Source organism: Azospirillum cavernae (genome assembly GCF_003590795.1).
GTDB classification, from domain to species: domain Bacteria; phylum Pseudomonadota; class Alphaproteobacteria; order Azospirillales; family Azospirillaceae; genus Azospirillum; species Azospirillum cavernae.
Genome location: NZ_QYUL01000003.1, coordinates 627501 through 684403, shown reverse-complemented (window position 1 = coordinate 684403; position 56903 = coordinate 627501). Strand labels below are relative to the sequence as shown.

Annotated in this window: 50 protein-coding genes (2 of these 50 cut by a window edge); 14 read left to right on the top strand and 36 right to left on the bottom strand. The window is 66.7% G+C overall.

The features are described 5' to 3' along the window. From D3877_RS22825 to D3877_RS22790, 8 genes are all read right to left on the bottom strand, one after another. A protein-coding gene (locus tag D3877_RS22825; RefSeq protein ID WP_119833046.1) for an amino acid ABC transporter permease crosses the window boundary here: on the bottom strand, window positions 1-399 show its 5' portion. Its footprint begins 255 nt before the window's first position; only the first 399 of its 654 coding nucleotides appear in the window; its start codon is at window positions 397-399; the stop codon falls past the left edge of the window. Window positions 400-410: 11 nt separating this feature from the next. After that, a complete protein-coding gene (locus D3877_RS22820) occupies window positions 411-1094 on the bottom strand; it encodes an amino acid ABC transporter permease (protein ID WP_119833045.1) in 684 nt (227 codons plus the stop codon). A gap of 308 nt (window positions 1095-1402) precedes the next feature. Beyond that, window positions 1403-1732, bottom strand: a complete 330-nt coding sequence (locus D3877_RS22815; protein WP_119833044.1) for an L-rhamnose mutarotase — start codon at window positions 1730-1732, stop codon at window positions 1403-1405. An 11-nt stretch (window positions 1733-1743) separates the two neighbouring features. After that, window positions 1744-2559, bottom strand: coding sequence for an amidohydrolase family protein (locus D3877_RS22810; RefSeq protein WP_119833043.1), 816 nt, complete (start codon window positions 2557-2559; stop codon window positions 1744-1746). Window positions 2560-2562: 3 nt separating this feature from the next. Continuing rightward, entirely contained in the window at window positions 2563-3591 is a 1029-nt protein-coding gene (locus D3877_RS22805; RefSeq protein WP_119833042.1) for an aldo/keto reductase, read from the bottom strand. Window positions 3592-3706: 115 nt separating this feature from the next. Beyond that, entirely contained in the window at window positions 3707-4651 is a 945-nt protein-coding gene (locus D3877_RS22800) for an ABC transporter substrate-binding protein (protein WP_119833041.1), read from the bottom strand. Window positions 4652-4730: 79 nt separating this feature from the next. After that, window positions 4731-5789, bottom strand: coding sequence for an ABC transporter permease (locus D3877_RS22795; RefSeq protein ID WP_199720898.1), 1059 nt, complete (start codon window positions 5787-5789; stop codon window positions 4731-4733). Then, complete coding sequence (locus D3877_RS22790) at window positions 5786-7360, bottom strand: sugar ABC transporter ATP-binding protein (protein ID WP_119833040.1); 1575 nt, start codon at window positions 7358-7360, stop codon at window positions 5786-5788. Before D3877_RS22790 ends, D3877_RS22795 begins: the two co-directional genes overlap by 4 nt. Window positions 7361-7638: 278 nt before the next feature. Between D3877_RS22790 and D3877_RS22785 the strand changes: the two genes are divergently transcribed. Then, window positions 7639-8334 carry a FadR/GntR family transcriptional regulator gene (locus D3877_RS22785; RefSeq protein WP_119833039.1) on the top strand — a complete coding sequence of 232 codons (696 nt, stop codon included), beginning with the start codon at window positions 7639-7641 and terminating at the stop codon, window positions 8332-8334. On the opposite strand, the gene D3877_RS22780 is transcribed toward D3877_RS22785, so the two are convergent. The 3 genes from D3877_RS22780 to D3877_RS22770 form a co-directional block, all read right to left on the bottom strand. Further along, the gene (locus tag D3877_RS22780; protein WP_119833038.1) at window positions 8324-9166 is read right to left on the bottom strand and encodes a fumarylacetoacetate hydrolase family protein; all 843 of its coding nucleotides are present in this window, start codon (window positions 9164-9166) and stop codon (window positions 8324-8326) included. The two genes, D3877_RS22785 and D3877_RS22780, sit on opposite strands and share 11 nt — an antisense overlap. 22 nt (window positions 9167-9188) lie before the next feature. Next, window positions 9189-9932 carry an SDR family oxidoreductase gene (locus D3877_RS22775; protein ID WP_119833037.1) on the bottom strand — a complete coding sequence of 248 codons (744 nt, stop codon included), beginning with the start codon at window positions 9930-9932 and terminating at the stop codon, window positions 9189-9191. Window positions 9933-10066: 134 nt separating this feature from the next. Continuing rightward, entirely contained in the window at window positions 10067-10885 is an 819-nt protein-coding gene (locus tag D3877_RS22770) for an IclR family transcriptional regulator (RefSeq protein ID WP_119833036.1), read from the bottom strand. A gap of 93 nt (window positions 10886-10978) precedes the next feature. Between D3877_RS22770 and D3877_RS22765 the strand changes: the two genes are divergently transcribed. Then, window positions 10979-12262, top strand: coding sequence for an L-fuconate dehydratase (locus tag D3877_RS22765; protein WP_119833035.1), 1284 nt, complete (start codon window positions 10979-10981; stop codon window positions 12260-12262). Window positions 12263-12289: 27 nt separating this feature from the next. On the opposite strand, the gene D3877_RS22760 is transcribed toward D3877_RS22765, so the two are convergent. The 5 genes from D3877_RS22760 to D3877_RS22740 all read right to left on the bottom strand — a co-directional run bounded on the left by D3877_RS22760 (window position 12290) and on the right by D3877_RS22740 (window position 16217). Then, a complete protein-coding gene (locus D3877_RS22760) occupies window positions 12290-13120 on the bottom strand; it encodes an amino acid ABC transporter ATP-binding protein (protein ID WP_119833034.1) in 831 nt (276 codons plus the stop codon). 2 nt (window positions 13121-13122) lie between these two features. Further along, the gene (locus D3877_RS22755; RefSeq protein WP_119833033.1) at window positions 13123-13797 is read right to left on the bottom strand and encodes an amino acid ABC transporter permease; all 675 of its coding nucleotides are present in this window, start codon (window positions 13795-13797) and stop codon (window positions 13123-13125) included. A 12-nt stretch (window positions 13798-13809) separates the two neighbouring features. After that, a complete protein-coding gene (locus tag D3877_RS22750) occupies window positions 13810-14457 on the bottom strand; it encodes an amino acid ABC transporter permease (protein ID WP_119833032.1) in 648 nt (215 codons plus the stop codon). Between the two features lie 119 nt (window positions 14458-14576). Further along, a complete protein-coding gene (locus D3877_RS22745) occupies window positions 14577-15431 on the bottom strand; it encodes a transporter substrate-binding domain-containing protein (RefSeq protein ID WP_119833031.1) in 855 nt (284 codons plus the stop codon). A 75-nt stretch (window positions 15432-15506) separates the two neighbouring features. After that, window positions 15507-16217 (bottom strand): UTRA domain-containing protein, encoded by a 711-nt coding sequence (locus D3877_RS22740; RefSeq protein ID WP_238475033.1) that lies wholly within the window; start codon window positions 16215-16217, stop codon window positions 15507-15509. 252 nt (window positions 16218-16469) lie between these two features. Here D3877_RS22740 and D3877_RS22735 point away from each other — a divergent pair, with 252 nt between their 5' ends. Together D3877_RS22735 and D3877_RS22730 are read left to right on the top strand one after the other, a co-directional pair. Beyond that, a complete protein-coding gene (locus D3877_RS22735; RefSeq protein WP_147395258.1) occupies window positions 16470-16760 on the top strand; it encodes a hypothetical protein in 291 nt (96 codons plus the stop codon). A gap of 1 nt (window position 16761) precedes the next feature. After that, window positions 16762-17121 carry a type II toxin-antitoxin system PemK/MazF family toxin gene (locus tag D3877_RS22730; protein WP_119833028.1) on the top strand — a complete coding sequence of 120 codons (360 nt, stop codon included), beginning with the start codon at window positions 16762-16764 and terminating at the stop codon, window positions 17119-17121. Window positions 17122-17247: 126 nt separating this feature from the next. On the opposite strand, the gene D3877_RS22725 is transcribed toward D3877_RS22730, so the two are convergent. The 5 genes from D3877_RS22725 to D3877_RS22705 form a co-directional block, all read right to left on the bottom strand. Continuing rightward, on the bottom strand, window positions 17248-18024 hold the full coding sequence (locus D3877_RS22725; RefSeq protein WP_119833027.1) for an inositol monophosphatase family protein: 777 nt from the start codon (window positions 18022-18024) through the stop codon (window positions 17248-17250). An 85-nt stretch (window positions 18025-18109) separates the two neighbouring features. Next, window positions 18110-19492: an alkaline phosphatase family protein gene (locus D3877_RS22720; RefSeq protein ID WP_119833026.1), complete on the bottom strand. Its 1383-nt coding sequence runs from the start codon at window positions 19490-19492 to the stop codon at window positions 18110-18112. A gap of 55 nt (window positions 19493-19547) precedes the next feature. Beyond that, on the bottom strand, window positions 19548-20672 hold the full coding sequence (locus D3877_RS22715) for an ABC transporter ATP-binding protein (protein WP_119833025.1): 1125 nt from the start codon (window positions 20670-20672) through the stop codon (window positions 19548-19550). Next, a complete protein-coding gene (locus tag D3877_RS22710) occupies window positions 20669-22819 on the bottom strand; it encodes an ABC transporter permease (RefSeq protein WP_119833024.1) in 2151 nt (716 codons plus the stop codon). The genes D3877_RS22715 and D3877_RS22710 overlap by 4 nt, the downstream gene beginning before the upstream one ends. Window positions 22820-22831: 12 nt before the next feature. Further along, window positions 22832-23911 carry an ABC transporter substrate-binding protein gene (locus D3877_RS22705; RefSeq protein ID WP_119833023.1) on the bottom strand — a complete coding sequence of 360 codons (1080 nt, stop codon included), beginning with the start codon at window positions 23909-23911 and terminating at the stop codon, window positions 22832-22834. A 529-nt stretch (window positions 23912-24440) separates the two neighbouring features. Here D3877_RS22705 and D3877_RS22700 point away from each other — a divergent pair. Further along, window positions 24441-25424 (top strand): LacI family DNA-binding transcriptional regulator, encoded by a 984-nt coding sequence (locus D3877_RS22700; protein ID WP_158599969.1) that lies wholly within the window; start codon window positions 24441-24443, stop codon window positions 25422-25424. A 58-nt stretch (window positions 25425-25482) separates the two neighbouring features. Here D3877_RS22700 and D3877_RS22695 read toward each other — a convergent pair whose 3' ends face one another. Beyond that, window positions 25483-26691, bottom strand: a complete 1209-nt coding sequence (locus D3877_RS22695) for a porin (RefSeq protein ID WP_119833021.1) — start codon at window positions 26689-26691, stop codon at window positions 25483-25485. 437 nt (window positions 26692-27128) lie between these two features. Here D3877_RS22695 and msrP point away from each other — a divergent pair, with 437 nt between their 5' ends. Beyond that, window positions 27129-28076: a protein-methionine-sulfoxide reductase catalytic subunit MsrP gene (gene msrP / locus D3877_RS22690; protein ID WP_119833020.1), complete on the top strand. Its 948-nt coding sequence runs from the start codon at window positions 27129-27131 to the stop codon at window positions 28074-28076. 2 nt (window positions 28077-28078) lie between these two features. Beyond that, window positions 28079-28759 (top strand): protein-methionine-sulfoxide reductase heme-binding subunit MsrQ, encoded by a 681-nt coding sequence (locus tag D3877_RS22685; RefSeq protein WP_119833019.1) that lies wholly within the window; start codon window positions 28079-28081, stop codon window positions 28757-28759. A gap of 18 nt (window positions 28760-28777) precedes the next feature. Here the strand turns inward: D3877_RS22685 and cobA are convergent, their stop codons facing one another. The 4 genes from cobA to nirB all read right to left on the bottom strand — a co-directional run bounded on the left by cobA (window position 28778) and on the right by nirB (window position 35264). Continuing rightward, window positions 28778-29590, bottom strand: a complete 813-nt coding sequence (cobA, locus tag D3877_RS22680; RefSeq protein WP_238475032.1) for a uroporphyrinogen-III C-methyltransferase — start codon at window positions 29588-29590, stop codon at window positions 28778-28780. A gap of 67 nt (window positions 29591-29657) precedes the next feature. Then, window positions 29658-32390, bottom strand: coding sequence for a nitrate reductase (locus D3877_RS22675; RefSeq protein ID WP_119833017.1), 2733 nt, complete (start codon window positions 32388-32390; stop codon window positions 29658-29660). After that, the gene (gene nirD / locus D3877_RS22670; RefSeq protein WP_119833016.1) at window positions 32383-32769 is read right to left on the bottom strand and encodes a nitrite reductase small subunit NirD; all 387 of its coding nucleotides are present in this window, start codon (window positions 32767-32769) and stop codon (window positions 32383-32385) included. Before nirD ends, D3877_RS22675 begins: the two co-directional genes overlap by 8 nt. A gap of 5 nt (window positions 32770-32774) precedes the next feature. After that, complete coding sequence (nirB, locus tag D3877_RS22665; protein WP_238475042.1) at window positions 32775-35264, bottom strand: nitrite reductase large subunit NirB; 2490 nt, start codon at window positions 35262-35264, stop codon at window positions 32775-32777. An 820-nt stretch (window positions 35265-36084) separates the two neighbouring features. Between nirB and D3877_RS22660 the strand changes: the two genes are divergently transcribed. The 3 genes from D3877_RS22660 (at window position 36085) to D3877_RS22650 (ending at window position 40390) form a co-directional block, all read left to right on the top strand. Beyond that, on the top strand, window positions 36085-37470 hold the full coding sequence (locus D3877_RS22660) for a CmpA/NrtA family ABC transporter substrate-binding protein (protein WP_119833014.1): 1386 nt from the start codon (window positions 36085-36087) through the stop codon (window positions 37468-37470). A gap of 147 nt (window positions 37471-37617) precedes the next feature. Continuing rightward, a complete protein-coding gene (locus tag D3877_RS22655; RefSeq protein WP_119833013.1) occupies window positions 37618-38700 on the top strand; it encodes an ABC transporter permease in 1083 nt (360 codons plus the stop codon). Window positions 38701-38725: 25 nt separating this feature from the next. Next, on the top strand, window positions 38726-40390 hold the full coding sequence (locus D3877_RS22650) for an ABC transporter ATP-binding protein (RefSeq protein ID WP_119833012.1): 1665 nt from the start codon (window positions 38726-38728) through the stop codon (window positions 40388-40390). 230 nt (window positions 40391-40620) lie between these two features. On the opposite strand, the gene mgrA is transcribed toward D3877_RS22650, so the two are convergent. The 3 genes from mgrA to D3877_RS22635 all read right to left on the bottom strand — a co-directional run bounded on the left by mgrA (window position 40621) and on the right by D3877_RS22635 (window position 44157). Continuing rightward, the gene (gene mgrA, locus D3877_RS22645; protein ID WP_119833011.1) at window positions 40621-41655 is read right to left on the bottom strand and encodes an L-glyceraldehyde 3-phosphate reductase; all 1035 of its coding nucleotides are present in this window, start codon (window positions 41653-41655) and stop codon (window positions 40621-40623) included. A 112-nt stretch (window positions 41656-41767) separates the two neighbouring features. Beyond that, entirely contained in the window at window positions 41768-42697 is a 930-nt protein-coding gene (locus D3877_RS22640) for a LysR family transcriptional regulator (protein ID WP_119833010.1), read from the bottom strand. Window positions 42698-42732: 35 nt separating this feature from the next. After that, a complete protein-coding gene (locus tag D3877_RS22635) occupies window positions 42733-44157 on the bottom strand; it encodes an MFS transporter (protein WP_119833009.1) in 1425 nt (474 codons plus the stop codon). Between the two features lie 401 nt (window positions 44158-44558). On the opposite strand from D3877_RS22635, the gene D3877_RS22630 reads away from it, so the two are divergent. Both D3877_RS22630 and D3877_RS22625 read left to right on the top strand, forming a co-directional pair. Further along, complete coding sequence (locus tag D3877_RS22630) at window positions 44559-45485, top strand: LysR family transcriptional regulator (RefSeq protein WP_119833008.1); 927 nt, start codon at window positions 44559-44561, stop codon at window positions 45483-45485. After that, the gene (locus D3877_RS22625) at window positions 45472-46032 is read left to right on the top strand and encodes a mismatch-specific DNA-glycosylase (protein WP_119833007.1); all 561 of its coding nucleotides are present in this window, start codon (window positions 45472-45474) and stop codon (window positions 46030-46032) included. The genes D3877_RS22630 and D3877_RS22625 overlap by 14 nt, the downstream gene beginning before the upstream one ends. On the opposite strand, the gene D3877_RS22620 is transcribed toward D3877_RS22625, so the two are convergent. From D3877_RS22620 to D3877_RS22605, 4 genes are all read right to left on the bottom strand, one after another. After that, window positions 46029-48044: a tetratricopeptide repeat protein gene (locus D3877_RS22620; protein WP_199720897.1), complete on the bottom strand. Its 2016-nt coding sequence runs from the start codon at window positions 48042-48044 to the stop codon at window positions 46029-46031. The genes D3877_RS22625 and D3877_RS22620 overlap by 4 nt on opposite strands. Before the next feature lie 4 nt (window positions 48045-48048). Then, complete coding sequence (locus tag D3877_RS22615) at window positions 48049-48378, bottom strand: hypothetical protein (protein ID WP_119833006.1); 330 nt, start codon at window positions 48376-48378, stop codon at window positions 48049-48051. Between the two features lie 118 nt (window positions 48379-48496). After that, on the bottom strand, window positions 48497-49369 hold the full coding sequence (locus tag D3877_RS22610; protein ID WP_119833005.1) for a ParB/RepB/Spo0J family partition protein: 873 nt from the start codon (window positions 49367-49369) through the stop codon (window positions 48497-48499). Beyond that, window positions 49356-50387: an AAA family ATPase gene (locus D3877_RS22605; RefSeq protein WP_119833004.1), complete on the bottom strand. Its 1032-nt coding sequence runs from the start codon at window positions 50385-50387 to the stop codon at window positions 49356-49358. The genes D3877_RS22610 and D3877_RS22605 overlap by 14 nt, the downstream gene beginning before the upstream one ends. A gap of 1102 nt (window positions 50388-51489) precedes the next feature. Here D3877_RS22605 and D3877_RS22600 point away from each other — a divergent pair. Together D3877_RS22600 and mntA are read left to right on the top strand one after the other, a co-directional pair. Further along, window positions 51490-52464, top strand: coding sequence for a replication protein RepA (locus D3877_RS22600; protein ID WP_119833003.1), 975 nt, complete (start codon window positions 51490-51492; stop codon window positions 52462-52464). Window positions 52465-52541: 77 nt separating this feature from the next. After that, window positions 52542-52946, top strand: coding sequence for a type VII toxin-antitoxin system MntA family adenylyltransferase antitoxin (gene mntA, locus D3877_RS22595; protein ID WP_119833002.1), 405 nt, complete (start codon window positions 52542-52544; stop codon window positions 52944-52946). 101 nt (window positions 52947-53047) lie between these two features. Here mntA and D3877_RS30310 read toward each other — a convergent pair whose 3' ends face one another. The 3 genes from D3877_RS30310 to D3877_RS22580 form a co-directional block, all read right to left on the bottom strand. After that, on the bottom strand, window positions 53048-54067 hold the full coding sequence (locus D3877_RS30310; protein ID WP_199720896.1) for an SbcC/MukB-like Walker B domain-containing protein: 1020 nt from the start codon (window positions 54065-54067) through the stop codon (window positions 53048-53050). A 305-nt stretch (window positions 54068-54372) separates the two neighbouring features. Then, window positions 54373-56799 (bottom strand): AAA family ATPase, encoded by a 2427-nt coding sequence (locus tag D3877_RS22585; protein ID WP_119833001.1) that lies wholly within the window; start codon window positions 56797-56799, stop codon window positions 54373-54375. After that, a protein-coding gene (locus D3877_RS22580) for an exonuclease SbcCD subunit D C-terminal domain-containing protein (RefSeq protein WP_199720895.1) crosses the window boundary here: on the bottom strand, window positions 56799-56903 show its final stretch. 1167 nt of this gene lie beyond the right edge of the window; only the last 105 of its 1272 coding nucleotides appear in the window; the start codon falls outside the window, past its right edge; it ends in the stop codon at window positions 56799-56801. Before D3877_RS22580 ends, D3877_RS22585 begins: the two co-directional genes overlap by 1 nt.

The window sequence follows — 56903 nt, the reverse complement described above, 5'->3', positions numbered from 1 at the left end:
CCGCGTCATCCGCTGCCAGCGGGTCAGGGCCAGACATTCGGCGGCCTCCCACTGGGTTTTCGGCACCGATTGGATGCAGCCCCGCCAGATCTCGGCGAGAAAGCCGGAGGAATAGACGGTCAAGCCGGCCCCAGCGGCGAGGATGGCGGGAACCCCGCTGAAGCCGGCGACGGCGACGCCGAAATAGATCAGGAACAGCAGGATCAGCAGGGGCGTTCCCTGCACAATCTGGATGTAGACGATGGCGGCGGCGCGCACCGCCAAACTGCCCGACACGCGGGCCAGCGCCACGGCGAAGCCCAGCAGCCCGCCGCCGACAAAGGCGATCAGCGACAGCCCGACCGTCCACAACGCCGCCCAGGCGAGAAACTCGACATGGATAAGACCAAAGCTTTGCATGGCGGTTCCCCTTACAGCGCGGTGCCGAGTTTGCGCCGACGCGCGAAGACGCCCATGCCGAACAGCCAGAAGGCGACGCGCACGACAAAGGACAGCAGCAGGTACAAAAGCCCGACGACGATGTAGGTTTCAAAGCTGCGGAAGGTGTCGGACTGAACCCGGTTGGCGACCGCCGTCAGCTCCTCCGCCGAAATCTGCGAGGTGATGGAGGAGGCCAGCATCAGCAACACATATTGGCTGGTCAGCGCCGGATAGACCCGCTCCACGGCGGGGCGCAGGATGACGTGCCAATAGGTTTGCGCCCGGCTCAAGCCCAGACAATCGGCGGCTTCCAACTGCGCCTTGTGCACCGATTCCAGACCGGCGCGCACAATCTCGCTGGTGTAGGCGCCGACATTGACCACCAGGGCCGCCACCGCCGCCATGTTGGCGCTGACATGCACGCCCAGCGTGGCGATGCCGAAATAAACCAGGAAGATCTGAACCAGCAGCGGCGTGTTGCGGATGATTTCGACATAGGCGGCGACCGCCCATTTGACGGCGGGCGGCCCATCGGCCCGACCAATGGCGCACAACGTGCCGACGACGAAGCCAAGCACGGTGGCGACCGCCGACAATTGCAGCGTCAGCCACATCCCCATGGCGAATTCCGGCCAATAGGGCAGCAGCGCGGCGAAATCAAACTGGTAACTCACAGCGGAATCCTCAGCGGATCCCCAGCGCGGACGCGACAATTCTCGCGCGGTGACGCGGCTTGCATGGCCCTCCCCCTCTCCTGTTTGGCGGCGGGCGTTTGGCCCGCGCGATCCGCCTTTCCGGCGGCCTTGAAGAAACGATAGGGGGACGGATTGTTTTGGTCAAGCCAATTTGCCAATTTTCTTAAATTGGCTTGACCAAGGCGAAAACCATGAGAATTTCAGGGATTTTTCGTCGGAACGCAGGTTTCTTGCGCGGTCATTCTCTTTTTGGTAAGGCCAATCAGCGCGAAACGCGCGCCAACCTGTCAGTCCACATGGAACAGCTCATCCATCATCGCCCAATGTTCGCCCGGCGCGCGGCTGGACAGGGGGACTTGGCAGGGGCTGCAAAAGCTCCACCAGCGTTGGGTTTCCGGGTCGGCGGCGATGGCGGCCATGTCGGCATCAAAATCCTCCCCGTTATACTCCCAGCAGCCGAACAGCAGATTTTCCGGCTCGCGCAGGAAGATCGTGTAGTTGCGGATGTTGGATTGGGCGATGCGGGCCAGAACCTGCGGCCAGACGGCGGCGTGCAGGCGACGGTACTCGTCGATCTTGTCCGGCGCGATGCCGATCACCATGCCCATGCGCTGCATTCGCGTCTCCCTCACTCAAAGCCATAAAAACGGCGGGCGTTGTCGCCGAACACCGCCGGGTGCGCGCTGGGCGGAATCAGCGCCCGGCACAGAGACAGCCAACCCTCATAGTCCCCGGCGAGCCGCAGCACCGGCCAATCGCTGCCCCAGATCAAACGATCCGGTCCGAACAGGGTGAACAGCGTCTCCACATAGGGGCGGATGTCGTCGAGGCCCGTGCGCGCACCGGCCTCCGTCAACAAGCCCGACAGCTTGCAGCACAGGTTGGGCCGGTCGGCCAACGCGGCCATGTCGGCGGTCCAATCGGGCGAACCGCCTTGCGCGATCTCCGGCTTGGCCCCATGGTCGATGACGATGGGCAGGTCGGGAAAACGCCGGGCGAAGCGCAGCAGGGCGGGCAGATGGCGCGGCAAGACCAGCGCGTCGAAACGCAGCCCCGCCGCCTGCATCGCGGCGATGGCCGGATCCAGCGCCGGATCGTCCAGCCATTCCGGCTCCAAATCCTGAAGCATCGGGCGCAGGCCCTTGAGCGCCGGGTGGGCCGCCAGCGCCGCGATCTGCGACGGCGCGTCCGCGCCCTTCAAATCGACCCAGCCGACGACGCCCCGGACAAAGCCATGGCGGTCGGCCAGATCCAGCAGGAAACGGGTGTCGTCCACCGACGGCAGCGACTGCACCAGAATGGTGCCATCAACGCCGCTTTCAGCCAGCAACGGCGACAGGTCGGGCGGCAGGAAATCGCGGTGGATCGCCGCCAATTCGGGCGGCGGCCATTGCCCGGCGCGAACGTCCATCCGCCAGAAATGTTGATGCGCGTCGATCACCATGGCTCAGGCTCCCGCCGGAACCGGCGCGGCTTCGTCGATCAGGCCGCGCGTTTTCAACGCCTGCCAGAAATCCGCCGGGATGGGGCTGCGGAACCACGCGATGTTGGTTTCCAACTGGGCGCGGGTGCGCGCGCCGGTGACGCAGCTCGCCACCGCCGGATGGGCCAGCGGGAATTGCAGGGCGGCGGCGGGCAGTTCGACGTTGAAATCACGGCAGGCGGCGGCCAGCGCCTCGACCCGCGCGATCATGTCGGGCGGGGCGTCGGCGTAGTTGAACTTGCCGTTGCCGACGAGAATCCCGGAATTGAACACCCCGGCGGCGACGATGGCGTGCCCCGCCGCGACGCAGCTTTCGAGGAAAGGCGACAGGCTGGCTTGCTCCAACAGGGTGTAGCGCCCGGCCAGCATGGTGCAATCCAGGTCGATTTCCTGCATCGCGTCCCGCACGACCTCCCACTCGTTCACCCCCAGCCCAATGGCCGACACCCGACCGTCACGCCGCAACTCGTCGAGCGCGCGGAAGCCGCCGCCGTCGGTTAATTGCCGCCAATAATGATCGTGGCGTTCGCCATGGGTGACGCGGCCAATGTCATGGACATAGAGGATGTCGATGCGGGCCAGCCCCAGCCGCTGCAAGGAATCCTCGACCGACCGCAGAATCCCGTCCTGCGAATAATCATAAACCTGATGGAAGGGCAGCGGATCGGCCCAGCCGTTGGCGTCCACCCCCGACACCCGCGCGCCGTCGGCGTTCGGGCGGATCAAGCGCCCGACCTTGGTGCTGAGCACGAACTCGTCGCGCGGGCAGTCGCACAGCGCCGCGCCCAACCGGCGTTCCGACCGGCCATAGCCGTAATAGGGGGCGGTGTCGAAAGAGCGGATCCCGTTTTCCCAGGCGCAGGCCACGGCATCCTCGGATTCCGCCGGGGCGCTGGCCCGGTAAAGCCCGCCCATCTGGGCGCAGCCCAGCCCAAGAACCGGAATCGCCAGACCGGAGCGCGGAAGGGACCGCCGTTCGTCAAGGGATGTCATGTCGCTGTCGCCATGGTTGGGAAAGACAGGGGTAGGCAAAAAGACGGGCGCGCGTCACGAGGGAGAGGGATGGACGCGCGCCCGGTTCAGGATGGATGGAGACGGAAACGGGCGATCAGTACAGAACGTTCTTGGCTTCCGGCTGCTCGATGTTGGCCTTGTTGACCAGCACCACGCCGGTGTCGAGGAACTTCGGAATTTTCTCGCCGCCCAGCAGCTTCGTGATGCTCTGCACGCCGAGATAGCCCATCTGGTAGGAACCCTGAACGGCGATGGCCTCCAGCGTGCCGTCCTTGACGAAGCCTTGCAGATCCTGGTTGCCGTCAAAGCCGACGGCGACGACGCGGCCCGCCTTGCCCGCCTGGGTCAGGGCGCGGCCCATGCCGATGGCGGTCGGCTCGTTGGCGCCGAAAACGCCCTTCAGATCCGGGTTGGCGGCCAGCATGTCGGTGGTCTGGTTCAGCGCCGTCGCCATCTGCGACTGCGAATAGAAGGGGCCGACGATCTTAAGCTGGGAATTCGCCTTGATGTATTTGGTGAAGCCGCCAACCCGACCGATCTCCGACCCCGCCCCGGCGACGTAGGACATGACGGCGATCTTGCCGGTGGTCCCGACCTTGTCGATCAACGCCTTGGCGCACAGCTCGCCCGCCTTCTCGTTGTCGGTGGCCAGGAAGGATTGGTAATATTGCTTGCCGCTGTCGGAGATTTGCGAGTCGATCAACACCACCGGGATCTTCGCTTCCCACGCCTTCTTCAGCGCCGGAACCAGCGCGTCGGGGTCGGACGGGGCCAGCACGATGCCCGCGACTTTGCGGTTGACCGCGTTTTCCACCATGTTCACCTGATCGGCGATGGCGGATTCCGAAGCGGGACCCTGAAAGGTCATGCTGTAGCCGCTGGCTTCCTTCTGCGCGGCGGTCGCGCCCTTCTGCACATTCTGCCAGAAGGTCGAATTCACGGTCTTCACCACCACGGCGATTTCCTTGTCGGCGGCCAACGCCGATCCGGCGGCCAGAGCCAGAACGGAAACCAGACAGGCCGAGACGATCTTGCGCATGTTTCACTCCCAAAGATTTTTGATGGTTGTTCGGTGACTGAAGGCGGTGATGGTAAGGCGGCGATGGAGAACCGGCGGGTCAGCGGCGGTTGCGGATCTGGTCGATCCACACCGTCAGCAGAATGACCAGCCCGATGATGATCTGCTGGGTGAAGGCCGAAACGCCGTTCATGTTCAACCCGTTGCGCAGAATGCCGATGACGAAGGCGCCAATCGCCGTGCCGGAGATGGTGCCGACCCCGCCAATCAGCGAGGTGCCGCCGATGACCGCGCTGGCGATGGCGTCCAACTCGTACATCACCCCCTCGTTCGGTTGGGCGGTGACGAGGCGGGACATCAGCACGCAGCCGGTCAGACCGGCCAGACTGCCCGACAGGATGTAGGTGACAAGGGTGACGCGGGCGACGTTGACGCCCGACAGCCGCGCCGCTTCGGCGTTGGAGCCGACGGCGTAGATGTGACGGCCCAGCGTGGTGCGGCTGAGCATCACCGCGACGGCGATGGCGGCGACCACCATCAAAATGACCGGGTAGGGGATGCCGGGAAACACCACGTTGGGGAACCCGTCGTCGCCGATGGTGACGACGCGGAACAGCGCGCCGTTGCCCAACTCGCCAAAGGACTCGCCCAGGCCCGACACGGCGCGCGCCCCGGTGATCTGCAAGGCGACGCCGCGCGCCACCAGCATCATGCCCAGCGTGGCGATGAAGGGCGGCAGCTTCAGCCGGGTGACGCACAAGCCGTTCAGCAGGCCGCAAAAGGCCCCGACCAGGATGCCCAGCCCCATGCCCAGCGGCACCGGAACCCCGGCCTTAACCGCCAGCGCCGCCACCACCCCGGCCAGCGCCAGCACGGAGCCGACCGACAGATCAATCCCGCCGGTGATGATGACGCAGGTGGCGCCAATGCCCAGATAGGCGATGGACGTGACCTGAAGCGCGATGGTCATGCCGTTGTTGACGCTGAGAAAGGCGTCGCTGGTCATCGCGAACACGGCGACCAGCAGCATCAGGCTGGCCAGCGCCGCGAATTTCTGGATCAGGTCTTTTTTCTTGTCGTTCATCATGCGGGCCTTTGGCTCACCCGGCTCGCGCGCCGATGGGGGGGCTGAGTTGGTGGTGGTGCTGATGTCGCTCATGGCGTTGCGGCTCCCGGCGCGGTCGGGCGGCTGTGGCCCGAGGCGTGATGCATGATCTCTTCCTGGCTGGTGTCGCGCGTGTTCAAAACCGCCGTCAGACAGCCTTCGTGGAACACGGCGACGCGGTCGGTCAGGCCCAAGATCTCCGGCAATTCGGAGCTGATGAGGACGACGCCGATGCCTTGCGCGGCCAGCCGGTCCAGCAGTTGGTAGATGGCGAATTTCGCGCCGACGTCGATGCCGCGCGTCGGCTCGTCAAAGAACAGGATGCGCGATTGCCGGAGCAGCCATTTGCCAATGACGATCTTTTGCTGGTTGCCACCCGACAGCAGTTTCGCCACCTGATGGGGCGACGGGGTGCGGATCGACAGCAGATCGATGTAGGTTTTGGCGGCCTTGGCCTCCGCCTCGAAATCAATGAAACCGAAGCGGTTCGACATCGCGTCCATGGTGGCGAGCGTCAGATTCTGCACCACCGACATTTTGATCGCCAGCCCGTGGCTTTTGCGGTCTTCCGACAGATAGGCGAGGCCATGGTCGATGGCGTCGCGCGGGCTGCGCACGGTGATGTCGCGGTCGCCCAACCGGATGCGCCCGGAATCCAGCGGATCGGCCCCGAAAATGGCGCGCGCCACCTCGGTGCGCCCGGCCCCCATCAACCCGGCAAAGCCCAAAATCTCGCCGCGCCGCAGCTCGAACCCGACGTCGTGGAAGACGCCCCGGCGGGTCAGGCCGCTGACCGACAGCAAAACCTCGTCGGTCGGAACCGAGGTGCGTTCGGGAAACTTCTCTTCCAGCGAGCGGCCCACCATGCGGGCGACGATGTCGTCCACGCTGGTCGCCGCGAAATCATGGGTGGAGACGTAACGCCCGTCGCGCAGCACCGTCACCCGGTCGACAATCGCCGCCATCTCGTCCAGCCGGTGGGAGATGTAGACGATGCCCACCCCCTCCCGCTTCAGCTCGTGGATCACCTGGAACAGCAGCGCCGTTTCGGATTCGGTCAGGGACGAGGTCGGCTCGTCCATGATGACGATTTCGGCGTTCAGCGACAGCGCCTTGGCGATTTCCACCATCTGGCATTGGGCGACCGACAGGCTTTTCACCAGCGCGTCGGGCCGGATGTCCACCCCCAGCCGGTCCAGACAGGCCTGCGCGTCGCGCCGCAGCGTCGCGCGGTCGATGAACCAGCCGCGTTTGGGTTCGCGCGCCAGATAGATGTTTTCGGCCACCGACAGATGCGGGATCAGGTTCAGTTCCTGATGGATGATGGCGATGCCCGCCCGTTCGGCGTCGAGCGAATTGGCGAAGCGGCGCGCCTCACCTTTGTAGGCGATGCCGCCGCCGTCGGGCTGATACTGGCCGCTAATGATCTTCATCAGGGTCGATTTGCCCGCGCCATTTTCCCCGCACACCGCGTGAACCTCGCCGCGCCGCAGGTCGAAACAGACCTCGTCAAGCGCGCGCACGCCGGGGAAATGTTTGCTGACGTTGGTCAGCCGCAACACTTCGGCGCCGATGGCGGCGCTCTGAAATTCGGGCGTGGCCCGGCTGACGGTGGACGGCGTCATGCTTCCTCCCAATCTGCGCCAAGCCATTGAGCTTGCGCGCGGTCCCACTCTGTTCGGTGGTTTGGGGCCGCCCGGAAAACAGCGCGGTCGGCCCTGGCGAAAACGATAGGAGCACGGATTGTTTTGGTCAAGCCAATTTACCAAAATTTCTAAATTGGCTTGACCATGTAGTGAAAGATACGATTTCTGGCATCACTTCGGCATGAAACGCCAATGGCGCGCTTGTTGATCACCAAATCAACCTATATGGTAAGGCCAATTCACCGGGAGCCGCGCGCATGTCCAATCTGGTCAAACCCATCGAAACGCGCCGCCTGTACCAGCAGGTGGCCGACCAGATCCGCGCGCTGATCGCCAGCAACGCCATCACTCCGGGAACCCGCCTGCCGCCCGAACGCGATCTGGCCCAGCAATTGGGCGTCTCACGCCCATCCCTGCGCGAGGCGTTGATCGCGCTGGAGATCGACGGCAGCGTCGAGATTCGCATGGGGTCGGGCGTCTATGTCTGCCCGCCCGCCGAACGGCCCGCCCCGACGACCACCGCCGCGCTGGGCGAAAGCCCGTCGGAGCTGATGCAGGCCCGCGCGGTGATCGAAGGGTCGGCGGTGGTGCTGGCTTGCGCCCGCGTCACCGCCGAGGGGCTGGCCCGTCTGCGCGACACGCTGACCCGCATGCGGGCGGAGATGGAGCAGGGCGGCCACCCGGTGGAACAGGACAAGCAGTTCCATTTGACGCTCGCGGCGCTCAGCGGCAACAGCGTGCTGGTGCGGCTGGTGGGGGAGTTGTTCGACGAACGCCACAGCCCGATTTCCTCCCAACTGCGCGAGCGGTTCGACAGCAGCCAAACCTGGCAAGCGGCGCTGGACGAGCATGAGGCGATCCTTCAGGCGCTGGACGCCGCCGATCCGCTGGCCGCGCAAACGGCGATGCGCCAGCACCTGAAGGCCTCGACCGACCGCTGGATCAGCAGCTGACGCAGATCTGGCGCTGCTGGCCCAAGCCCTGGATGCCCAACTCCATCCGGTCGCCCACCTTCAAATAAACCGGCGGCTTCTGGCCCAGCCCGACGCCGGGCGGCGTGCCGGTGGAAATGATGTCGCCGGGGCGCAGGCTCATGAAACGCGACAGGTAGGACACGACGAAGGCGACGCCATAGACCATCGTCCGGGTCGAACCGTTCTGATAGCGGTGGCCGTTGACCTCCAACCACATGTCAAGCGCCTGCGGGTCCGCCACCTCGTCCTTCGTCACCAGCCAGGGGCCGACCGGGCCGAAGCTGTCGCAGCTTTTGCCCTTGGTCCACTGGCCCTGATGCTCAAGCTGAAAGGCGCGTTCCGACAGATCGTTGATGACGCAGTAACCGGCGACATGGTCCAGCGCGTCGGCTTCGGAGACGTATTTCGCCGTCTTACCGATGACGACGCCGAGTTCGACCTCCCAATCGGTCTTGACCGAGCCGCGCGGGATTTCAACCGGATCGTTCGGCCCCTGAATGGCGCTGGTCGCCTTCATGAAGATCACCGGCTCCGTCGGCACGGTCGCGCCGGTTTCCGCCGCGTGGTCGGAGTAATTCAGGCCGATGCAGATGAATTTCCCGGTCCCGGTCACGCAAGGCCCCAGCCGAACCGCCGGATCGACGATGGGCAGGCTGTCCAACGGCAGCGCGGCCAGCGCGGCCAACCCGTCGGGCGACAGCGTCGCGCCCGCGATGTCGGCGACATGGGCCGACAGGTCGCGGATGCGGCCCTCGCTGTCCAGAACGCCCGGCTTCTCGGCCCCCGGTTGGCCATAACGCAACAGTTTCATCGTAAGCTTCCCGTTCGCAAAATCAGGTGTTCGACCAGCCGCCATCCATGGCGATGGCTTGCCCGGTCATGAAGGCGGATTCATCGGCGGCCAGGAACACGGCCAGCGCCGCGACCTCTTCCGCCGTGCCCAGTCGGCCCATCGGCTGGCGGGCGATGAAGGCGGCGCGCGCCGTGTCGTAATCGCCCAGCGCCCGCATGCGGTCGTGCAGCGACGGGCTGTCCACCGTGCCGGGGCAAATGGCGTTCACGCGGACGCCGCGCGTCACGTAATCGGCGGCGACCGATTTGGTCAGGCCAACCACGGCGGCCTTGGTCGTCCCATAGATGAAGCGGTTCGGCGCCCCGATGATCGAGGAGGCGACCGAGGCCATGTTGATGATCGACCCGCCCCCCGCCTCCAGCATGCCGGGCAGGAAGGCGCGGATCATCCGGTACATCGACCGGACGTTCAGCGTCACCGACTGGTCGAAGGCGTCTTCGTCGCAGTCCAGAATCGTTCCGGCGTGGACATAGCCCGCGCAGTTGAACAGCACCGACGGGGCGGGCGTCGCGGCGGCGAAGGCGGCGATGGCCGCCGGGTCGCACACGTCGAGCCGCTGCGGCGTGACGCCCGGCACGTCGGCCAGTTCGGCCAGCAGCGCGTCGTTGATGTCGGTGGCGATGACCCGCGCGCCTTCGGCGGCGAAGGCCAGGGCGGCGGCCCGGCCCATGCCCTGGGCGGCGGCGGTGACGATGGCGGTCTTGCCGTGCAGTCTGGCGGCCATGGCTGGCGCTCCCCTCCCCTTGCGCGGCCCGATGGTCCGGGCCGCTTCCGGTGATCCGCGTCACGGATCGTTGGGTCCTGCATACACAACATTGCTTTACCTGTAAATCGTCATTTCATAGTGACGACGCACTTTCAGTCGAGGGACAGCGTGTCGGAGATGCGGCGCGCCGCCTCGCCCAACGCCGCCAAAAGCTCTTCCGGCTCCTTCGGATTCTGCCGGGTGCGCAGATAGGGGCAGGTCAGGGCGGCGACCGCGCCGCCTTCATGGCTTTCCAGGATGGGATGGGACAGATCGACCACCGCCTCGGAAATGCCGCTGGGGCGGCGGACATGCCCGGCGGCGCGCACGCCGTCCAGGGTTTGGGTCAGCGCGTCCAGATCAATCCACGGATCCTCGCGGCGCAGATCCTCATAGACGCGATGGCGGCGGCGGGCGCTCATGAAAGCCAACAGGCAATGGCCCGATCCGGTCAGCACCAGCGGCTGGCGGTAGCCGATGCGCACGGTGAAGCCGATGTGGCTGGTGCTTTCCACCCGCGCGATCACCGCGATCTGGGTTCCCGACTGCACCGCCAGATGACAGGCGTAGCCGGTGCTTTCGGCAAAGGCGTTCATCGTCGGCAGGGCGATTTCCACCAGCGAGCGGTTGACCGGGCGGTTCATCCCCAGCCGGAACAGCCGGTCGGTGACGCGGAAACGGTCGTCACCCTCGGTACGCTCGATGTAGCCGCGTTCGGCCAGCACCGAGACCATGCGGAAAATCTCGCCCTTGGTCCGCCCCACCCCCTCGCCGATCTGTTGCAGCGATTGCGGATCGCGGCGTTCGGACAGGAACTCCAGTATGTCGAGGCCCTTTTCCAGGGCCGGGGCGGAGTAGCGCCGCTCCTTGTCGCCGGATTCAGGGTTGGCGGACTCAGAGGCGTCGGTGGGGTCGATGTCGGACTCGCTCACGCGGGAACCCTCATGATGTCTTGACGCGCCATTTCATATATGATTATCCATTTCACAGAGAAAACGCTCCATCAAAAATCACGGGGAGGCGACATGCCCGACGAGATCCGCATCACCGGCCACCGCAGCTACGATATTCGCTTTCCCACCTCCTCGCAAAAGGATGGATCGGACGCGATGAACGCCGATCCCGACTATTCCGCCGCCTACGTCGTGTTGGAGACGTCGGGCGGCCTGGAAGGCCATGGCCTGACCTTCACCATCGGGCGCGGCAACGATCTGTGCCGGGCCGCCATTGATCTGCTGATGCCGCGCCTGATCGGGCTGAGCCTGTCGGACATCACCGCCGACATGGGCGCCTTCTGGCGGCACATCACCGGCGATTCGCATCTGCGCTGGGTCGGGCCGGACAAGGGCGTGATGCATCTGGCGACCGGCGCGGTGGTCAACGCCGTCTGGGATCTGTGGGCCAAACAAGCGGGCAAGCCGGTCTGGCGATTGGTCGCCGACATGACGCCGGAGGAGATCCTCCGCCTGATCGACTTCCGTTATCTGACCAACGCTCTGACCCCGGCGGAGGCGCTGGCCATCCTGACCCGCGCCAAGGCGGGCGAGCCGGAACGCCGGGCGCGGCTGTTGGCGGAGGGTTATCCCAGCTACACCACGTCGGCCGGATGGTTGGGCTACGACGACGACAAGGTGCGCCGTCTGTGCCGCGAAGGCGTGGCGGCGGGCTGGAGCCATTTCAAGCTGAAGGTCGGGCGCGACCGCAACGACGACATCCGCCGCTGCCGCGTGGTGCGCGAGGAAATCGGCCCGGATCGCGTGCTGATGATCGACGCCAACCAGATTTGGGAGGTGGACGAGGCCATCGGCTGGGTCCGCGATCTCGCCGACTTCAACCCCTGGTTCATCGAAGAGCCGACCTCCCCCGACGACATTCTGGGCCATCGGGCGATCCGCGAGGGCGTCGCCCCGATCAAGGTCGCCACCGGCGAAATGTGCCAGAACCGCATCATGTTCAAGCAGTTCCTGCAAGCCGACGCCATCGACGTGGTGCAAATCGACGCCGCCCGCGTCGGCGGGCTGAACGAAAATCTGGCGATCATGCTGATGGCGGCGAAATTCGACAAACCCGTCTGCCCGCACGCGGGCGGCGTCGGGCTGTGCGAGTATGTGCAACACCTGTCGATGATCGATTATCTGTGCATATCCGGCAGTTGGGACGGTCGGGTCGCCGAATTCGTCGATCATCTGCACGAGCATTTCGAAGACCCGTGCGTGGTCGAACAGGGCCGTTACCGCGCGCCCACCGCGCCGGGTTTCTCCATCACCATGAAACCGCCCTCCATCGCGGCGCATCTCTTCGCCGGGTGACGACGAGACCCGCGACGGGCGCGGCGGTCAAAAGCTGTTGCGCTCGTGGTAGGTTTGCAGGAACTGCGTCAGACGCGGTTCGGGGCTTTCGTGGAAGACCTGACGCGGCGGGCCGAAGGCGGCGATGCGGCCACGGTCGAGGAAGGCCACGCGGTCGGCCACGTTGGCGGCGAAGCCCATTTCGTGCGTCACCACCACCATGGTCATGCCCTCGGCGGCCAGATCGCGCATGACCTGCAACACTTCGCCGACCAATTCGGGATCAAGGGCGGAGGTCGGCTCGTCGAACAGCATCAGATGCGGTTCCATGGCGATGACGCGGGCGATGGCGACGCGCTGTTGCTGCCCGCCGGACAGGCGCGACGGGTAGCTGTCGGCCTTGTCGGCCAGCCCGACGCGGGCCAGCATCAGGCGCGCGCGCTCGGCGGCGGCGATCTTGTCGAGACCGCGCACCTGGACCAGCGCCTCGGCGACGTTTTCCAGCGCCGTCATGTGGGGCCACAGATTGAACTGTTGGAACACCATGCCGACGTTGCGGCGCAGGCCGCGCAGTTCGGCGTTCGACAGGCGGCGGCGCGGCGTCGTTTCGCTGTAGCCGACCAGTTGGCCTTCGATGCGGATTTCGCCGCGATCATAGACCTCCAGGAAATTGATGCAGCGCAGCAGCGTGCTTTTGCCCGACCCGCTGGGGCCGATCAGGCAGACGACCTCCGACTTGTTCACCGTCAAGTCGATGTCGCGGAGCACCTCGTTGCTGCCATAGGCCTTGCTGACGCCGCGAATCGTCACCATCGGGGCGGTGTCATCGGCGGCGGCGACGCGCTGGACGGAGGCGGTTGGGGTATCGGTCACGGCCATCGTCAGGCCCTCGCGTTCGACGGGTGGGACAGGAAGCGGGTCATGCGCGTTTCCAAACGGCGGCCCAGGCGTGACACCGCCTCGACCAGCAGCCAATAAAACAGCGCCATGCCCAGAATGGTTTCAAAACTGGCGAAGGTCTCCGCCGCCATCGTCTGCATCTCGTACATCAATTCCGGCACGGTGATGATCGACAGCACGACGGTTTCCTTGGTCAAGATCGCCATCATGTTGACCAGCGCCGGGATGGTGGACACCAGCATGCCGGGCAGGATCACCCGGCGCAGAATGCCGCCATAGGGCATGCCAAGGCTGAGCGCAGCCTCCACCTGCCCCTTCGGCACCGCCTGATAGCCCGCGCGGAAAATCTCGGCGAAATAGGCGCTGCCATAGACGCCCAGCCCAAGGATCCCGGCGGTCGTCGCCTCCAGCCGCAGGCCGATGGCCGGGCCGCCGCTGTAGAGCAGGAACAGTTGGATGAGGAAGGGGGTGCCCCGGATCACCTCGATGTAGGCGCGGATGATCCAGCGCAGCGGTTTGACCTCGATCCGCCGCAGCAGCATCAGAACGAAGCCCAGCGCCAACCCGATGGCGCAGCCCGCCGCCCAGCACAAAATCGTGACGCCAAAGCCGCGCAGCAGCGCCGGGCCGTATTGAACAAGCAGGTTGGAGTCCATGGATCGGTTCCCTCACCCCTGCTGAAGGCGGCGTTCGACCAGCGTGCCGAACAGGGCCAGCGCGCTGTTGATCGCCAGATAGATGACGCCCGCCGCCAGATAGATTTCCAGCGGGCGGAAATTGCTGGCCGAAATGGTCTGGCTGGTCCGCGTCAACTCCGCCACACCGACGACGGAGATCAGCGAGGACGCCTTCAACAGCAAAATCAACTCGTTGACCAACGCCGGAACCGAAAAGCGGAAGGCCTGCGGCAGCAAAATGCGGGTCCAGATGGTCGCGCTGGAAAAGCCCAGCGCCAGCGCCGCTTCCGATTGGCCATGCGGCACGGCGTTCAGCGAGCCGCGATAAATCTCCGACACATAAGCGCCCGACGCGAGGCTGAGCGCGCTGATGGCGGCGACCAGCGGCGGCACGTCGATTCCGATCAACGGCAGCATGTAATAGATCAACAAAAGCTGGATCAGCAGCGGCACGCCGCGAAAGAAGCTGACATAGACGCCGCCCGCCATGTCCAGGCCCCGGTTGCCGGATTGCCGCGCCACGCAGACGAGCACGCCGATCACCTGCCCCAGCAGGACGCCGAGCAGCGAGATCCAAATGGTCGTGACCGCCGCCCCCAACAGATGGGGGAGCGCGTCAACGATGACGCTGAACTTCATCGGCACACCTTCGGATTCTCAAAACCGCAAGCTTGCGTCGGCCCGCAAGCCTGGGAAAGCCCCGTCCCCCGCATGGGGAGACGGGGCTTTCGTTCCTGAAACGGTCGTCAGGACACCAATCAGAATTGCGGTTCGGGAACAACCGTCGGCAGGTCGGCGGAGACGCCGAACCACTTCTTCTGAATCGCCGCCATGCGGCCATCCTTCTGGATCTTGACCAGCGCGACGTTGACCGCCTCGATCAGGCTCTTGTCGTCGTCGCCGGGACGGCCAACCCACGAGAAGAAGGACGGCTTGCCGAACGGCGGCAGGACGACGGTGAAGGTCTCCTTGCGCTGGGCGGCGGCGAAGGCGAGGTTCGGCAGCGAGTTGACCGACACGTCCACCCGACCGGCGGCCAGATCGGCGTAGGACTGGTTGCTGTCCACATACTCTTTCACCGTCGGGGCCGGGGTCAGAGTCTGGGCGAATTCCTTGACCTGGGCCAACTGCGAGGTGCCCTTGCCGCCGCCGACATTCTTGCCCGCGATGTCTTCGGGCTTGTTGATCGAGTTGTCGCCGGTGCGCTTCATCATCGCCGCCGTCGCTTCGGAAATCGGCACGGTGAAGGAATAGCGCTTCATCCGCTCCTTCGTGATGGTGACGGGGGCGATGACCAGATCGAACTTCTTGGCTTCCAGGCCGGGCAGGACGCTGGTCCAGGGCAGATCGATGTATTTCGGCTTGACGCCCAGTTCCTTGGCGACTTCGTCGATCAGGTCGCGGTCAACGCCCTTGTACTCGTTGTTTTCCAGGAAATCGAAGGGCGGGAACTGCATTTCGGTGGCGACGTTGATCGTTCCGGATTTTTTGACGTCGGCCAGCGTGTCGGCCATGGCGCCGGCGGCGCCGCCCAGCGCCAGAACCGCCGCGCCCAGCAGGGCGGCGCGCAGGGTTTGGCCGAAACGGCCGGTCGTGTTCGTCGAGACGCGCATCGCAAAAGACTCCATAATCGTTGAACCCCCTGTTGAATGACCGGCGATGGTTGACGGGTCGCCGGTCTTTTGTGTTTACAAATTAAGCTCCGTCGCGCTGTCGGTGATCGACGAGCCGCTCAGGCTGAAACGCTCGCCGACGGACAGGAAATGAACCAGCGTGATGCTGCGGTTCAGATGAACGGTTTGGCGGCGGATCGACAGGCAGGCCGTTCCCGGCTCCACCCCCAACAGCGCCGCGATGTCGGCGGCAGCGTTGACCGCCTTGACGGTGTGTTCGGCGGACGACCACGGCACCTGATTGACCAGCCAGCGGCTGGGGGCGACGCTGTCGAACGGCTCGTCGGCCACCTCCGGCACGGCGTCGAGATTGACCAGGCGCCGCTCGAACTGGATCGGCGCGCCGTCGCTCAGATGCAGGCATTCCAGGGAGAGCAGCGGGGTTCCGTCCGGCACGTCGGGCCAGCGGATCGCCTCGCCGTTGCGCAAGGTTTTGCGGTCGAGGATGCGGAATTCATAAACGCCGCCGCTGCGGGCGATGACGTCGCCGATGTCCTCGATGGGCAACGCGAAACGGTCGTTCCGCACGCTGGCGACAAAGGTTCCAGCCCGGCGGCGGCGGACGAGGAAGCCCTCGCGCGCCAGAAGCGCGATGGCCTTGTGCACCGTCTGGCGCGACACGCCGTACAGGGAGGAAAGCTGTTCTTCGTTGGGCAACCGTTCCCCGGCCTGCCAGCGCCCGCGCAGGATTTGCCCGGCGACCGCGCGTTTGATCTGACCGAACAACGGCCCCTTCCCGTCAAGGCTGGGATCCGCGCCGCTCGCGCGCTCGGTCAGGCTCTGTCGCGCCGCACCCTGCACCCCGCCCTCCGCATCGTCGCTCAGCGTTGCGACGATAATGTATGTACATAATCAGCCGGTCAATCGGGAAAATCGGCGGCGGCGGGCGCGCCTCCTCCCAAACGCCCGACTCTTCCATCTTGCGGATTTTATGGAAAATTTATAATTTACAGATCATTGCTCGCTGGAGTGTCCGTCATGCCGCACCATTCCCTAACCTTCTCCGCCTCCTATCGCGCCACCGACATGAACAAGGCGGGGGGGCAGATTCTTGACATGGCGGCGGCGAAAGGGGCCGTGGCGATCAACCGCCGTGGGCAGGAGTTCGTCTTGATGCTGGCGTCGGACCTGACCAAGATGCTGAACGACGCGCGCGAGGATCGCCCCCAGACCCTGGACGATCTGCTGCGTGATTACGACCGTGAAAAGATCGGTCGCCTAACGGCGGGCTTCCTGAACGACGCCCCGACCGGCAAGGAGATTCTGTGACATGCCCCGTCGCGGCGATGATTTCACGGGCGGCGGCTATGTCCCGGGGCGCGGCGACGTCGTGCATCTGAACTGGACGCCGTCGGTTGGGCATGAGCAGACCGGCCCTCATTACGGGTTGGTCCTGTCGCAAGACGCCTACAATCTCGGCACCGGGCTGGTCATGGTGTCGCCGATCACCTCAAAAATTGGCAAACTCAGCGGTTTCGAGTTGCCGATCCAGGTCGGGCGCGTCAATGGCGCGGTGATCCTCTCTGAAATCCGCACGCTTGATTATCAAGCGCGCCGTGTCGAATACGAAGATCGCGCCTCCCCCGATCTGGTCGCGGAGGCCATCCGGCGCGTCCGGCTGGTTCTCTGACCCGCCGACCGCGCTCAAGACATGAAAAAACTCCCCGCCGCCGGACCACGCGGATCCGACGGCGGGGAGCAAGGGCCACGCGCCCATCGCGCCGTGGAGGACTCGTGAGATCAAACGGGCGCGGCGTCAGGCCACGCCGCGCAGCGGCTCCAGCGCCAACAGCCGTTCGGTCAGTTCGGCGGTGCAGGCGACCACCGCATTGCCTTGGCGCAAGCCGTCGTCAGCCAGAAAATCATTGGTCCAGCCGCCCGCCTCGCGGACCAGCAGCAAACCGGCCAGCGCGTCCCAGGCGTTGATGTGCAGCTCGACATAACCGTCGCTGACGCCAAGCGCGACGTTGGCCAGCCCCATCGCGCCGGACCCGCAGCGGCGGAACTCGATGTTGTCCGCGATCATCCGGGTGATGAGATCCAGGCTGTGCGCCAGCGGACGACGCGCCGACCAGCCCATCTCAACCACCGCCCCGCCGCCATGGCGCAAGCCGCTGGTGCGGATCGCCCGCCCGTTCATCGTCGCCCCCGCGCCGCGCCGGGCGACAAAAAGCTGGTCGAGGTCGGGGGCGTAGATCACGCCAAGCTCGACCACGCCGCGCTGAACCAGCGCCAGCGAGACGCACCAGTTGTTGGAGCCATGGATGTAGTTGGTGGTGCCGTCGATGGGATCGACCACCCACACCAGATCCGCCGGTTCGCCCCCGGCCTCCTCCCCGATCACCGGATCGCCGAAGGCGTCGGCGAGGCGCTGGCGAACCAGGGTTTCGACGGCCAGATCGGCGGCGGTGCAGAAATCAATGCTGCTTTTGCTTTCAATCGCCCCCAACCCCTGGCGCATGGAACGGGCGAGCGCGCCCGCCTCCACGGCGAGGTCGATGGCGAGGCGGCGGCGGCTGTCAAAATCGGTCATGGCGTGCAAGCTCCGTCGGCGCCGCCCCACAGGGTCGGCCCGGTCGTCTCAAAAGTGTGAAAAAACAGGGGCCAGGGAAGGGGGGTCAGGGAAGGTCGAGCGCGCGGGCGAGGCTGGTCGCCTTGGCGTCGCGCTCGCCCAGCGGATCCAGGCCGAAGCGCTGCTCAATCAGCCGCAGGATCGACACCGTTTCATAGGGCGTGTGATCGACCACGCCCTTGCGGGCGAAGGGGGAGACGATCAAGGCGGGAATGCGCGACCCCGGCCCCCAGCGGTCGCCCTTGGGCGGCACCACATGGTCCCAGAAGCCGCCATTTTCGTCCGACGTGACGATCACCACCATCTTCTTCCATTGCGGGCTTTTCTCCAGCAAGCCAATCAGGTCGGCGACGTGGCGGTCACCGTCGGCCACCGACGCCTTGCCCGGATGCTGGTTGTATTTGCCGGTCGGCTTGTAAAAGGCCACCGGCGGCAGCGCGCCGTCGAGGATGGCGGTTTCAAAATCAGCGAGATCCTTCAAATGGCGGGACCGCTCCTCGGCGCTGTCGACGAAGCGCTTGAAATAGGTGAAGGGGTGATGGTGGAAGGAAAAGCCGTCGGGGCTTTGCTTGGCCACCATCCCGGCCACCGCTTGATCGAAATCGCCCGCGTAATAGGTCCACCCAACCCCCTTGTCGGTCAGCCGGTCGCCAATGGTCGGCAGAATCTGGACCGGCAGCAAGGTCTGCTCCAGGCTCGTGTCGTGCAGCCACGCCCCTTGGATGGTGTTGACGGCGTAGCCGTCGGCGGTGACGGTCGGCTCCCCGCCCTTGGCGTCCTTGCCGGTCCCGGCGACTTCGCGCAGCGCGTCGGGCGGGTTGGGGAACACCGGGGTGCAGGCGCAAACCAGCCACATGTGATTGAGGAACGACCCGCCGAAGGCCGACTGGAAAAAATGATCGGCCAGCGTGTAGCGCTTGGCGATGTCCCACAGCGCCATCGACGAGCCGTCGAAATAGCCCATCGGCAGGCCGCCGGTGGTCCCCTCGGACACGAAACGGTCGTTGCGCCCGCCATTGATCTGGCGCTGGTGGGTGAAAAAGGCGTGGATCGGGCTGGCGACGCGGTCGGTCAGACCAACCGCCGGATCCAGGCGGAACGGCCCGTTGGCGGTGACGTGGGCCAACCGGGCGTCCGGCTTCTTCTTACCGTCCAGCGGCGGCGGCAGCGTGGCGAAGGGCTTGCCGTCGCGGTCCAGTTGGATGGTTCCGGCCTGGGTCCGCTGGGCGGATTCCAGCCCCTCGGCCCCCGGAAACAGCCCGTACAGCGTGTCGAAGCTGCGGTTTTCCAGATAGATGACGACGATGGTGTCGATGACCGACAGCTTGGGATCCGCCGGTTCCGCCCGCGCGGCTCCGGCCAGAAAACTTCCCGTCAAGGTCAAGGTCGCGGCCAAAGCGGCGGCGGCCAAACAATGCGTGGCGCCCATGGCGGACTTCCTTATCGGTGCGGGCCGACACGGCCCGAAAGGGTGTTGCGGACGATCAAGCGGGAATGACGGTGACGCTCTGCGGCACGAAGCCGACGGACACCGCGTCGCCAATGACGCGAGGCGTGTCCACGTCGAGCGTGCAGGCGAACAGCGTGATCTCGCGCCCGCCCAGCGTCACGGCGACCTCATACTCCATGTGATCGCCCAGATAAGCGGCGTAGAGGATGCGGCCTGGAACGCCGCCGCTCCCCTCGCCCACCGCCGCCAACTGGATGGCGTGCGGGCGGACGGCCAGTTCGACCGGCCCCTCGGCCACGTCGCGGTGCGGCAGGATCAGCGAGGCCGCGCCGACCTTGAAACGGCCAAGCCCGCCGTCGCGCGCCTCCAACAGCGCCGGAACGATGTTGGCGTCGCCGATGAAGTCGGCGATGAAACGGCTGGCCGGGCGCTCGTACAGGTCGCGCGGCGAGCCGTCCTGCGCGATCTTGCCGCCCGCCATCACGATGATGCGGTCGGACACGGCCAGCGCCTCTTCCTGGTCGTGGGTGACGTAGACGACGGTCAGTTTCAGGCTTTGCTGAAGCTGGCGGATGTCCTCGCGCACCCGGCGGCGCATCTTGGCGTCCAGGTTGGACAGCGGTTCGTCGAACAGCAGGACGCGCGGCTCCAGCACGATGGCGCGGGCCACGGCGACTCGCTGCTGTTGGCCGCCGGACAATTCGCTGGGCAGGCGCTTTTCCAGACCGGCCAGACCGACCAGTTCCAGCTTGGCGCGCGCGGCCTCTTCGGCCTGCCTTTTCGCCATGCCGCCCACCACCAGCCCATAGGCGACGTTGTCGAGAACCGACATGTGCGGGAACAGCGCGTAGCTCTGGAACACCATGCTGACGTCGCGTTCGGCGGCGGACCGGGTGGTGACGTCCTCCCCGCCAATCAGGATGCTGCCGATCGAGGTCTGCTCCAACCCGGCGATCATCCGCAAGGTGGTGGTCTTGCCGCAGCCCGATGGGCCAAGCAGCGTCACCAGCGTGCCGGTTTCGATGGAAAAGCTGACGTCGGTCACGGCGGTGAAGGCGCCGTAGCGCTTGGTGACGGCGCGGAACTCCACCGCCGGGCGGTTGACGGGAGAGGCGGGGGCGGGCGTTCCCAGCGGAACGGAGGTCGGAAAATGGGTCATGCGTTGACCTTCGAGGCTGAAGAGCGGACGGACAGGGCGGAGGCGCGGCGGCCAAGGCGGCGTTCGCCGACCAGCAGTTGGATCATCAGCAGCGCCAGCACCATGATGGCGATGAGGACCGAGGAATAGGCGATGGCCAGCCCATATTCGCCGACCTCCGCCCGCCCGACGATGTAGGCGGTGGCGAGGTTGTATTTGGCCGTGACCAGGAAGATGACGGCGCTGACGCTGGTGATGGCGCGGACGAAGCTGTACACCATGGCGGTGACGATGGCCGGGCGCAGCAAGGGCAGGATCACCCGGCGCAGCGTGGTGAAGGACCGCGCGCCCAGCGTCAGCGACGCTTCGTCCAGGCTCTTGTCGATCTGGCTCAGCGTGGCGATGCCGGCGCGGATGCCGACGGGCATGTTGCGGAAAACAAAGGCGATGATGAGGATCAGGCCGGTGCCGGTCAGCTCGATGGGCGGCGTGTTGAAGGCCAGGATGTAGCTGACGCCGATCACCGTGCCGGGAATGGCGAAGCTCAGCATCGTGATGAACTCGAACGCGCCGCGCCCGATGAAATTCTGGCGAACCAGCAGATAGGCGGTCAGCAGCCCCAGCGCGGCGGTCAGCGGCATGGCGACCAGCGACACCCCCAGCGTGGTGAACAGCGAATCCCAGGCGGAGCCGCTGAACCACCAGCCGTTCGGGCCATGCTCGATCCCGAAGGCGGTCTGGTAATGGATCAACGTCGGGGTGTTGTCGCGCCCCAGACTTTTCAGGAAGCCGCCGACCAGGATGGTGCCATAGACCAGCAGGGTCAGCGCCGTCCACACAGCCGCGATGGAGGTTGCGGCCCAACGCACGCCGGTCGGCAGCGGGCTGGCCAAACCGGCGTCGCCCTTGCCCGACACCGTCGTGTAAGACCGGCGGCCCAGCCACAGACGTTGCGCCAAAAAGGCCGACAGGGTGAAGGACAGCAGGATGATCGCCAGCACCGCCGCCCGGCCCTGATCCTGCGCGGCGCCGACCACGGCGAAGAATATCTTGGTGGACAGCACGTCGAAATTGCCGCCCAGCACCAACGGGTTGCCGAAATCGGCCAGGCTTTCGATGAAGGAGATCAAGAAGGCGTTGGCCAGACCGGGGCGGATCAACGGCAGAGTCACCGTGCGGAACGTCACCCACGGGGTGGCGCGCAGGGTTTGCGAGGCTTCCTCCAACGTCGGGCTGACGCCTTGCAGCACGCCGACCAGCACCAGGAAGGAAATCGGCGTGAAGGCCAGGACCTGCGCCATCGCCACCCCCGGCATGCCGTAAATCCAGCGCGAGCGGGGAATGTCAAACAGGCTGGACATCAGGTCGGTGACGACGCCCGCCCGCCCGAACAGCAGGATGATGGCCAGACCGATGACGAAGGGCGGGGTGATGACCGGCAGGATCGACACCAGACGCAGCGCCGCCTTGAAGCGGAAGCCCGTGCGCACGGCGATCAAGGCGAAGGCCAGCCCGCTCACCGTGGTCATCAGCCCGACCACGGTCGCCAGCGCCAGCGTGTTCCACGCCACGCCGCACACGCTGCCCGCCCCGGTGACGCAGCCCAGGCCCCAGATTCCGCCGTCGGTCAGCTTGTCGAACAGCCCGACCAACGTCAGATGACCATCATTGTCCTGCACCGCCGACAGCAGAATGCGGATGACCGGATAGCCGACGAAGACCAGGATCGACCCCAGCACCAGACCGATGGACGACACGATGAAGACGTCGCCCTTGCACCAGCCGCGCAGCGCCAACCCATGCGCGCACAAAACCAGCGCGGTCACGGCGTAGAGCGCCGCGCCCAACCCCAAACCGGGCTGGGCGACCGCCAAACTTTCCAGCGCCAGCCACCCAAGCCCGCCCAAACCGGCGCCGATCAACCAAGCGGCGCGCGGGCGGCCCTGCGGGTCGCGCCCCAACGCCCCGACCAAACCCGCCAACAACGGCAGCGCCAGCGGCAACAGCCACCACCGGCCAAGAAGCAGCCCCTGAAGCAGCGCCGAACCGCCGCCCGCGTCGTTGGAGCCGGTCAGCCAGGGGGTGGGCCAGCCCTCGGCGATGTGCCAGGGCAGCAGCAGAACCGCCGCCCAGCCCGCCGCCAACCAGAAACCCAGACGTCGTTGCATGATGGGGACCGCCTATTTCGACAGGGACTTGATCTCGCGGTCCCACTTGCCGAGCAGGCGGGTGCGTTCGGCGGTCGAGCCGTAGCGCGCGAAGTCGTAGGAAATCAGCTTCATCTTGTCGATGCGCGGCGCTTCCGGCGGAATCGGCGCGCCCGCGTTGCTGGGGATCTGGTAATTCTTCACCTTGGCGCCCAGCGCTTGGGCTTCCGGCGTCAGCGCCCATTCGTAGAAGGCCTTGGCCGTCTCCATGTTGCGCGCGCCCTTGATGATGCTCATGGAGCCGATTTCGTAGCCGGTGCCTTCGCACGGCGCGACGATGGAGACGGGGGCGCCCGCCAGAACCTCGGTCAGCAGATCATGCTGGAAGGCAATGCCCACCATGGTTTCGCCCTGCGCCGCCGATTTGGCCGGAGCGGCGCCGGATTTGGTGTATTGGTTGACGTTCTTGTGCAGCTTTTTCATGTAGTCGAAGGCCGCATCCTCGCCCATCAACTGCACCAGCGTCGCCAGCATGGTGTAGGAGGTGCCGGACGAGTTGGGATCGGCGACCTGAATTTCGTCGCGGAAACCCGCGCCGATCAGGTCGGACCAACAGGCGGGCGGCGTCAGCTTGCGCTTGGCCAGCAGGTCCCGGTTGTAGCCGAAGCCCAACGCGCCCATGTAGATTCCGACGGTGCGGTGTTGGGAGTTTTCCGCCTGCTTCGCCGCCCAACTGTACAGCTCGTCCAGCTTGTTGGATTTGTAGGATTCGGTCAGCCCTTCCTCGGCGGCCTGCAAATGCGGATCGCCCGAACCGCCGAACCAGACGTCGGCCTTGGGGTTGGTCTTTTCGGCGCGGAGCTGCGCGTAGACCTCGCCCGAGCTTTTGCGGGTCATCAGCGTTTTGATGCCGGTCTGCCGCTCGAACGAGGTCACGGCCTCGCGGCACCAATCCTCGTTGACCGAGCAATAGACGACCACCTCGGCGGCGGTCGCTGTGGCGGGAGCAAGGCCCGCTGCGGCGCCAAAGGCCGTCAGCGCGCCGGACGCCAACAGCGCCAGACGGGACAGCGACGATTTGACCGTCCAGCGGCGGCGGTTGTTGCGATGCATGGGGTTCCTCCCAAAGAATTCGGTGTGTTTGGCTCCAGCGGCGGGCGGCGTTCGAGCCATCGTCCGCGTCCGATTGAGCCGGACGCGGACGACGGCGCGGCGTCGTCACAAACGGACGGGGGGAGCGGCCCCGCCCACGCCGCGACCGGACAAGTCATCCGGTGGGTTGGGGTTGGTCGTTGCACGCGCGTTCATTCGCCAACCAAGCTATTCGACCTCCCAATCACTGTCAATCCCTCGGCGCGCTCGCTATGGAAAAAATATTCTATCGGTGATGAACGCGAGGAAACACGCCAATTTCAACCGTCAGGATCCACAGCAGGGCGCGGTCCACTCCGCCGCGCTTGGCCTTCGCCCGGCGCGGACAGCGCTTCCTGTGTAGAACAGTCACCGTTTATGCACGCGCGTGCAGTGCAAAACCGCCCGCCCCCATCCCTCTCGCCACGGGCGGCTTGCGAAGCGGCGCGCTCTCGGTTCAGAATCGCCCTGGACCGAAAAGCGTCGGCAATCAACAGGATCGGTGGCCTCTGTGAAATCGCGTGTGACCGCCCAGCATGTCGCCGACAAGGCCGGAGTGTCGCGATCCGCCGTGTCCCGTTGCTTCGGCGACGGGCTGGTGTCCGACGACACCCGCAAGCGGATCGAGGCGGCGGCGGAGGCGTTGGGCTATCGTCCCAACGCCATCGCGCGGTCCCTGACCGGGCGCAGCACCGGGCTGGTCGCCCTGCTGCTGGCGGAAATGGAAAACCCGCACGTCGATCTGGTGTTGAAAAAGCTGCTGCTGGCCATCGCGGAGGCCGACAAGCGCGCCCTGGTGATCCCGGAAACGCCCCGGCAGGACGTCACCGAATCGACCATGCACGCGCTGGATTATCAGGTGGACGCCATCATCGTGGTCGGCGGCACGGTGTCCGACCGGGTGGTCGGGCAATTGCGGGCGCTCGACACCCCGGTGTTTCAGTTTGGCCGCCAGTTGGACGGGTTGGGCGGCGTCGCCTGCGACAGCCATCTCGGCGGGTTGCTGGGCGGCCAATTCCTGATCCGCAGCGGGCGGCGGCGGATCGCCTACATGACCAAGGCGTCACAAACCGATTCCAACCAACGCCGCCGCGCCGGACTGGCGGCGGCGCTCGACGCCGCCGGGTTGCCGCTGCTGGAGGAGCATTCCGAAGAGAACAGCTTCGAGGGCGGTTACAACGCCGCGACCCGGCTGTTCGCCCGGCTGGAGCGGCCCGACGCGCTGTTCTGCTTCAACGACATGTTCGCGTTGGGCGCGCTCCAGGCCGCCGCCGCCTTCCGGCTGCGGGTGCCGGAGGATGTGGCGATTTTGGGCTTTGACGACATCCCGATGGCCGCCTGGCCCGCCTTTGGCCTGAGCAGCCTGCGCCCGAATCTGGACGCGCAGGTGGCCCGCCTGATGGCGATGATCGCCGAGGTGTGCGACGGCGCGCCGCCCCGCCGCACCGTCGATCTGGTGGTCCCGGAACTGGTGATCCGTCGCACCGCCTGCTGACAAACGCCAAAAGCCGGGCAGGAAAGGCTCCCCGCCCGGCTCATGATCCGCTTTGGCTTTAGAAAGTCAGAACGCTGCGCAGCAGCGCCACGTTTCCATTGTCGTTCGGGCTGCCGGTGGCGGTGGTCGCCGCCTTGTCGCTGCGGGCGCGGACATGGTCGTACTGCGCCTGAATCAGCAGGCCGGGCGCGACCTGATAACCGACGCCCAGTTCGATCACGTCCAGCTTGCGGGCGCCGCGCAAGGCGTAAGATCCGGCGTCCTGGCCATAGACATAGCCGCCGCCCAGGGTCCACGGCCCGGCGACGTATTGAACGCCGACGTTCCAGCCACGGGCGCTGTCGCGGAAGGGGGCGTAGGTGGAATTTTTGTTCTGCCCGCTCTTCCCGTAATCGACATAGCCCGCGCCCAGGCTGAACCCGGCGTAACCGACCCGCCCGCCGATCTGGAAGGCCCGCAAATCCTGATAGCGGTCCAGCGCCGAGCTGCTGGCCGACGCCTTGCCCAGATTGTAGGCGGCGCTGGCCGCCACATCGACGCCGTCAAAGCTGTTCTTGTAATGCAACCCCAACTCGACGATGTCCTGGAAATTGGTGGTGGCGCCGCCGTTGGCCGTGCTCGCCGCCTTCACCAGGTTGACGTCGGTGGCCGTGCTGTCGTTGCGCGGAGTGTAGGACAGACCAGCCTGCAAACCCGCAAAGCGCGGCGAGTAATAGACGATTTTGGTCGAGGTGCCCTGCACGGTGATCGAGTGTTGCAAGGCCGATCCCGCCCCCGGCGCCACCGCCAGATCGGTTCCGGCGTAGCGCCCGTTGATGAGGGTCGGGCTGCCCGGCAACCAGGCGGCCACCCCGTCGGAACTGGCCAGCGGCAGATAATCAATCGGGCGCGCCACCCAAACATCGTCGTTGTACGAATTTACCATGCCCAACCGGACCATGCCGAAGGAGCCGTTGGCGAACAGGAACGCCCGGTCGGCGTCGGTGGAACCCGTGCCGGAACTGGCGCGGACGCGCAGCCGCGCGCCATACTCCAACCCATTGTCGGCCTTGGCCGATGGGGTGAAGACCAGACGCATGCGGTTGCGGAATTCGGTGGAGCGCAGACCATTGTCGCGGTCTTGGCTGACGAATCCCGCTTCGGTGTAGGCGTCGCCGCCGATGACCAGTTTGAACGGTTCGGCGGCACGGGCGCCGCCGGAGAGCAGAGCCAACATGGCGGTGGTGGTCAAGGCAGCCGCAAGGGTGCGGCGGTTGGCCGGAATCATGGTTCCCCCAGAATCAGGAATGCGCGGGTCCGTCCGCCGACCAAGAACGCCGAGCGTGGCGCGGCAAAGCCGCCCCCGAATCCGCCGAAGCCACGGCGGCGCAGGTGATTGTTGGCAGACCCGTTGCGTTGAGAAGCGGCGCTCACCGGCGCACAAGGCCGGGCGCACATCCGTGTCAGCGCGACGGGCGTGACGGCCCATCGCGGACGCCGGTCTGGGACGGCTCAATCATTCCAGAAACCGGGCAGTATTAGAATATTGATTCTTTTTTGCGGTGTAAAGCGGCTTTTCCATTCCACGCCGATCATCGGCGGCGGATGGCTCTTCCAGGATCCCTCACGCCCCGCTCTTCACAGAAAAGTGTCCGTGCGTGATTTGCCGGGCGCGGCGTCCCGCCCTATGGTTATGACCTGACCTTTTGGATTGGGAGAGACCCGATGCTGTTCAAATTCCCCACCGCTTCGCAGGCCCGCGAGGACGAGGTGACGCCGCGCGCGCTGTTCCTCTCCCGCCGCAGCCTGATCGGTGGCGGCGCGGCGGCCTTCGCCGTCGGCGGCATGGCGGGCTGGCCCAGTCTGGCCGACGCCGCGACCTTCCAGGTTCCGACCACCCGCAAGCCCGCCGACGTGGCGATGGACGCGGTGACGCCGATGAAGTCGGCGACCACCTACAACAACTTCTACGAATTCGGCACCGGCAAGTCCGACCCCGCCGATGGGGCCAAGGCGCTGCGCACCCGCCCGTGGGAAATCGTCATCGATGGCGAGGTCGCCAAGCCGATCACCATCGGCATCGACGATCTGCTGAAATTCTCCATGGAGGAACGCATCTACCGCCTGCGCTGCGTCGAAGGCTGGTCGATGGTCATCCCCTGGGTCGGCTTTCCGCTGGCCGAGTTGTTGAAGCGGGTGGAGCCGACCGCCAACGCCAAATACGTCGCCTTCCAAACCCTGTTGGATCCCGAACGGATGTACGGGCAAAAATCCTGGGTGCTGAACTGGCCCTATGTCGAGGGGCTGCGGCTGGACGAGGCGATGCACCCGCTGACCCTGATGGCCGTCGGCATGTATGGCGAGACCATGCCCAACCAGAACGGCGCGCCGATCCGGTTGGTGGTTCCGTGGAAATACGGCTTCAAATCCATCAAGTCGGTGGTCAAGATCTCGCTGGTCAAGGAACAGCCGCCGACCGCCTGGAACCGCTCGCAACCGCGCGAGTACGGCTTTTTCTCCAACGTCAATCCCGACGTCGATCACCCGCGCTGGAGTCAGGCGACCGAACGGCGGGTCGGCGATTTCTCCCGCCGCAAGACGCTGCCCTTCAACGGCTATGGCGAGGACGTCGCGTCGCTGTACAGCGGCATGGATCTGCGGGCGAATTTCTGACCATGACCAACACGCCCGCCAGCGCCGTCCGCCGCGCCACCGACCCGCGCCAGATCGCCAACGCCGCGCTGTCGTCGCGCTGGGCCAAGCCCATCGTCTTCGCCCTGGCGCTGGTCCCGCTGTTCTGGACCGTCTGGCTCGCCTACAGCGGCGAGTTGGGGGCCGAACCGATTCTGGAAAGCGTCAAGCAGAGCGGGCTGTGGGCCATACGCTTTCTGTTGATCGCGCTGGCGGTGTCACCGCTGCGGATGTTGACCGGGGTGGCGGCGCTGGCCCGGTTTCGCCGGATGATCGGGCTGTTCGCCTTCTTCTACGCCAGCGTTCATTTGTCGGTCTATGTCGGGCTGGATCAATTTTTCGACTGGCCCGCCATCGGCAAGGAAATTCTCAAGCGCCCCTACATCACCATCGGCATGGGGGCCTTCGTCATCCTGTCGGCCCTCGCCGCCACCTCAACCAACGGCATGGTCAAGCGGATGGGCGGCAAGCGCTGGCGGATTCTGCACAAGGGCGTGTTCATCGCCGGGCTGGCCGGGTGCCTGCATTTCATCCTGCTGGTCAAGGGCTGGCAGACGTCGCCGCTGGTCTACGCCGCCCTGTGCGTGGGCTTGCTGGCCTTCCGCCGCTGGCCGTTGCGCCTGCCGACGACGCGGGCGCGCCAACGTTTGGCGCCGGGCCTGTGATCGGTCGTCTGTGATCGGCTACTCCCCAGCCATCATCACGGCGCCAACGCCCGCCAGATCGTTGGCGGCCTCACGCGCCCGCAGCGCCTCGCCGATCAACAGAAGCGTCGGCCCTTTGCCCGCCGCCACGCCGTCCGCCGCCATCGCGCCCAGCGTCGTCCAGAAACGGCGCTCGTCCGGGCGGCAGCCATTTTCCACCGCCAGAACCGGGGTGTCGGCGGGCAAACCGGCCCCGGTCAGCCCGGCCCCGACCGCGCGGGCCTGTTCGCGCCCCATATAGATCGCCAGCGTGCCTTGCGGGTCGGCCAGCCGCGCCCAATCCGGCTCGAACCGTTCGCCGTCGCGACCATGGGCGGTGACGAAGGTGACGGCGCGTGACACGCCGCGCTTGGTCAGCGACAGACCGGCGGAGGCGGCGCAGCCCAGCGCGGCGGTGATGCCGGGGATGACGCGCACGGGGATGCCCAGCGCGTCGAGATGGTCGATCTCCTCCCCCGCCCGCCCGAAAATCATCGGATCACCGCCCTTCAGCCGGACGACGCGCCGCCCCAACAGCGCCTGTTGCGACATCAGCGTGTTGATCTGCTCCTGCGGCAGGGAATGACGGCCCGACCGCTTGCCAACGCAGATCCGTTCCGCCGTTGGCGGCGCAAGATCAAGGATGCCGTCGCCGACCAGATGATCGAACAGCACGACGTCCGCCGCCGCCAGCGCCTTCACCGCCGCGACGGTCAACAGATCGGGATCCCCCGGCCCGGCGCCAACCAGGGTGACGCTGCCGACGCCGCCGGGCGAAGACGCGCGCGCCGCCACATCCGATCCGCGCCGCATCCCCCTCACCCCGGCCCTCTCCCCGGGGGGGAGAGGGAACAGGCGGAACCCGAACAAGCCAAAGCCGTTACGCCACTTCGCGCTGAACCGCATGACGAAGCACCTCCTTGAGTTCGGGAACGCAGGATCCGCAGTTGGTTCCGGCCTTCAGCGCCGCGCCGACCGCTTCGACGCTGGTCAAGGATTGGTCGCGGATGGCGGCGATCAGGCGGTTGACGCCCACGCTGAAACAGGAACACACGATCCGCCCGTCGTCGGCCTTCGCGCCGGGGGCGCGGCCCGCCAGCAGGGCGGCGCGGTCGCCGTCGTCCAACCCATCGCGGTCCAGCAGACCGGCCAGCCAGTCGCGGCCCGGCAAACGCCCGTCAGCGCTGACGAACAAACAGGCCTCCAGCCGGTCGCCGCGCAGCCACGCCGTCCGCTGGTTGCCGCGCGCGGCGTCGCTGAAGTTGATCGCCGCGCAGCCGTCCGGCGCGAACTCGGTCGCAAAGTCCGGCGCAAAGTCCGGCAGCGGCCCGTGTCCCGCCAATTCGATCAAATGACCGCCCGCCACCGCCCGGCGCGCCCAATAGCCATTGTGGGTGGGTTTGACCGGCGTCCGGCTCAACAAAAAGGCGGTCCAGGCCGGGACATAGGGCAGCACCGTCGCGGGCATCCGCTTCAAATCGGGCTGGCCGGAGAGCGGATCCACCGCCTCGTCGTCGATCAGGCGACCGATGACGCAGGATCCGGTGAAGGCGTCGGTCCAATGCATCGGCAGGAAGGCGGTTCCCTCCCGTTGCGCGTCGGTCACGCGGACCCGCGCCAGCGCCTCCCCCGCAACGCTGGTGACGCGGACCAAGCCGCCGTCAACAATCCCGCGCGACGCGGCGTCCGCCGGGTGCAGATCCAGGCAGGGTTCGGGGGCGTGCGCCGACAGCCGGGCTGACAGGCCGGTGCGGGTCATCGTGTGCCACTGGTCGCGCAGCCGCCCGGTGTTCAGCAACAGCGCGCCATCGGGCAGCGTGCGCGGCAAGGCCTTCGTCGTCACCGGGACGAAGCGCCCCCGTCCGTCGTCGGTGAAATAATGATTCTCGGTGAACAAACGCGCCTGCGGCTGCCCGCCCGCCCGCCACGGCCAGGGGAACGGGGCCAGCGTATCAAATTCAGCGTCGCTGACCTCGGCCAGCGCGCCGATGTCGAACGCCCGCCCCGACGCGCCGTCATTCTCGAATCCCGACAAGGCGGCGTGCTCGCGGAACACGGCGGCGGCGTTGTCAAAGCCGAAACCGTCGGCGAAACCCATGCGCCGCGCCACTTGGGCGATGATCCACCAATCGGGCCGCGCCTCCCCCTCCGCCGCGCGGAAGGCGCGCTGGCGGGAGATGGTCCGGTCGGAGTTGGTGACGGTCCCATCCTTTTCGCTCCACCCCGCCGCCGGAAGGCGGATGTGGGCCAAGCGTCCGGTGTCGGTGTCGGCGATGCAATCGGACATCACCACGGTCGGGCATTTCGCCAGCGCCCGGCGGACCCGGCCCGCGTCGGGCATGCTGACCGCCGGGTTGGTCGCCATGATCCACACGGCCTTCACGCTGCCGCGTTCGATGGCGCGGAACAGATCCACCGCCTTCAACCCCGGCTTGGCCGCCACGCGCGGCGCGTTCCAAAAGCGGCGAACCCGGTCGATATCCTCGACCGTGAAGCCCATATGAGCCGCCAATTGGTTCGCCAGCCCGCCGACCTCCCGCCCGCCCATGGCGTTGGGCTGGCCGGTGACGGAGAACGGCCCCATGCCCGGTTGACCGATCCGCCCGGTCAGAAAATGGACGTTCAGGATGCTGTTGACGGTGTCCGTGCCTTGGCTCGACTGGTTGACGCCCTGCGAATAAACGGTGACGAGCCGCTCCGTCGTTGCGACTTCAGCGTAGAAGTCGGCGACCTCCGCTTCGCTGAGTTTGCAACGCCGGGCGACGGCGGCGATGTCGGGGGCGTCGGCGCGGGCGGCGGCGAGCGCGTCCTCCTCGCCGTTGGTGTGGCGACCGACAAACACGGCGTCCGTGCGGCCCATCGCGTGCAAATGGACCAAAAGCCCGTTGAACAGGACGGAATCCGTGCCCGCCGCCAGCGCCAGATGCGAATCCGCGCCATCGACCGACGCGGTGCGGCGCGGATCGACGACGATGATCCGCGTGCCGCGCGCCGCCTTGGCCGCCAGCAAACGCTGATTCAGCACCGGATGGCACCAGGCGAGGTTGGAGCCGACCAGCACCACCAGATCCGCCGTTTCAAAATCAGCGTAGCTTCCCGGCACCGCGTCGGCCCCGAAACCGCGCTTGTGCCCAGCCACCGACGAGGCCATGCACAGGCGCGAATTGGTGTCGATGTTGGCCGAACCGATGAAACCCTTCATCAATTTGTTGGCGACGTAGTAATCCTCGGTCAGCAATTGGCCCGAAACATAGAAGGCCACCGAGTCCGGCCCGTGCTGGGCGATGGTGTCGGCGAAGCGCGTTGCGACTTCAGCGAGGGCATCGTCCCAACCGACGCGCCGCCCGTCGATCTCCGGGTGGAGCAGCCGCCCGCCGCCGTCAGCGTCGCGCACCAGCGTTTCCGCCAGCGCCGACCCTTTGGAGCAGAGCCGCCCCCGGTTGGCCGGGTGGTCGGCGTCGCCGCGCACCGTCACGCGGTCATCACCCTGGTCATCCGCCGTCACGGTGGCGACGACGCCGCAGCCGACCCCGCAATAGGGGCAGGTGGTCTTGACCTCCCGCCCGACAACCACCCTTGGCGCGCCGGGGGCTGGCTCCGGCCCGTCAAACATGGCAGCCCCCTTTGCAACCGCCCTGCGCCGGCGCCGCCAGCCCCAGCGCGACGGAGATCGCGCCATTCTCCACCCGCACCGGGATGTGACCGGCCCGGCCCTCGTCGGGGGCGACGGCCTCGCCGGTCGCCAGATCGATCACCCAATTGTGCAGCGGGCAGGTGACGCGGCGGCCATGGACGATGCCCTGCGACAACGGCCCGTTCTTGTGCGGGCAGCGGTCTTCCAAGGCGAACACCGCGTCGTCCGCCGTGCGGAACAAGGCGACGTCGCCGCTGGCGGTGCGGACCACGCGCGCGCCCAAAACCGGGATGTCGGCCACCGCGCCGACGCTGGTCCACACGGCGTCATCGGGAAGAACGGAAAGGATCTGGTCCATGTGTCTTACCCCACCTTGGCGAGCAGCGAGAATTCGTGACGGTCCACGCCCTTGGCCGCGCGTTCGGCCCATGGATCGTCTTGCGAGAAGCTTTGCGAGAACAGGAAGCGGGCGTGCAGCGCCTTGCGCCCCTCCGGGTCCTCGACCAGCGCTTGCTTGATGTGGTCCAGCCCAACCCGTTCGACCCACGGCGCGGTGCGCTCCAGATAGCGGGCCTCTTCGCGGTAGAGCTGCATGAAGGCGCCGGTGTATTCCAGCACCTCCTCTTCCGTCGCCACCTTGGCCAGCAGGTCGCAGGCGCGGACATGCAGGCCGCCGTTGCCGCCGACATGCAGCTCATAGCCGCTGTCCACGCAGACGACGCCCAGATCCTTGATCGTGGCCTCGGCGCAATTGCGCGGGCAGCCCGACACCGCCAGCTTGACCTTGTGCGGCGTCCAGGTTCCCCAGGTCATCCGCTCCAGCTTCACGCCAAGCCCGGTGGAATCCTGCGTGCCGAAGCGGCACCATTCCGACCCGACGCAGGTCTTCACCGTGCGCAGACCCTTGGCGTAGGCGTGGCCGGACACCATGCCCGCCGCGTTCAGATCCGCCCAAACGGCGGGCAGATCCTCTTTCTTCACGCCGAACAGGTCGATGCGCTGGCCGCCCGTGACCTTCACCGTGGGGATGGCGAATTTGTCCACCACGTCGGCGATGGCGCGCAGTTCCGACGCGCTGGTCAGCCCGCCCCACATGCGCGGCACCACCGAATAGGTGCCGTCCTTCTGGATGTTGGCGTGGGCGCGTTCGTTGATGAAGCGCGATTGGTAATCGTCGGCGTATTCGCCCGGCCACGCGCACAGCAGGTAATAGTTCAAGGCTGGGCGGCAGGACGCGCAACCGTCCGCCGTCGTCCATTCCAGCGCCTGAAACACCTCCGGCATCGTGCGGAGGTTCTTGGCGACGATGGCGGCGCGCACGACGTCGTGGCTGTGCTGGGTGCATTTGCACATCGGCTTGACCGCCGGTCCCGCCTTGAAGGCGTCGCCCGCCGTCACCGCCAACAGCCGCTCCACCGTGCCGGTGCAGCTTCCGCAAGAGGCCGAGGCCTTGGTGTGGGCGCGCACCTCGTCCAGGCTGGTCAGGCCCTTGCTCGTGATCGCCTGGACGATGGTTCCCTTGCACACGCCGTTGCAGCCGCAAATCTCCGCGCTGTCGGGGAGGGCTGCAACGGCGGCGTTAGGGTTTCCGGCGTCGGCTCCCCCAAACCCCTGTCCGAAGATCATGGTGTCGCGCTCGCCGCTGACGTCGGCCCCGTCCTTCAGCAGCGAGAAGTACCAACCGCCATCCTTGGTGTCGCCGTAGAGCACCGCCCCCAGCAGCTTGTCGTCCTTTAGGACCAGGCGCTTGTAAACGCCGCGCGCGGCGTCGCGGAAGACGATCTCCTCGGTTCCCTCGCCGCCCGAGAAATCCCCGGCGGAGAACACGTCCACGCCCGTGACCTTCAGCTTGGTCGAGGTGACGGAGCCGGTGTAGGCGCTCTCGCCATCCGCCAGCGCGTCGGCCAGCACCTTCGCCATCTCGAACAGCGGGGCGACGAGGCCCCAGGTGACGCCGCGATGCTCGACGCATTCGCCGACCGCGAACACCGCCGGGTCGCTGGTGCGCATGGCGTCGTCCACCCGGATGCCGCGCCCGCACTCCAACCCCGCCGCCTTGCCCAGCGCCATGTTGGGGCGGATGCCGACCGCCATCACCACGATGTCGGCGGGAAGCTCCGTCCCATCCTTCAGCCGCACCGCCTCAGCCCGCTCGCCGCCCATGATTTCGGCGGTGTCGGCGCCGGTCAGCACGGTGATGCCGCGCCGTTCCAACTCCCGTTGCAGCAGCATGCCCGCCGACGGGTCGAGTTGGCGTTCCATCAACGTCGGCATCAAATGGATGACGGTGACGTCCATGCCCTTGACGCGCAAGCCGTTCGCCGCCTCCAGCCCCAGCAGCCCGCCGCCGATGACCACGGCGCGGCCCCCCTTGGCCGCCGCCGCCAGCATCGCGTCCACATCCGCCAGATCGCGGAAGCCGATGACGCCGGGCAGGGTCGATCCCGGCACCGGAATGATGAAGGGCATGGAGCCGGTGGCCAGCAACAGCCGGTCATAGCCCACCACGCGCCCGCTGGCCGACGTCACCGTTTTGGCGGCGCGGTCGACGCTCTCCACCGGCTCCCCGGTCAGCAGGGTGATGGCGTTGTCCTCGTACCAAGCCCGGCTGTTCAGCACGATCTGGTCAAAGGTCTTTTCGCCCGCCAGCACCGGCGACAGCATGATCCGGTTGTAGTTGGGCAGCGGTTCCGCGCCGAACACGGTGATCTCGTAGCGGTCCGGCGCCTTGGCCAGCAGCTCTTCAACCGTGCGCATTCCGGCCATGCCGTTGCCGACGACGACCAAACGTTCCTTGCGCGGCGCGTCCTGCGCGGCGATCCGCCCGTCGGGCGATGAGAGCGGGTGATGCATGTCCATGGCGTCTGCCTCGTCTCGTGTCCGCCCGGCCATGTCGGCGGGGCGCGGGGCTAAAAAAATGGCGTCCGAACGGGCGGGCGTTCCCGGCGCTAAAGCCGGGGGCCAACCTGATCGGACGCCGTTGTCCGGGCGGTTCGTCGTCGAACCTTGGCCGAAATCCGCGCCGCGTCGCCCGGATCCGGCCCTGTGGCGGTCGCTGGCGACGTTGCCAGCCTCCGCCCTTGTCTCGCTGCTGTCTCGCCGCTCTCTTCGCAAGGGACGTGCCAAACGGCGAAAAGCACCCCGGATCCAGACGGCGGCGGGCGCAACGCCAGCGTTTCCGCCACAGACGGGTTGACCGGCGGCCTGATGCTTAGGCGCCTGTTTTATGCCCATGCTTAGGTATTGGTTAGAAAACAGCCACACAGGCGTTTGTGCGCTGCAAAATTCATCACTTGGTATGGGGCCACCCTGCGAGAAGCCATACCTTCCGCCGATCAACTCGCCCAAAAACCAAGCCTTCCCGCCAATTCCGCAAAAAACCAATCCTTTGGCATGAGGCTTGCGAAGGATGGGCCGAGAGACGCGCCAACGACGGTGCGCATCCCGAAGCGTCCAACGTTGGACCAGTCACCGGCAACGCCGCCGACCCCGGTTTCTCCCGGCCTTTCCCAAGGCTTTGGAGACCGATCCAACGGGACGCGTTCCTGGGATTTCCGGCCATCGCGCCGCTGCCCAAAAAACAGCCCTTTCGGATCGTCCCGCCGGTGTCGCCGCCCGCCGCCTGATGGTCCGCCGCTTTTGTCCGGCATTCTGAGATGGAGCAACCGACGTGATGACCGCCCTTCCCTTCCGCACCCTGCTCGCTTCCGCCGCCGCCGCGATCGCCCTTTCGGCAAGCATCCCCGCTTTGGCCGCCCCGCTGAAGGTCGAGAAGGAGCAACTGAAGCTCGGCTTCATCAAGCTGACCGACATGGCCCCGCTCGCCATCGCCGCCGAAAAGGGCTTTTTCGAGGATGAAGGCCTGTCGGTCACGCTGGAGCCGCAAGCGAACTGGAAAGTCCTGCTCGACCGCGTGATCTCCGGCGAGTTGGACGGCGCCCACATGCTGGCCGGGCAGCCCTTGGGCGCCACCATCGGCTTTGGCACCCAGGCGCATGTCGTCACCGCTTTTTCCATGGACCTGAACGGCAACGGCATCACCGTGTCGAACGAGGTCTGGCAAAAGATGAAGGCCAACGTGCCGAAGGGGGCGGACGGCAAGCCGCAGCACCCGATCAAGGCCGACGCGCTGAAGCCGGTGATCGCCGAATACCGCGCGGCGGGCAAGCCCTTCACCATGGGCATGGTCTTCCCGGTCTCCACCCACAATTATGAACTGCGCTATTGGCTGGCGGCGGGCGGGATCAACCCCGGCTTCTACGCCCCCAACGACGCCTCCGGCCAGATTCAGGCCGACGCGCTGCTGTCCGTCACCCCGCCGCCGCAGATGCCGGCGACGCTGGAGGCCGGGACCATCTTCGGCTACGCCGTGGGGGAACCGTGGAACCAGCAGGCGGTCGCCAAGGGCATCGGCGTGCCGGTCATCACCGACACCGAAATTTGGAAGAACAACCCGGAAAAGGTCTTCGGCGTCACCGACGGCTGGGCGACCAAGAACCCCAACACGCATCTGGCCGTGGTCAAGGCGCTGATCCGCGCCGCCCAATGGCTGGACGAAAACAACAACGCCAACCGCGCCGAAGCGGTCAAGATCCTGGCCAAGTCGGAGTATGTCGGGGCCGACGCCAAGGTGATCGCCAATTCGATGACCGGCACCTTCGAGTATGAAAAGGGCGACAAGCGCGACGTTCCCGATTTCAACGTCTTCTTCCGCTACAACGCCACCTACCCCTTCTATTCCGACGCCGTCTGGTATCTCAGCCAGATGCGCCGCTGGGGCCAGATCGCCGAGGCCAAGCCCGATTCCTGGTACGACGAGACCGCCCGCAAGGTCTACAAGCCCGAGATTTACCTGAAGGCCGCCAAGCTTCTGGTGGAAGAGGGCAAGGTCAAAGAGGCCGATTTCCCCTGGACCAGCGACGGCTACAAGCCCGCCGACGCCGGATTCATCGACGGCATCCCCTACGACGGCCGCAAGCCGAACGATTACCTGAACCAGCAGCCCATCGGCCTGAAGGGCGCCCAAAAGGTCGAGGGTGGGCAGTTGGTGGGGGGCTAACCCTTCTCCCGCCGCTCTCAAGCCCCCTCCCTAACCCTCCCCCGCCTTGAGGCGGGAGAGGGGACTGCCGCCGCCCTCCTGAAAGGCCCCCTCTCCCGCGCAGCGGGGGAGGGCTGGGGAGGGGGCCAGCCAAAGGAACCAACCACCATGACCAGTCTGACCGACGCCGCCCCCTCCGACCTCGCCCGCGCCCAGCGCAAGGCTCGCCGCGCCCACGCGCTCAACCGCGTCGCCTCCGGGCTGACCGCCATCGGGCTGGGCTGGCTGGCCCCGCTGCTGCGGCTCGCCGCCGGTGAAAACCCCCGCGTCCAGGCCGTCGAGCTGTGGCGGCAAATGGGCATTCCGCTGACCGCCATCCTGCTGTTCCTCGCCGCTTGGGCGTGGGCCGCCCCGCAGGTCCACACCAGCCTCGGCGCCATTCCCGGCCCGGCCCAGGTGTGGGAACAGGCGACCAACCTCTACGCCGACCACAAGGCCGAACGCGCCAAGGAGGCCGCCTTCTACGACCGGCAGGCCAAGCGCAACGCCGAAACCCTGGCCAAGGATCCAGCGGCGGAGGTCCGAATCCGTCCCTACGCCGGGAAGCCGACCTACCTCGACCAGATTTTCACCAGCCTGAAGACGGTCTTCACCGGCTTTCTGATCGGCGGGTTGATCGCCGTGCCGCTGGGGGTCGCCTGCGGCCTGTCCCGCACAGTCAACGCGGCGATGAACCCGCTGATCCAACTGTTCAAGCCGGTGTCGCCGTTGGCCTGGCTGCCGCTGGTGACGATGGTGGTGTCGGCCACGGTGTCGAGCGACAACCCGACCTTTGACAAATCCTTCCTCACCTCCGCCATCACCGTCACGCTCTGTTCGCTGTGGCCGACGCTCATCAACACCGCCGTCGGCGTGTCGTCGATCGACAAGGATTTGATGAATGTCGGCAAAGTGCTGCAACTGTCCGGCCTGACCATGGTGCGCCGTTTGGTCCTGCCCTCCTCCCTGCCCTTCATCTTCACAGGTCTGCGCTTGTCGCTGGGCGTGGGCTGGATGGTGCTGATCGCGGCGGAAATGCTGGCGCAGAATCCCGGCCTTGGGAAGTTCGTCTGGGACGAGTTCCAGAATGGTTCGTCCAACTCCTTGGCCAAGATCATGGTCGCCGTCTTCACCATCGGCCTGATCGGCTTCCTGCTCGACCGCGTCATGCTGGCCTTCCAAACCGCCGTCACCCACACCGGCAACCGCTGACCTCTCGCTCCCGGAGACAACGACCATGGCGATTCTGGAACTCAAGGGCGTTTCCAAGTCCTACGGCGCGACCAACATCCTGCGCGACATTGATCTGACCATCGCGGAGGGGGAGTTCGTCGCCATCGTCGGCTTTTCCGGCTCGGGCAAGACGACGCTCATCAACCTGATCGGCGGCTTGACGACGCCCGACAGCGGCGAGGTTCTGATGCGGGGCGCCCCGGTACGCGGCCCCGGCCCTGAGCGCGGCGTGGTCTTCCAAAGCTACTCGCTGATGCCGTGGCTGAGCGTGAAGGAGAACGTCGCGCTGGCCGTCGATTCCGTCCACAAGGACAAAAACGGCGGCGAGCGCGGCGTCTTGACCCGGCGGGCGGTGGAAACCGTCGGGCTGGGCCACGCCGCCGACCGCCGCCCGAACGAACTGTCGGGCGGCATGCGCCAGCGCGTCGGCTTCGCCCGCGCGCTGGCGATGTCGCCGGACATGCTGCTGTTGGACGAACCACTGTCGGCGCTCGACGCGCTGACCCGCGCCAAATTGCAGGACGAGATCGAGGCGATCTGGCGCAAGGACCGCAAGACCGTCATCCTCATCACCAACGACGTCGATGAAGCGATCCTGCTGGCCGACCGCATCATCCCGTTGACGCCCGGCCCCGGCGCGACGCTGGGTCCGGCCTTCACCGTCGATCTGCCCCGCCCGCGCGACCGAACCGCCGTCAACCACGACCCGGATTTCAAGCGGCTGCGCGCCGCCGTCACCGCCTATCTGATGAACGCCGGGATCGCGCGGGCGGCCAGCGGCGGCGACGATCTGCCCCTGCCCGACATCCGCCCGATCACCGCGTCGGAACCGCCCAAGGCCTACCGCGCCGCCCAGGCGAGCAGCGTGGTGGATGAGCGCTATCTGGAATTCACCCGGCTGACCAAGACCTTCGCCACGCCCAAGGGGCCGTTGACCATCGTGGACGGCTTTGACCTGAAGATGCGCAAGGGCGAGTTCGTCTCGTTGATCGGTCATTCCGGCTGCGGCAAATCCACCGTCCTGTCGATGGTCGCCGGTCTGGCCGGCGTCACCAGCGGCGGCATCGTGCTGGACGGCAAGGAGGTGACGACCGCCGGTCCCGACCGCGCCGTGGTCTTTCAGGCCCCCAGCCTGTTCCCCTGGCTGACCGCCTATGAAAACGTCATGCTGGGGGTGGAGCGCGTCTACCCCCACGCCAAGCGGGCCGAACGCGCCGACATCGTGCGCTATTACCTCGCCCGCGTCGGCTTGGGCGACAGCATGGACAAAAAGGCGGCGGAGCTGTCCAACGGCATGAAGCAGCGCGTCGGCATCGCCCGCGCCTTCGCCCTGTCGCCGAAGTTGCTGCTGCTCGACGAGCCGTTCGGCATGCTCGACAGCCTGACCCGCTGGGAGCTGCAAGAGGTGCTGATGGAGGTGTGGGCGCGCACGCAGGTGACGGCGGTCTGCGTCACCCACGACGTGGACGAGGCGCTGTTGCTGGCCGACCGCGTGGTGATGATGACCAACGGCCCGAACGCCCGTATCGGCCATGTGCTAAAGGTGGACATCCCCCGCCCACGCACCCGCCAATCGCTGTTGGAGCACCCGCGCTATTACGAATACCGCGCCGAACTGCTGGACTTCCTGGAAGGCGCCCACCACAGCGCGCCCAAAAAAGCGGCATGAAGCGGCGCCGCGCGCCCTCCCTCCCCCGCTGAGGGAGGGAGGGCGCGCGGCGCCAACCAAAAGTCCCGGAAGCAAAACAGGATTTGCGTATCATCGCAACGTCAGCGCGTTGAAAGCACAGCCTGTTTCCGCGCTTTGTCGCCAATTCAGCGGCCCGACGCACGAGCGTTTTACCACCCTTGCGCACCGCGCGCCAAGCCGCTCAATGGCCCGCGCTTGATGATCCAGACTCACAGGGCGGAGGAGGACTTCCACCAATCCATCCCGGCGTCGTGGGCGTGCGGCTCGATGGCGGCAAGCTCCTCGGCGCTGAAGGCCAGATTGTCCAGCGCGCCCAGCGAGTTTTCCAACTGCCGGACCGAGCTGGCTCCGATCAGCGACGAGGTCACGCGCGGGTCGCGCAGCGTCCAGGCGATGGCCATCTGCGCCAGCGTCTGGCCACGGGTCTCGGCGATCACGTTCAGCGCGCGGATGCGGGCCAACAGCGCCTCGTTCGCCGCGCTGGCCCCCAGCGATCCGCCCAGACGCTTGGCGCGGGCGTCGTCCGGCACGCCGTTCAGATAGCGCGACGTCAGCAGCCCTTGCGACAGGGGCGAAAAGGCGATGCAGCCGGTCCCCAGCTCTTCCAGCGTGTCCAACAGGCCATGCTCGATCCAGCGGTTGAACATGTTGTAGTTCGGCTGATGGATGAACAGCGGCACCCGTTCCTCCTTCAGGATCGCGGCGGCCTTGCGCGTCAGTTCGGGCGAATAGCTGGAAATGCCGATGTACAGCGCCTTGCCCTGCCGGTGCAGATGCGCCAGCGCGCCCATCGTTTCTTCCAGCGGCGTCGTGGGATCGACGCGGTGGGAGTAGAAGATATCGACATAGTCCAGCCCCATCCGCCGCAAGGACTGGTCAAGGCTGGCGATCAGATATTTGCGGCTGCCGCCGATGCCGCCATAGGGGCCGGGCCACATGTCCCAACCGGCCTTGGAGGAGACGATCATCTCGTCGCGGTAGGGCCGGAAATCGCTGGCGAGGATCCGACCGAAAGTCTCCTCCGCCGAGCCGGGCGGCGGGCCGTAATTGTTCGCCAGATCGAAATGGGTCACGCCCAGATCGAAGGCGCGGCGCAGAATGGCGCGGCCATTTTCAAAAACATCGGCGCCGCCGAAATTGTGCCAGAGGCCCAGCGAAATCGCGGGCAGATCGATGCCGCTTCGGCCCGTGCGGCGGTAGACCATGCCCGAGGCGTAGCGGTTTGGCGCGGCTGCGTAGTCCATGACGGATCTCCCAAAAGGCAACGCCCCTCAGATGGACCAAGCCCGCCGCGCGCGCAACGCCATCACCATGAGCCAGGATCAATGATGGGTTGAGCGCAGATACACGATGCGGTCAGCCACCGCCGTCCATCGCCAACGGGGGAAGCCCCTGCTGTTGCCGAATCAGCGCGATCAGCAGGCGCATCCCCGGCGGAAGCTGGCGGCGGCTCGGGTAATAGATCATGAAGGGTGGGCCGTCCGACCGCCATTCGGGCAACACCAGCTCCAAACGGCCGCTGGCCAGATGGTCGCCGACCAGCGCCTCCAGGCAATAGGCGAAGCCGATGCCGCCCAGCGCCGCTTCGATGGTTTGCTGGCTCTCGTTGGCGCAGAGCGGCCCCCGGACATCGACCCGGCGCAGTTCCTCCGCGTTGCCCAGTTCCCAGGCGTAACGGCTGTTGTCGCCCAACCGCATCTCGACGCAGGGCCGTTGCAACAGCTCCTCGGGCGATTGGGGCCGCCCGACCCGCGCGATCAGCGCCGGCGCCCCCACCACGATCCAAGGCTGCGGTCCCGACAGGGCGACGCCGATCATGTCCTGCGGCACCCGGTCGCCGTAGCGGATGCCCGCGTCGAACCCTTCGGCGACGATGTCGATCATGTGGTCGTCGATGGTGATGTCGAGCGACATGCCCGGATACAGCTCCGCGTAGCGCGGCAACGCCGGGGCCAGAAGATGCCGCGCCGCGTCGCGCAACACATTGATCCGCAACCGCCCGGACGGGGCGTCATGCTGGCTGGTCAGCGTGGCCAGCGCGTCGCCGATCAGCCGCAACGCCGCCTCGATCTGCGCCGCCAACGCCGCGCCGACCTCCGTCGGCGTCAAAGACCGGCTGGTGCGGTTGACCAGCCGCACCCCCAGATCCGCTTCCAGCTTGCGCAAGCGGTGGCTCAGCGCCGAACTGGTCAGGCCCAGCTCGTGCGCAGCCTGCTTGATGCTCTGCCGCCGGACGATGGTGGCGAAGACGCTGAGGTCGGCCAAACGGGAACGATCAAACTGCATGGGGGCCGGACTCTGTCGCCAACAGGAACGCCGGATCAGACAATGCGGCGCTGTTTCGCAGAGAAGCACAGCCAAGCCAACACCACCAGCCCACCGGCGACCAGGAAGCTGATCCGCATGCCGTTGGCCACCGCCTCCGGCCCGGCGCTGGCGACGTCGCCGGTGGCCAGCGCGAACACCGCCCCCATCACCGACGCCCCCGACACCAGCCCGAGATTCCGCGACAGAGTCAGCAGGCCCGACGTCACCCCGCGCCGATCCGGCGGCACATCCATCATCACGGCGGTGTTGTTGGCCGCCTGGAACAGTTGATAGCCGGGGGTCAGCAGCGCGATGGCGGCGACGTAGCCCGCCACCCCCAACCACCCCGGCAACAGCGCCAGCGCCACGGCCCCCACCACCGCCAAGACCAGCCCCGCCGACACCATGCGGTCGGCCCCGAAGCGGTCCACCAACCGCCCGGCGGGCACGCCGCTGAAGGCCGACGCCACCGGCCCGCTCGCCAACACCAACCCGACCAGCGCCTCGCTCAACCCCAGCGAACGGGACAGGAAGAAGGGGCCGACCACCAGCGTCGCCATCATCACCGTGGACACCAGCGCGTTGGCGGCGAGGCTGGCGCGGAAGGCCCGATCCCGGAACAAGGCCAGCGTGACCAGCGGAGCCTTGGCCCGCGCCTCGACCCGCAAGAACAGCCCCAACCCGACCGCCGCCGCCAGCAGCAGCCCCACCCCGGTTGACCCGAAATCCGTCCGCCCAATCGTCATCGCCAGCGCGTAGGCCGCCAGCGTCAGCGCCAACAGCAGCGTTCCGGCGACGTCGAAGGCCGGACGTTGCCCCGGCGAACGCGGTTGGTCGGCGGGCAGGCTGCCGCGCGCCAACACCCAGGCCAGCACCCCCAACGGAGCGTTCACCAGGAACAGCGCGGGCCAGCCCGCCACGGCGAGCAGCGCGCCGCCCGCCGATGGCCCCAGCGCCGTGCCGATGGCCGACATCGTGCCAAGCAGCCCCATGGCGCGCCCCGTCCGCGCCTTTGGCACGCTGTCGCCGATCATGGCGATGGTCAGCGCCATCATGACGGCGGCCCCCATCCCCTGCACCGCCCGCGCGGCGATCAACAGGCCCAGAGTGGGCGCGACGCCGCACAGCAGCGACGCGGCGGTGAAAACCGCCACCCCACCCAACAGCAGACGGCGGCGGCCCAGCCGGTCGCCCAACCGCCCGGCCCCGACGATCAAACAGGTGATGGCCAACAGATAGGCCAAGACGATCCATTGCACGTCCTGGAAGGACGCGCCGAAGCTCCGCGCCAGGGTGGGCAGACCAACATTCGCGCTGCTCGCCCCCAACGAGGACAGCAGAGTCAACAGGCAGAGGCTGACAAGCGCCCGGCGCTCCCGCCCCGTCGCCGCGCCATCCGGGCCGGGGGAGGGGGCGGGCGGGTCCGTGGGATTCCTCATCGCAAACACTCCGACATCATGGGCGCCGGGGTCTGTGATCCGCCCCGGCCTGACCGTTGCCCCCAACCTAGCCCCGCCCCGAACGGCGGCGGAACGCGCGTCGGGCGCAGGAAGTGGATGCGCGCGACGCCACATCCCCAACCGCCGCCCGCCCCGCCGTCGCAGGGCCATCGCTCAAACGCTTCTGCATCCATGAAAGCCCTTCTCCCCTTGCGGGAGAAGGGTTGGGATGAGGGGGGGGGCCCGGCCAATGGCCGGGAAAGGTCGCCTCGCCACCCTCACCCCAACCCCTCTCCCGTCAAGGGAGAGGGGCTTTATCAACACTCGATGGTTCAATCGATTGCCGCACCGCGCCGTCGGCCCAAGTCGTGCCGCAATCGGATTCATGCTACAGTCGGCCCATGCCGCTTCCCGATCTCAACCTGCTGGTCACGCTGGACGTTCTGTTGGCCGAGGGCAGCGTGGCCCGCGCCGCCCGGCGGCTGCGCCTCAGCCCGTCGGCGATGAGCCGCGCGCTGGCCCGCCTGCGCGCGGCGACGGGCGATCCGCTGCTGGTCCGCGCCGGGCGCGATCTGGTCCCCACCCCGCGCGCGCTGGAGCTGCGCGAGCGGGTCCACCAACTGGTCGAGGATGGCGCGGCGGTTTTGCGCCCGACCGAGACGCTGAATCTGCAACAACTGGCCCGAACCTTCACCCTGCGGACCAGCGAGGGCTTCGTCGAGAATGTCGGGCCGGAGCTGATCGCGGCGGTCGGCGCGGTCGCCCCCGGCGTGCGGCTGTTCTTCCAGCCCAAACCCGACAAAGACAGCGCCCCCTTGCGCGACGGCGCGGTCGATCTGGAAACCGGCGTCGTCACCCCGGCGATGGGGCCGGAGCTGCGCGCCCAGGCCCTGTTCCGCGACCGCTTCGTCGCCGTGCTGCGCCCCGGCCACCCGCTGGCCGACGCCCCCCTCACCCCTGACCGCTACGCCCAGGGGCGGCATGTCTGCGTCACCCGCGCCGCGCCCGGCAAGGGGCCGGTGGACGGCGCGCTGCGGGCGTTGGGGTTGGAACGGCGCATCGTCGCCAGCGTCGGCGGTTTCGCCGCCGCGCTGGCCATCGCCCGACGCTCCGACCTGATCGCCACCGTGCCGGAACGCCACACCGGCCTGTTGCGCGACGGGCTGCGCAGCCTCCCCCTGCCCTTCGCCGCGCCGGAGGTGACAATCTCCCTGCTCTGGCACCCGCGTTTGGACGCCGACCCGGCCCACCGCTGGCTGCGCGGCTGCGTGCGCGACGCCTGCGCCGCCGCCCTTGGCGGCCTGGACATCCCGCATGACCAACCCTGAGCCAAGCGCCGACGCCGCGCTTCCGCCGCCCGAGGGTCCCTTGCCCGACGTGCTGGGGCCGGGGCTGGCGGCGCTGTTCGTCGGCTTCAACCCCGGCCTGCGGTCGGGCGCGCTCGGCCATCATTATTCCGGGCGCGGCAACCAGTTCTGGCGCCTGCTGGCCGATTCCGGCCTGACCCCGCGCCTTTTGCGCTGCGAGGAGGACGGATTGCTGCCCAGCTTCGGCCTCGGCTCCACCAATCTGGTCGCCCGCGCCACCGCGTCCGCCGCCGACCTCAGCCGGGCCGAACTGCGCGCCGGTCTGCCTCGTCTGGCCCGCATCGTCGAAACCATCCGCCCCACCGTCCTGGCCTACACCGGCAAAGGCGTCTATCTGGCGGCGAGCGGTCGAACCGAAGCGCCCTGGGGCGTGCAGGACGCCCCCCTGTTCAACGGCGTCACCGACATCGTCATCCCCTCCCCCAGCGGCCTCGCCCGCCTGCCCTACGGCGAGAAGCTGGTCTGGTATGGCGCGGTGAAGGCGGAAATTGGGCGGTTGCGGGCTTAAGGCGTCGCAGGCTTCGCCGCCGCCTTCCGGCTGGCCACTCGCTCCTCCCTCGCTTTTGCCTCGGCGAACAACGCCTCGGCCTCCTCCGACTGCCCTTGCGCTTGACGCAGGTGGGCAACATTTTTTAGGACGAGAACCGTGTTGGGATGGTTAGGGCCGAGCGCCTTCTCTGTAATCGCAAGGGCACGGGTGAGGAACAGCGCGGCGACGTCATACTGCCCCTGCGTGTCGTAAAGTGCAGCCAGATTATTGAGGCTTCTAGCAGTGTCCGGATGGTTGAGGCCGAGCGCCTTCTCGGTGATAGCCAGGGCGCGGCTGTAAAGGGGTGCGGCGACGTCATACCGACCCTGCGCTTTGTACAGTTCAGCCAGATTGTTGAGACTTCTGGCGGTGGCGGGATGGTCGGGGCCGAGCGCCTTCTCATGGATCGCCAGGGCGCGGCTGTAGAAGGGAGCTGCGGCGTCATACTGACCCTGTGCGTAGTACAGCGCAGCCAGATTGTTGAGGCTGGTGGCGGTGGCGGGATGGTCGGGGCCGAGTGCTTTCTCATGTATCACCAGCGCGCGACTGAGAAAAGGGCCAGCGTCTTCATATTGACCCTGCGCTTTGTACAGCTCAGCCAGATTGTTCAGGCTGGTGGCGGTGTCCGGATGATCGGGGCCGAGCGCCTTCTCACGGATCGCCAGGGCGCGGCTGTAGAGATGCGCGGCGGCGTCATACTGACCCTGCGCTTTGTACAGCGCACCTAGATTGTTGAGGCTGGTGGCAGTGTCGGGATGGTCGGGGCCAAGCGCCTTCTGATGAATCGCCAAAGCGCGGCTGTAGAAGGGCGTGGCGGCATCATACTGCCCCTGCGCCATATACAGCGCAGCCAGATTGTTGAGGCTGGTGCCAGTGGCGGGATGGTCGGGGCCGAGCGCCTTCTCATGGATCGCCAGGGCGCGGCTGTAGAGAGGCGTGGCATCTTCATACCGCCCCTGCGCTTTGTACAGTGCAGCCAGATTGTTGAGGCTGGTGGCGGTGTCGGGATGGTCCGGGTCAAGCGCCTTCTCACGGATCGCCAGGGCGCGGCTGTAGAGAGGCGCGGCGGCGTCATACTGACCCTGCGCTTTGTGCAATGCAGCCAGATTGTTGAGGCTGATGGCGGTGGCGGGATGGTCGGGGCCGAGCGCCTTCTCACGGATCGCTAAGGCGCGACTATAGAGAGGCGCAGCGGCGTCATACTGACCCTGCGTGTCGTACAGTGCAGCCAAATTGTTGAGGCTTCTGGCAGTGGTGGGATGGTTGGGACCAAGCGCCTTCTCTGTGATCGCCAAGGCTTCGGTGAGAAACGGGGTTGCTGCCGGATAGCAACCCGCGCGGAGTTCCGCCATTCCAGCGCTATTCAGATAGTTACCCCGCAACAACGCGTCGTCCGGCGGGCACAGCGAAGCGGCTTCGGCGAAGGACGCGGCGGCACCCTGGTAGTCAATTTCGGCGTTGGCCAAGGCCCCCAGCGCCGCCGCTTTTTCCGCCGCTCGGCGTTTGTATGTGTTCATCGCGCTGTTCAGCCGATCAGCGGCGGCGATGTTGGCGGTCTTGGCCTGGGTCAGCAGGCTGCGCGCTTCCTCGTTGCGGCCATCGCGGAGGGCGGTTTCGGCGGCGGCGCTGAGGCGGGCGATGTCGGGATCATCCTCCCCCCGGAAGCTCGCCACCTCGGCCAACAGCTTTTTGTGATCGCGCGCGATCTCGGTCAACCGCGTGGCAAGCTGGTCGAGCGGAACCTCGTGCTGCTCCAGGGTCTGGAAAAAGCCGCCCAGCGCTCCTTTCGTCACCCCCAACTGTTCGCTGAGACTTGTGACCTGTTGAACCGCCGCGCTGTCCTGCCGAGCGTACTCGATCATCAACTCTTTGAGCTGCACCGGCGTCAGCCCAACCGATCCACCGACATTCCCGATCACCACGACGCCGCCATCGGTGGCGGTGATGTCCCGCGCGGTTGAGGACCGATCCCTGCCCGTGAAAAGGCCCATCACCTCACCGCTTCTTCGGCGCAGGGTCCGGCGACGCGGAGCCGCCCACATTCCCGGCCACGTCGCCGTTGATGACGACGCCACCTTTCGAGGCGTCAACCTTGCCCTTGATGACGTGCGACGGGGGAGCGGCATCCGCCGTTCGCCGGTTGACCCAAACCCACGCGCCGATCCCGGCCAAACCGACCAGCGTGATGAGAAAGGCCAGCGTGGTCAGCAGGCTGTCGTTCGCGGTCTTGCCGATGATCGCCTGGAACACCAGCAGAACCACGCCCAGGGCAAGGCCACCGATGCCCGCGATTTTCCCAACGGTTTTCAGCAACGCCTTGTCCATGCTTTCCCCCGCATCCGGTCGCCTCAGCGGTCATGATGCGAAGAGGGGCGGGGAAAAGCAACTTTGAAGATTGGCGCGGGGCGCGGTGCTTACCGGCTGTTGGCGCGCCGCGCCCGGATCACGCCAAAAGCTGATCGAGCAGCGCGTGGAGGCGGCGCAGTTCCGTCCATTCGGCGTCGCTCAAGCGCCCGCGATGGTCGCGCAGGTCGCGGACATCGACGTTGGCGAAGTCGCGGGCGATCTTTTGCGCCGCCGTGACCAGCCGGACCATGGGCGGCGGCGCCGGTTTGCGGTCGCCGCGCGGGGAGGGGGCTTCGCCGCGCTTGGCCTCGCGCAGCGCCTTCACCGTGCCGCCGTCCTTCACCAGATTCCACAAGCGGCGCTGGACGTCCTCGTCATCGACGGCGGCGATCTCCGTCAGGATGCTTTTCGGGACGGAGCGGTAACGGGTTTCAAATTCGTCGAGGATCCACAGCGGCAGGCGCAGCAGGGACAGGGTGCGCGTCACTTCCGCCTGGCTGCGCCCGATGACGTGGCCCAGCGCCTCGTGCGTGTAGTCGTGGCGGTCGATCAGGCGGGCGAAGGCGCGGGCCATTTCCAGCGCGTCGAGATCCACCCGCTGGATGTTCTCGATCAAGGCCAACTCGTCGGGGTCGCCGTCGGTGACGATGGCGAAGATGGTGCGCCGCCCGGCCAAGCCGCAAGCGCGCAAGCGCCGCTCGCCCGCCACCAGACGGTAATCGCCCTCGCCCATCTCCTGCACCAGCACCGGCTGTTTCAGGCCGTGGCGTTCGATGGAGTCGGCCAGCTCGCGCAACGACTCCTCGTCGAAATGGCGGCGCGGCTGGTCGGGGTTGGGGTGAACGCGGTCGAGATCCAGCTCGATCAGGCGGGGGAAATCCGCCGACAGACCAAACAGGGCGTCGCCGCCGCGTTGCGCCGCCTTGTCGAGAATCAAGCTGCTGGTGCGTTCAAGCTTACGCGGCGCCATGGCGGGCCTCCACAGGGCGGGCAATCAGATGAGCGGCGACCTCGCGGGCAAGGTCGGTGTAGGCCTGGACGCTGGCCGAATTGGGATCGGCCTCGATCGCCGGACGCCCGGCCCCGGACGCCTGGGCGAACAGGGTGGCGCGGGGCACGACGGACAAAACCCGCGTGCGGCCTTCATAATGGGCCTGAATCTCTTTCAGGCTGGCCTGATCCTGGGTCAGCCGCGCCGAATACATGGTCGGCAAAATCCCGAAGATGTTGAGCGACGGGTTGGAGCGCCGCCGGATCTTGGCGATGGTCTCCATCAACAGCGGCACGCCCAGCCCGGCGAAGACCTCCGTCTGCACCGGAATCAGCACCAGATCGGACGCCGCCAGCGCGTTGATGGTCAACAGGCCCAGATTGGGCGGGCAATCAATGACGACGACGTCGTAACGCTCCCGCACGTCGGCCAGCTTCTCTTTCAGCACCAGCGAATTGTCGGGTTCGGCCACCAGCTCGGTTTCCGCCGCCGCCAAGCCGATGCTGGACGGGGCGAGGGTGAAGGCGCCGTTGCAGACGGGCTGCAAAATGCTGTCGAAGCCCGATCCGCCGCGCAGCACGCCGTAAAGCCCCTTGCGCGCCGTTTCCACCTCGCCCGGATCAATGCCCAGATGCACGGTGGCGTTGGCCTGCGGGTCGCTGTCGATCAGCAGAACCGACAAGCCAAGCGTCGCCAGCGCGTAGGACAGATTGACCGCCGTGGTGGTTTTGCCGACGCCGCCCTTTTGGTTGGCGACGGCGATGACGGCGCGGCGCACCGGGCGCAGCTCAGCGGGCAGGGCAGGGCCGGAGACGGGCGCGGTTTGCGCCCGAATAAAGCTTTCGATCTGCTGGGGGATGCGTTCCGCCCCGCTTTCCCAACGGCTGATTCGCGAACGGTCGTAACGGCGGTTGAGATGGCCGTTCAGCCAACCGGCGAATCCAAGCTGGTCTTCGCCGCGCCGCTCCCGCAGGGCGCGCAGTTCTTCGCCGGTCATGAGGTCTCCGAATTCGGTGGCAAGGCGGGAGTCCGCGCTCGCCGCCACTTTACGGATGTGACGCAAGCGGTCAAGCCGAACCGCACGCTTGCGTCATACGGGGTTCCGACCGCGTGATTATACGACGTCGTATGAGAGTTTTTTCCTATACGACGTCGTATGACGGGGAGGGTCGGAAACGCTCGATTTTGCCCCGCGCACACTCTTCTCTTATAGGGGCGGATGGCCGGGGCGATAATGTTTCAAATTCAGCGTTGGCGGAACCCGTCTGTTGCGAGTCGATCCTTGATTCCCTTAATCCTGATTGTTGCAGATTCAGCGTTGCTTGAATGTTCCGACTCGGGCCTGCCTCGATTCAAGTTCAGCGAAGCGAATCGCGAGTCGCCGCGAGTCGCAAAAAGCCAGCGTTGGCAACGCTTTGCCGCGTTTCTGTTTCAAATTCAGCGGTCCTGGATTGGCCTTTTTCGAGTCTCACGGGAATGCATCCCTCGTGTCAAAATCAGCGATCAATCCTCGTGAAAACCGCTCGCTAAGCCCGAATCGGGGCTGGCGCGTTGCAATTTCAGCGAGGGGTGTGGAGCGATTCGGTGGGAATTTGGCGGAAACGCTGGGTTTCTCGTGATGCGAGCGGGTGGGCTGCGCGCGACCGGACTCTATCGGAGAATCTTATAGGGAGTCTTATATAGGACATGGTTGCGACTTCAGCGTGGAAAAGCCCTGGATTCGTTGCGACTTCAGCGCGAAATCGGGGGTTGGCGTTGCGTTTTCAGCGACGGGCCTGTTGCGGAGTCAGCGTGGACAGTTGGCCAAGCGGGCCGTCGCGTTGCGGAGTCAGCGTGGACAACCCGGCGGCTGTTCGGACGAATTGGCGGAAAACCGCCATTTTCCGGGGTTTCGGCGGAAAGGCTGACGCTGAATTTGAAACATGCGGCCGGATGAGGGGCTTTGGGCCTTCGCTGAACTTGCAACGGATTCCGCAGCCGACGTTGCAAACTCAGCGAATCTTGACGTGGCGCGGCTTCACAGCCCCCAGATTTTGTGTTTTCTGAAACGAACTGGCGGTGAGCAGCCGGTTGCGTCGAGAAGGAAGCAGAGGGTGTCCATGGCCAAAATCCACGAGCAACTGACCTTGGAGGGCTTTGAGGCGGTCTTGGCGCGAACCGAAGACCCCAAGGAGCGGCGGCGCGTGATTATGGCCCATGAGGCGATCTCCAACGAGATCGACGCCATCGGCTATCTCCACGCCGGATTCTGCCAAGCCTCGCTGCCCCACCGCAAGCCCAAGGACGAAACCGCCCCTTGGGTGCGCAACAACGGCCGTTACCAGCTCGTCGTTCGCCCCGGCATTTTGCCGCTGCGCGACGGCACCGTGCTGGACGTCGGGGTGCCCTATGGCGCCAAGGCGCGGCTGATTATGATTTACCTGCAAACCGAGGCGCGCAAAACCCGCACGCCGCACGTCGATCTGGGGCCGAGCATGAGCGCGTGGCTGCGCCGTCTCGGTCTGGCCCCGACCGGCGGCGAGCGCGGCAATTACAAGCCGGTGCGCGAGCAGGTTTTGCGCATCGCCCGTTGCGAATTCACCCTGCGGACCACCACCGGCAACTCCAGCGCCGAAATCTCCGACCAGCGGTTGATCGACGGCATCAAGCTGTGGCGCGACGACGAGGACGCCCCGGATCTGTTCCGCACCGGCGGCGAATGGGTGCGCTTTGTCCGTTTGACGACGTCGTTCTTCGACCATCTGATGGAACACGCCGTTCCGCTGGACGAGCACGCCATCGCCAAGCTGAAAAACTCGGCCCTGGCGCTCGACGCCTATGTCTGGCTGGTCCACCGCCTGCATCGGCTGGACAAGCAGACGCTGGTGCCGTGGCACGCGCTGTCCCAGCATTTCGGGTCGGTCAGCGAGCATCGCGTGCTGGCCTTCCGCCTGAAGGAAGCCTTGAAGGACGTGATGGCGGTCTATCCCGACGCCAACATCGAGCCGACCTCCAAGGGCCTGCTGCTGCGCCCGTCGCCGCCCGCCGTGCCGTCGAACAAGCACGCGGTGTTGCGTCCGGCCCTGCTGCGCTGACGGGGTTGGGTCGTCACGCCCTTTCGGCGGGCGGCCCGACGCGCTATCGTCTGAACGGATGATGGTGGGGCGAGGGCATGGCGGCGATCTCCGACATCGACATTCTGGCGGCGGCGCGGTCGGCGCTGCCAGACCTCCAGGCGCTCGTCCTGTTCGGCAGCCGGGCGGTGGGGACGGATGGTCCCGACAGCGATCTTGACCTCGCGGTTCTGCTGCCCAAACCCGCCGATCCTGTGCGGCTGTGGGAGGCCGGGGAGGCCATCGCCCGGCAACTCAACGTCGATGTCGATCTGGTCGATCTGCGGACGGCCAGCACGGTGATGCAATTTCAAATCATCACCACCGGACGCCGCCTCTTTGCCGATGGGGCGGAGGCGGATCGTTACGACGCCTACATCATGAGCGCGATGACGTCCTTGAACGAAGCCCGCGCGCCGCTGTTGGCCGACATTGTGAGGGATGGGCGCGTTTATGGTGGATGACGTTCTGCTCAACAAGGCGGCCACCATTGAGCGCTGCGCGGTGATTTTCTGGCCTTCAGCCGGGCGATCCTCACCCGCTCGCCCGGCTGACGCGTCCGCCCTTACCCCTCCGTTCCCGCGACGCCGGTGGACAGCACCGACACCCGGCTGCGACCGCCGCCCAGCGGGGTCACGCGGATTTGCGCGCCGATGCGCTCGACCATCGCCGGAACATGGCTGATGACGCCGACTTGCCGCCCGCCGGCCTGCAAGGCTTCCAGACAGGACAGGGCGACGTCCAGGCTGTCGGGGTCAAGCGAGCCGAATCCTTCGTCGATGAACAGGGTGCCGATCCCCCCGGCGGTTCCCGCCGCCATCGCCGACAGCCCCAGCGCCAGGGCCAGCGACACCAGGAACAGCTCGCCGCCCGACAGGCTGTGAACGCCGCGCCGCTCGTCGCCCATCTCGCGGTCGATCACCTGGATGTCGAGGTTGGCCCCGGCCACCCGTTCCAGCCGGTAGCGGCGGGCGAGATCGTCCAGATGCCGGTTGGCGTGGCCCAACAGCATGTCGAGGCTGAGGCTCTGGGCGAAATTGCGCATTTTCTGGCCGTCCGCCGAGCCGATCAACCCGGCCAGCGTGGCCCACAGACCATGTTGGGCCTTTTGCGCGTCGATGGCGACGGTCAGGTCGGCCAAGCGCGCCCGGTTGGCGTCGTCGGCGGTCAAGCGCCCGCGCGCCGCGCCTTGGCGCAGCCGATCCGCCGTCAGGCTTTCAGCCAAGCGGTTCGCCGCCGCGTCCGCCTCCGCCGCGTCGGCTTCCGGGCGTTGCTGGGCGTGGTGGTCGGCGCGCTGGCGTTGGCGTTCGTTGGCCAGCAGCGCGGCATCGCGCCGCGCCGTTTCAAGTTCAGCGAGCGCCCGCTCCTCCGCCAGCCGTTCGACCTCGGGAAGCGCCAGCTTGCTCCGCGCCTCCGCCACCGTCACCCCGCAGGCCGTCGCGGCGTTGGACAGCGCCGTTGCGGCGGAATCGGCTTGGGCGGCGCTGCTTTTGGCCGCCGCGCCGCAGCGTTCGACCTCGCGTTCGGCGGCGGTCAGACGGGCGGCGGAATCTTGCCGGGCCAGCGCCGCGCGTTTGCGCGCCACCCCGGCCTCTTTGCGCGCGCGCGGTCAGTGACGGCGCGGAAGTTTCGGCGACCGCGCTGGCCGTCGAGCAGCCCGGCGCGCTCCGATCTGGCGCGCCGCCAATCGTGCGGACAGATCTCAAAAGCGGTTGCCGCGCCTCGGCGTCCGGCCGTCTTGCGCCCATCACCGCTCGGCCGCGTTTCTGCGGTCAAGATCGAGGCGCGGCACTCGTCCGCGCCGTCCGCTGCTCCACCGCAACCGCTCTTCGCTGATGTTTGATTCGCCGCGACCCGCGCCGACCAATCCGGCCCGGAATTTCATTGGGGTCAGCGACCCCGCCGTCCGCCAGATCGGGTTGATCGGCGCAGGTTCGTCAACTGCATCCAGCGCCGCGTCCCGGTCGGTCTTGGGCGTCGGTCGCGCCGAACCAGTGCCAACGTCTGGGCGGTGCCCGCCGCGTCGATCGTATCCTTAACCGATTGTAAAGACGCCTTTTTCTCGGCTAGCGTTCGATTGTTCTGCGCCTGCGCCGTCCGCGCCTCGTCCAGCCGCCGCCGGTGGTCGAGAGCGCGCGTTTCATCATCGGCGAGGGTCGCCAGCCGCGTATCAAATTCAGCGAGCCGTTCCGCCACCGCCGCGCCGTCCGGTTCGGCGGGCAGGGCGAAGGCGCCGGCCTGTTCGGCCCAGCGTCCGGCGTCGGCGGCAATCTCGCGCGACAAGGCGCTGTGTCGTTCGGCCAGAGCGTCCGCCGTTGCCCGCGCCGCCCGCGCGGTCGCCTCGTGACCGGCCTGCCGAGACAGCAGAGCGGCGACGGCCTCGTTCAACGCGGCGAGCCGTTCCTCTTGCTCATGGGTCAGCCGGGCGAGCGGCGCGCGGTTGTCGGCCCACGGGTGATCCTCCGATCCGCAGACCGGGCAGGACTCGCCCGCGACCAACCGATGACGCAGCGTTTCCACATCCTCGCGCTGGGTCAGTTGCAGGCGGCGCAAGGTCTGTTCGGCCTCGTCGCGCGCCGCCTGCCGGATCCGCGCCTCTTCGGCGCAGGTCGCGGCGGCGGCGGTTTCACGCTCGGCCTCGTCGCGGCTGCGGGCTTCTTCGGCGCAGGCGGTCGTCCGTTCCTCGCGCCGCTGCGCCGTCCGCTCGGCGAGATTGGCCAGCGCGCGCAGCCGGTCGCGCTGTTCGCTCGCCGCCTTGCGGGCTTGGCTGGTCGCTTCCAACGCCGGGGCGTCTTCCGCCAGAACAGTGGCCAACGCGGTCTCAGCCTGGGCGTTTCGACCTTCGGCTTCCGTGACGGCCAAAGCGGCGTCCTCAGCCTGCCGGGTCAGTCCGGTCAGCGTCTTCGCGTGTCGCGCCGCCTCACGTTCGGCCTCGGCGCAATGGCGCGCCGCCTCGGCGTGACGGGCCAAAGCGGCGTCCCAGCGTGACCATTGCGCCGCCAGTGGAGCCAACGTGCTTTGCTCCGTCAACGCGCTTTCAAGCGCGGCGACCCGCGCCCGCCGGTCGGTGAGCGCCGTTTCGGCCTGTCGTTGCGCGGCGTGAATTGCCGTCAGGCGTTCGGTCGCCGCGTCGCGCGCCCGCCGGGCGGCGTCGCTTTCCTGGACCAGCGCGGCGATCTGCCCGTCGAGATCGGCGGCGCGGACCAAATCCGGTTCGGCGGTCCCCTGCTCGGCGGTCGCCTGCTCCAAGCGCAAGCTGGCCGTGTTGTGCTGTTCGGCGGCGTTGGTCAGCGCGGTTTGCGCCTCTCCCAAAGCGGCGCGGGCGCGTTGATCGGCGGCTTGCGCGTCGGCGGCCTCCCTCGCGGCGCGGTCGGCGTCGGCGATCACCGGGCGCAGAGGTTGCAACGCCGACCGCAAGGCGGCCTCGACACGCCGGGGTTCGGCCTCCCGCCACGCCGACTCGGCCCGCGCCGCCGCGTCGGCGGTTTGCTGTTCGGCCTCGGCCAGTTGGCGGTCGCGCGTGTGCCACGCCACCGCCGCCCGCGCCAGTTCCAGAGCCTGTTCGCCCGCTTTCACCGCCTCGTCGGCGTCGCCAGCTTCCGTTTCCAGCGCCGCGCGCGCGTCGGCGTCCAGAACGCCGATGCCGCCGCCCTGCGCGGTCAGCGCGGTTAGCGCCTCCCGCTCCCGCCGTTCCCGCTCATGGGCGGCCTTCGACAGGGTGGAATAGATTTCGGTGCCGGTCAGAAGCTCCAGCAACGCCGAGCGCTCCGGGGCGGGGGCCTTCAGGAAGGTAGCGAAATCCCCCTGAGCCAGCAGAACGGCGCGGCGGAATTGTTCAAAACTCAGGCCCAAGCGGGTTTCAATCTCCTCCAGCACGGCTTTTTTGCCGTCGCCGAAGCGCTGCTCCCCGTCCAAACTGGTCAGGGACAGGCTTTGCGCCTGCAACGAGCCGCTGGCCTTCAACCGGGCGCGGCGCACCTCCCAACGGGCGCGGTAGAACAGGCCATCGACGCCGACGAAATCAACCTCGGCCCAGCCCAAGGCCGCGCCCCGCCGCAGAACGCCGCGCACATCGTTGGCCGACAGGATTTTCGGATCGCGCTCCGCCGCCGATTGCTCGCCGCGCCCCTTGGGCAGGCGCGGCATCTGGTCGAACAAGGCCAGACACAGCGCGTCGAGGATGGTGCTTTTCCCGGCTCCGGTCGGGCCGGTGATGGCGAACAACCCGGCCCGGCGCAGCGGCTCGGCGTTGAAATCGACCGCGAACGGCCCGTCGAGGCTGGTCAGATTGCCGCCGCGCACCGCCAAAATCCGCATCACACGCCCTCCTGAACCGAAACCAGCAACTCGTGAAAGGCCGCCAGCAGATCCGGGGTGGGATCGCCCTGGTGCTGGCGGCGGTAGAGCCGGTGAAACACATC

Coding starts and splice junctions, on each gene's coding strand:
- D3877_RS22685 (WP_119833019.1), top strand. CDS start 28,079: ATGACCAACACGCCCGCCAGCGCCGTCCGCCGCGCCACCGACCCGCGC.
- D3877_RS22775 (WP_119833037.1), bottom strand. CDS start 9,932: ATGGCCGCCAGACTGCACGGCAAGACCGCCATCGTCACCGCCGCCGCC.
- D3877_RS22715 (WP_119833025.1), bottom strand. CDS start 20,672: ATGACCCATTTTCCGACCTCCGTTCCGCTGGGAACGCCCGCCCCCGCC.
- mgrA (WP_119833011.1), bottom strand. CDS start 41,655: ATGGACTACGCAGCCGCGCCAAACCGCTACGCCTCGGGCATGGTCTAC.
- D3877_RS22765 (WP_119833035.1), top strand. CDS start 10,979: ATGCCCGACGAGATCCGCATCACCGGCCACCGCAGCTACGATATTCGC.
- D3877_RS22625 (WP_119833007.1), top strand. CDS start 45,472: ATGACCAACCCTGAGCCAAGCGCCGACGCCGCGCTTCCGCCGCCCGAG.
- D3877_RS22660 (WP_119833014.1), top strand. CDS start 36,085: ATGACCGCCCTTCCCTTCCGCACCCTGCTCGCTTCCGCCGCCGCCGCG.
- nirB (WP_238475042.1), bottom strand. CDS start 35,264: ATGCATCACCCGCTCTCATCGCCCGACGGGCGGATCGCCGCGCAGGAC.
- D3877_RS22585 (WP_119833001.1), bottom strand. CDS start 56,799: ATGCGGATTTTGGCGGTGCGCGGCGGCAATCTGACCAGCCTCGACGGG.
- D3877_RS22720 (WP_119833026.1), bottom strand. CDS start 19,492: ATGGGCGCCACGCATTGTTTGGCCGCCGCCGCTTTGGCCGCGACCTTG.
- D3877_RS22805 (WP_119833042.1), bottom strand. CDS start 3,591: ATGACATCCCTTGACGAACGGCGGTCCCTTCCGCGCTCCGGTCTGGCG.
- D3877_RS22760 (WP_119833034.1), bottom strand. CDS start 13,120: ATGGCCGTGACCGATACCCCAACCGCCTCCGTCCAGCGCGTCGCCGCC.
- D3877_RS22800 (WP_119833041.1), bottom strand. CDS start 4,651: ATGCGCAAGATCGTCTCGGCCTGTCTGGTTTCCGTTCTGGCTCTGGCC.
- D3877_RS22640 (WP_119833010.1), bottom strand. CDS start 42,697: ATGCAGTTTGATCGTTCCCGTTTGGCCGACCTCAGCGTCTTCGCCACC.
- D3877_RS22745 (WP_119833031.1), bottom strand. CDS start 15,431: ATGCGCGTCTCGACGAACACGACCGGCCGTTTCGGCCAAACCCTGCGC.
- mntA (WP_119833002.1), top strand. CDS start 52,542: ATGGCGGCGATCTCCGACATCGACATTCTGGCGGCGGCGCGGTCGGCG.
- D3877_RS22785 (WP_119833039.1), top strand. CDS start 7,639: ATGTCCAATCTGGTCAAACCCATCGAAACGCGCCGCCTGTACCAGCAG.
- D3877_RS22815 (WP_119833044.1), bottom strand. CDS start 1,732: ATGCAGCGCATGGGCATGGTGATCGGCATCGCGCCGGACAAGATCGAC.
- D3877_RS22735 (WP_147395258.1), top strand. CDS start 16,470: ATGCCGCACCATTCCCTAACCTTCTCCGCCTCCTATCGCGCCACCGAC.
- D3877_RS22705 (WP_119833023.1), bottom strand. CDS start 23,911: ATGCATCGCAACAACCGCCGCCGCTGGACGGTCAAATCGTCGCTGTCC.
- nirD (WP_119833016.1), bottom strand. CDS start 32,769: ATGGACCAGATCCTTTCCGTTCTTCCCGATGACGCCGTGTGGACCAGC.
- D3877_RS22790 (WP_119833040.1), bottom strand. CDS start 7,360: ATGACGCCGTCCACCGTCAGCCGGGCCACGCCCGAATTTCAGAGCGCC.
- D3877_RS22730 (WP_119833028.1), top strand. CDS start 16,762: ATGCCCCGTCGCGGCGATGATTTCACGGGCGGCGGCTATGTCCCGGGG.
- D3877_RS22630 (WP_119833008.1), top strand. CDS start 44,559: ATGCCGCTTCCCGATCTCAACCTGCTGGTCACGCTGGACGTTCTGTTG.
- cobA (WP_238475032.1), bottom strand. CDS start 29,590: ATGCGGCGCGGATCGGATGTGGCGGCGCGCGCGTCTTCGCCCGGCGGC.
- D3877_RS22725 (WP_119833027.1), bottom strand. CDS start 18,024: ATGACCGATTTTGACAGCCGCCGCCGCCTCGCCATCGACCTCGCCGTG.
- D3877_RS22635 (WP_119833009.1), bottom strand. CDS start 44,157: ATGAGGAATCCCACGGACCCGCCCGCCCCCTCCCCCGGCCCGGATGGC.
- D3877_RS22675 (WP_119833017.1), bottom strand. CDS start 32,390: ATGTTTGACGGGCCGGAGCCAGCCCCCGGCGCGCCAAGGGTGGTTGTC.
- D3877_RS22620 (WP_199720897.1), bottom strand. CDS start 48,044: ATGGGCCTTTTCACGGGCAGGGATCGGTCCTCAACCGCGCGGGACATC.
- D3877_RS22615 (WP_119833006.1), bottom strand. CDS start 48,378: ATGGACAAGGCGTTGCTGAAAACCGTTGGGAAAATCGCGGGCATCGGT.
- D3877_RS22695 (WP_119833021.1), bottom strand. CDS start 26,691: ATGATTCCGGCCAACCGCCGCACCCTTGCGGCTGCCTTGACCACCACC.
- D3877_RS22605 (WP_119833004.1), bottom strand. CDS start 50,387: ATGACCGGCGAAGAACTGCGCGCCCTGCGGGAGCGGCGCGGCGAAGAC.
- D3877_RS22650 (WP_119833012.1), top strand. CDS start 38,726: ATGGCGATTCTGGAACTCAAGGGCGTTTCCAAGTCCTACGGCGCGACC.
- D3877_RS22600 (WP_119833003.1), top strand. CDS start 51,490: ATGGCCAAAATCCACGAGCAACTGACCTTGGAGGGCTTTGAGGCGGTC.
- D3877_RS22810 (WP_119833043.1), bottom strand. CDS start 2,559: ATGGTGATCGACGCGCATCAACATTTCTGGCGGATGGACGTTCGCGCC.
- D3877_RS22610 (WP_119833005.1), bottom strand. CDS start 49,369: ATGGCGCCGCGTAAGCTTGAACGCACCAGCAGCTTGATTCTCGACAAG.
- D3877_RS22780 (WP_119833038.1), bottom strand. CDS start 9,166: ATGAAACTGTTGCGTTATGGCCAACCGGGGGCCGAGAAGCCGGGCGTT.
- msrP (WP_119833020.1), top strand. CDS start 27,129: ATGCTGTTCAAATTCCCCACCGCTTCGCAGGCCCGCGAGGACGAGGTG.
- D3877_RS22710 (WP_119833024.1), bottom strand. CDS start 22,819: ATGCAACGACGTCTGGGTTTCTGGTTGGCGGCGGGCTGGGCGGCGGTT.
- D3877_RS22750 (WP_119833032.1), bottom strand. CDS start 14,457: ATGAAGTTCAGCGTCATCGTTGACGCGCTCCCCCATCTGTTGGGGGCG.
- D3877_RS22795 (WP_199720898.1), bottom strand. CDS start 5,789: ATGAGCGACATCAGCACCACCACCAACTCAGCCCCCCCATCGGCGCGC.
- D3877_RS22655 (WP_119833013.1), top strand. CDS start 37,618: ATGACCAGTCTGACCGACGCCGCCCCCTCCGACCTCGCCCGCGCCCAG.
- D3877_RS22755 (WP_119833033.1), bottom strand. CDS start 13,797: ATGGACTCCAACCTGCTTGTTCAATACGGCCCGGCGCTGCTGCGCGGC.